The organism is Polaribacter sp., assembly GCF_965660385.1.
Classification (GTDB): Bacteria; Bacteroidota; Bacteroidia; order Flavobacteriales; family Flavobacteriaceae; genus Polaribacter.
The window spans coordinates 1-40,588 of the sequence record NZ_CBFHZT010000029.1; the positions used below are offsets into that span (position 1 = coordinate 1).

The 40,588-nt window shown below is 30.6% G+C and carries 36 protein-coding genes and 1 tRNA gene; 24 read left to right on the forward strand and 13 right to left on the reverse strand.

Translation table 11 applies throughout. The annotated features are described in order from the left end of the window. Nucleotides 1-158: 158 nt before the first annotated feature. Together ACTG3V_RS09880 and ACTG3V_RS09885 are read right to left on the reverse strand one after the other, a co-directional pair. Nucleotides 159-1,331 (reverse strand): OmpA family protein, encoded by a 1,173-nt coding sequence (locus tag ACTG3V_RS09880; RefSeq protein ID WP_439132002.1) that lies wholly within the window; start codon nucleotides 1,329-1,331, stop codon nucleotides 159-161. Between the two features lie 149 nt (nucleotides 1,332-1,480). Further along, a complete protein-coding gene (locus ACTG3V_RS09885; protein WP_439132003.1) occupies nucleotides 1,481-2,869 on the reverse strand; it encodes a dipeptidase in 1,389 nt (462 codons plus the stop codon). 92 nt (nucleotides 2,870-2,961) lie between these two features. On the opposite strand from ACTG3V_RS09885, the gene ACTG3V_RS09890 reads away from it, so the two are divergent. Continuing rightward, nucleotides 2,962-3,043, forward strand: a tRNA-Leu gene (locus tag ACTG3V_RS09890). 148 nt (nucleotides 3,044-3,191) lie between these two features. Here the strand turns inward: ACTG3V_RS09890 and ACTG3V_RS09895 are convergent. The 3 genes from ACTG3V_RS09895 to ACTG3V_RS09905 form a co-directional block, all read right to left on the reverse strand. Beyond that, nucleotides 3,192-3,632 carry an acyl-CoA thioesterase gene (locus ACTG3V_RS09895; protein ID WP_439132004.1) on the reverse strand — a complete coding sequence of 147 codons (441 nt, stop codon included), beginning with the start codon at nucleotides 3,630-3,632 and terminating at the stop codon, nucleotides 3,192-3,194. Nucleotides 3,633-3,702: 70 nt separating this feature from the next. Further along, nucleotides 3,703-5,841, reverse strand: coding sequence for a carboxy terminal-processing peptidase (locus ACTG3V_RS09900; RefSeq protein ID WP_439132005.1), 2,139 nt, complete (start codon nucleotides 5,839-5,841; stop codon nucleotides 3,703-3,705). 84 nt (nucleotides 5,842-5,925) lie between these two features. Beyond that, nucleotides 5,926-6,393 carry a hypothetical protein gene (locus ACTG3V_RS09905; protein WP_439132006.1) on the reverse strand — a complete coding sequence of 156 codons (468 nt, stop codon included), beginning with the start codon at nucleotides 6,391-6,393 and terminating at the stop codon, nucleotides 5,926-5,928. Nucleotides 6,394-6,600: 207 nt separating this feature from the next. Here ACTG3V_RS09905 and surE point away from each other — a divergent pair, with 207 nt between their 5' ends. The 5 genes from surE (at nucleotide 6,601) to ACTG3V_RS09930 (ending at nucleotide 11,354) form a co-directional block, all read left to right on the forward strand. Beyond that, nucleotides 6,601-7,371, forward strand: coding sequence for a 5'/3'-nucleotidase SurE (gene surE / locus ACTG3V_RS09910; protein ID WP_439132007.1), 771 nt, complete (start codon nucleotides 6,601-6,603; stop codon nucleotides 7,369-7,371). Continuing rightward, nucleotides 7,359-7,646: a hypothetical protein gene (locus ACTG3V_RS09915; protein WP_439132008.1), complete on the forward strand. Its 288-nt coding sequence runs from the start codon at nucleotides 7,359-7,361 to the stop codon at nucleotides 7,644-7,646. The genes surE and ACTG3V_RS09915 overlap by 13 nt, the downstream gene beginning before the upstream one ends. Further along, nucleotides 7,646-8,758 (forward strand): lipid-A-disaccharide synthase, encoded by a 1,113-nt coding sequence (gene lpxB, locus ACTG3V_RS09920; protein ID WP_439132009.1) that lies wholly within the window; start codon nucleotides 7,646-7,648, stop codon nucleotides 8,756-8,758. Before ACTG3V_RS09915 ends, lpxB begins: the two co-directional genes overlap by 1 nt. Before the next feature lie 4 nt (nucleotides 8,759-8,762). Next, nucleotides 8,763-9,239, forward strand: coding sequence for an NlpC/P60 family protein (locus tag ACTG3V_RS09925; RefSeq protein WP_439132010.1), 477 nt, complete (start codon nucleotides 8,763-8,765; stop codon nucleotides 9,237-9,239). Between the two features lie 102 nt (nucleotides 9,240-9,341). Then, a complete protein-coding gene (locus ACTG3V_RS09930) occupies nucleotides 9,342-11,354 on the forward strand; it encodes a ComEC/Rec2 family competence protein (RefSeq protein ID WP_439132011.1) in 2,013 nt (670 codons plus the stop codon). Between the two features lie 10 nt (nucleotides 11,355-11,364). Here the strand turns inward: ACTG3V_RS09930 and ACTG3V_RS09935 are convergent, their stop codons facing one another. From ACTG3V_RS09935 to ACTG3V_RS09950, 4 genes are all read right to left on the reverse strand, one after another. Continuing rightward, on the reverse strand, nucleotides 11,365-11,916 hold the full coding sequence (locus ACTG3V_RS09935; protein ID WP_439132012.1) for a thioredoxin family protein: 552 nt from the start codon (nucleotides 11,914-11,916) through the stop codon (nucleotides 11,365-11,367). A gap of 53 nt (nucleotides 11,917-11,969) precedes the next feature. Continuing rightward, nucleotides 11,970-13,478 carry a peptide MFS transporter gene (locus tag ACTG3V_RS09940; protein ID WP_439132013.1) on the reverse strand — a complete coding sequence of 503 codons (1,509 nt, stop codon included), beginning with the start codon at nucleotides 13,476-13,478 and terminating at the stop codon, nucleotides 11,970-11,972. 2 nt (nucleotides 13,479-13,480) lie between these two features. Then, nucleotides 13,481-15,697: a S9 family peptidase gene (locus ACTG3V_RS09945; protein ID WP_439132014.1), complete on the reverse strand. Its 2,217-nt coding sequence runs from the start codon at nucleotides 15,695-15,697 to the stop codon at nucleotides 13,481-13,483. Nucleotides 15,698-15,898: 201 nt separating this feature from the next. Then, the gene (locus tag ACTG3V_RS09950) at nucleotides 15,899-16,708 is read right to left on the reverse strand and encodes a prohibitin family protein (protein ID WP_439132015.1); all 810 of its coding nucleotides are present in this window, start codon (nucleotides 16,706-16,708) and stop codon (nucleotides 15,899-15,901) included. Nucleotides 16,709-17,065: 357 nt separating this feature from the next. Between ACTG3V_RS09950 and ACTG3V_RS09955 the strand changes: the two genes are divergently transcribed. The 4 genes from ACTG3V_RS09955 (at nucleotide 17,066) to ACTG3V_RS09970 (ending at nucleotide 21,680) form a co-directional block, all read left to right on the forward strand. Beyond that, complete coding sequence (locus tag ACTG3V_RS09955) at nucleotides 17,066-18,799, forward strand: hydroxymethylglutaryl-CoA reductase, degradative (RefSeq protein ID WP_439132016.1); 1,734 nt, start codon at nucleotides 17,066-17,068, stop codon at nucleotides 18,797-18,799. Further along, complete coding sequence (locus tag ACTG3V_RS09960; protein ID WP_439132017.1) at nucleotides 18,799-19,728, forward strand: GYDIA family GHMP kinase; 930 nt, start codon at nucleotides 18,799-18,801, stop codon at nucleotides 19,726-19,728. The genes ACTG3V_RS09955 and ACTG3V_RS09960 overlap by 1 nt, the downstream gene beginning before the upstream one ends. An 83-nt stretch (nucleotides 19,729-19,811) precedes the next feature. Next, nucleotides 19,812-21,023 carry an NAD(P)/FAD-dependent oxidoreductase gene (locus ACTG3V_RS09965; protein WP_439132018.1) on the forward strand — a complete coding sequence of 404 codons (1,212 nt, stop codon included), beginning with the start codon at nucleotides 19,812-19,814 and terminating at the stop codon, nucleotides 21,021-21,023. A 102-nt stretch (nucleotides 21,024-21,125) separates the two neighbouring features. Then, nucleotides 21,126-21,680 (forward strand): thioredoxin family protein, encoded by a 555-nt coding sequence (locus ACTG3V_RS09970; protein ID WP_439132019.1) that lies wholly within the window; start codon nucleotides 21,126-21,128, stop codon nucleotides 21,678-21,680. Between the two features lie 67 nt (nucleotides 21,681-21,747). On the opposite strand, the gene ACTG3V_RS09975 is transcribed toward ACTG3V_RS09970, so the two are convergent. From ACTG3V_RS09975 to ACTG3V_RS09985, 3 genes are all read right to left on the reverse strand, one after another. Next, entirely contained in the window at nucleotides 21,748-21,981 is a 234-nt protein-coding gene (locus ACTG3V_RS09975) for a hypothetical protein (protein ID WP_439132020.1), read from the reverse strand. A gap of 3 nt (nucleotides 21,982-21,984) precedes the next feature. After that, nucleotides 21,985-22,590 carry a thiamine diphosphokinase gene (locus ACTG3V_RS09980; RefSeq protein ID WP_439132037.1) on the reverse strand — a complete coding sequence of 202 codons (606 nt, stop codon included), beginning with the start codon at nucleotides 22,588-22,590 and terminating at the stop codon, nucleotides 21,985-21,987. Between the two features lie 79 nt (nucleotides 22,591-22,669). Continuing rightward, nucleotides 22,670-23,008: a MotA/TolQ/ExbB proton channel family protein gene (locus ACTG3V_RS09985; protein WP_439132021.1), complete on the reverse strand. Its 339-nt coding sequence runs from the start codon at nucleotides 23,006-23,008 to the stop codon at nucleotides 22,670-22,672. Nucleotides 23,009-23,213: 205 nt separating this feature from the next. Between ACTG3V_RS09985 and ACTG3V_RS09990 the strand changes: the two genes are divergently transcribed. The 8 genes from ACTG3V_RS09990 (at nucleotide 23,214) to glpK (ending at nucleotide 32,580) form a co-directional block, all read left to right on the forward strand. Then, on the forward strand, nucleotides 23,214-24,269 hold the full coding sequence (locus ACTG3V_RS09990; RefSeq protein WP_439132022.1) for a sensor histidine kinase: 1,056 nt from the start codon (nucleotides 23,214-23,216) through the stop codon (nucleotides 24,267-24,269). Beyond that, nucleotides 24,259-24,945, forward strand: a complete 687-nt coding sequence (locus tag ACTG3V_RS09995) for a LytR/AlgR family response regulator transcription factor (RefSeq protein WP_439132023.1) — start codon at nucleotides 24,259-24,261, stop codon at nucleotides 24,943-24,945. The genes ACTG3V_RS09990 and ACTG3V_RS09995 overlap by 11 nt, the downstream gene beginning before the upstream one ends. Nucleotides 24,946-24,979: 34 nt before the next feature. Beyond that, nucleotides 24,980-26,092: a diphosphomevalonate/mevalonate 3,5-bisphosphate decarboxylase family protein gene (locus ACTG3V_RS10000; protein WP_439132024.1), complete on the forward strand. Its 1,113-nt coding sequence runs from the start codon at nucleotides 24,980-24,982 to the stop codon at nucleotides 26,090-26,092. Continuing rightward, a complete protein-coding gene (locus tag ACTG3V_RS10005; protein ID WP_439132025.1) occupies nucleotides 26,089-26,484 on the forward strand; it encodes a toxin-antitoxin system YwqK family antitoxin in 396 nt (131 codons plus the stop codon). Before ACTG3V_RS10000 ends, ACTG3V_RS10005 begins: the two co-directional genes overlap by 4 nt. Nucleotides 26,485-26,538: 54 nt before the next feature. Next, nucleotides 26,539-27,465, forward strand: coding sequence for a mevalonate kinase family protein (locus tag ACTG3V_RS10010; protein WP_439132026.1), 927 nt, complete (start codon nucleotides 26,539-26,541; stop codon nucleotides 27,463-27,465). A 9-nt stretch (nucleotides 27,466-27,474) separates the two neighbouring features. Then, nucleotides 27,475-28,392 carry a geranylgeranylglycerol-phosphate geranylgeranyltransferase gene (locus tag ACTG3V_RS10015; protein ID WP_439132027.1) on the forward strand — a complete coding sequence of 306 codons (918 nt, stop codon included), beginning with the start codon at nucleotides 27,475-27,477 and terminating at the stop codon, nucleotides 28,390-28,392. Nucleotides 28,393-28,427: 35 nt separating this feature from the next. Further along, nucleotides 28,428-29,285 carry a pseudouridine synthase gene (locus ACTG3V_RS10020; protein ID WP_439132028.1) on the forward strand — a complete coding sequence of 286 codons (858 nt, stop codon included), beginning with the start codon at nucleotides 28,428-28,430 and terminating at the stop codon, nucleotides 29,283-29,285. 112 nt (nucleotides 29,286-29,397) lie between these two features. Continuing rightward, nucleotides 29,398-32,580: a glycerol kinase GlpK gene (gene glpK / locus ACTG3V_RS10025; RefSeq protein WP_439132029.1), complete on the forward strand. Its 3,183-nt coding sequence runs from the start codon at nucleotides 29,398-29,400 to the stop codon at nucleotides 32,578-32,580. Between the two features lie 259 nt (nucleotides 32,581-32,839). Here the strand turns inward: glpK and ACTG3V_RS10030 are convergent, their stop codons facing one another. Further along, nucleotides 32,840-33,778, reverse strand: a complete 939-nt coding sequence (locus ACTG3V_RS10030) for a LamG-like jellyroll fold domain-containing protein (RefSeq protein ID WP_439132030.1) — start codon at nucleotides 33,776-33,778, stop codon at nucleotides 32,840-32,842. Nucleotides 33,779-34,416: 638 nt separating this feature from the next. Between ACTG3V_RS10030 and ACTG3V_RS10035 the strand changes: the two genes are divergently transcribed. The 6 genes from ACTG3V_RS10035 to ACTG3V_RS10060 form a co-directional block, all read left to right on the forward strand. Further along, a complete protein-coding gene (locus ACTG3V_RS10035; protein ID WP_439132031.1) occupies nucleotides 34,417-35,613 on the forward strand; it encodes a T9SS type A sorting domain-containing protein in 1,197 nt (398 codons plus the stop codon). A gap of 183 nt (nucleotides 35,614-35,796) precedes the next feature. After that, nucleotides 35,797-36,645, forward strand: coding sequence for a dihydrodipicolinate synthase family protein (locus ACTG3V_RS10040; RefSeq protein WP_439132032.1), 849 nt, complete (start codon nucleotides 35,797-35,799; stop codon nucleotides 36,643-36,645). A 17-nt stretch (nucleotides 36,646-36,662) separates the two neighbouring features. Then, the gene (locus ACTG3V_RS10045) at nucleotides 36,663-38,210 is read left to right on the forward strand and encodes a sodium:solute symporter (RefSeq protein ID WP_439132033.1); all 1,548 of its coding nucleotides are present in this window, start codon (nucleotides 36,663-36,665) and stop codon (nucleotides 38,208-38,210) included. A gap of 13 nt (nucleotides 38,211-38,223) precedes the next feature. After that, on the forward strand, nucleotides 38,224-39,372 hold the full coding sequence (locus ACTG3V_RS10050; RefSeq protein ID WP_439132034.1) for an iron-containing alcohol dehydrogenase: 1,149 nt from the start codon (nucleotides 38,224-38,226) through the stop codon (nucleotides 39,370-39,372). Between the two features lies 1 nt (nucleotide 39,373). Then, on the forward strand, nucleotides 39,374-40,399 hold the full coding sequence (pdxA, locus tag ACTG3V_RS10055; protein WP_439132035.1) for a 4-hydroxythreonine-4-phosphate dehydrogenase PdxA: 1,026 nt from the start codon (nucleotides 39,374-39,376) through the stop codon (nucleotides 40,397-40,399). Beyond that, the coding region (locus tag ACTG3V_RS10060) for a four-carbon acid sugar kinase family protein (protein WP_439132036.1) at nucleotides 40,399-40,588 on the forward strand (190 nt) is incomplete at its 3' end. The genes pdxA and ACTG3V_RS10060, both read left to right, overlap by 1 nt.

A 40,588-nucleotide genomic window follows, 5' to 3' on the forward strand; every position in this document is an offset into this window, starting at 1 on the left:
TCAAAAATAAAAACCTATAAAGTTTAAAAAGCTATTAAGAAAAATAAGATTTCTTAATAGCTTTTTTAAATTTAATGTATGAAAAAGAAAAACTCTTTTAATCACCTCTAGTATTCCTAATCTCTTTTTTACAAAAGAATAATTTTTGAAAATATAATTTATTTTAATTTAAAAGTAACTTTTCTTGCTAATTGTCTTGCTTCTTTTGCAACACTTTTATCTTCACCACCACCAAAATAAGACAATCTAGAAGGCTTAATACCAGCAGCAACTAATACATCAAAAACTTTTTTAGCTCTATTTTGTGATAAGCTTATGTTGGTTTCTTCTTTACCAGTTTCATCTGCATACCCTATTAATTCTGCATTTATGGTAGGGTTATCGATCATAAATTGTTTTAAATAATTTACAGAATTTAAAGATCCTTCTTGTATCTCTGTTTTGTTAGTATCAAAATAAACATTGATATAACCACTGTTTAATAAACTTTGAATAAAACCTACATTTGATCCAGTAACTACACTAGCATATTTATCAGCTTCGTCTTTTCTGATATATCTTGCATCTAATTCTGTCATTATCAGTTCTTTGTTAGGAGAAGCTTCTTCTTTAGCTTTTAAGATATTAATTTCATTTTCAGCCTTAGCTAATCTTTCTTTAAGTGCATCAATTTCGCCATCTACAACCATTTCTTCTGTAACTTCTTTAGAGAATTCAGCCAATTTTTTATTTCTACCCAAAGCTATGTTAACACCTATTGAAGTGTTAAAAAAACTAATGTTAGATTCTCTAACAGCAGTATTTACACCTCCATCTACATTGTCATTTTGTCCAAAATGAATAAAAGATGAAAAGTCTAAAAACAAACCTATTCTTTCTGTGAGCTTAAATTGAGGGCTTAAACCAAAACTTAAAGGTATCATAAAATCACCTCCATTATCTGCTGGTTCAGTCACATTAAGTGATGCTGCACCTATACCAGCATGACCTAATATGTTAAAATGCTCTGTCCAAGAATCAAAATGTAAAATATTACCAACGTTTATAACGCTTTCTATAGAGGCTCTGTAATAATTTGATTTAAATGGTGCTCCAGCTGATTCTGAAAAGCTATTGTAACCTAAATCTAGACGTACACCAAAACGTTCATTAAACATGTAACGAACCCCAAAGTTTCCTTGTCCTAAAAGAGATGCGCTTCTCCCTGCTGAAATCGTAGAACCTACCCTATGTATTCCTGCTCCTAGATCAACAGACCAAGGGCTAAATTCTTGAGCATTGGTTAATAAAGATACTAATGTAAAAAGTACCCCAAAGTAAATTTTCTTCATAATTAATTTTATTTTCGATTGATTTATATATTTAGACCTAAGGTCAAATTTAAAACTCTTTAATTAATTTTGGGGAATTTATTTGTAAACTGTTATATAACCTCGTTAAACTGAATTTTTTAAAGGTTAAAGTGTTGCAAATATAATAATTATCTATATAGATTAGCGAAATTAGCATAAAAATATGGTATAGTTTCTATGCCTTTTAAATAGTTCCAAACCCCAAAATGTTCATTTGGTGAATGAATTGCATCAGAATTTAAACCAAAGCCCATTAAAATAGTTTTACTACTTAACTCTTTTTCAAATAAAGCAACTATAGGTATGCTTCCACCACTTCTTTGCGGAATTGGGATTTTACCAAATGTGGTTTGGTAAGCTAAACTTGCAGCCTGGTAGCCAATATTATCAATAGGTGTTACATAACCTTGCCCCCCATGATGTGGAGTGACTTTTACTTTTACAGCTTTTGGAGCAATATTTTCAAAATGATTTTTGAATAATTTAGTAATCTCTTTCCAATCTTGATGAGGCACTAACCTCATAGAAATTTTAGCATATGCTTTACTAGCAATAACTGTTTTAGCCCCTTCACCAGTATAACCTCCCCAAATTCCGTTAACATCTAAAGTTGGTCTTATTGAATTCCTTTCATTTGTTGTATATCCTACTTCACCATAAACATCTCCAATATCAATCGATTTTTTATAGTCTTCTTTAGAAAAAGGAGCTTTTGCCATTTCTGCTCTTTCTTCTTTGGATAATTCTTCTACTTTATCATAAAAGCCTGGTATCGTAATATGGTTGTTTTCATCATGTAAAGAAGCAATCATTTTAGTTAAAATATTAATAGGATTTGCCACAGCACCACCATAAAGACCTGAATGTAGATCTCTGTTTGGACCAGTAACTTCAACTTCAACATAACTTAAACCACGCAAACCTGTTGTAATTGAAGGAATATCATTAGCAATCATGCCTGTATCTGATATTAGAATAACATCATTTGCTAATTTCTCTTTATTTCTTGGCACAAACCAAGACAAACTTTCAGAACCTACTTCTTCTTCACCTTCAATCATAAATTTTACGTTACAAGGTAAATTTCCAGATGACGTCATGTATTCTAAGGCTTTAATGTGCATATACATTTGTCCTTTGTCATCACATGCACCTCTTGCAAAAATGGCTCCTTCAGGATGAATATCTGTTTTTTTAATTATTGGTTCAAAAGGAGGGGTTGTCCATAGTTCTATTGGATCTGCAGGCTGCACGTCATAATGCCCATATATTAAAACGGTAGGTAAATTTTTATCAATTATTTTTTCTCCATAAATAATAGGGTAACCAGGTGTTTCGCACAATTCAACTTTATCACAACCTGCTTCTTTTAAGCTTGTTAAAACAAAGTCTGCAGTTTGTAAAACCTCTTTTTTATACGCTGAATCAGCACTAATGGAAGGCAATTTTAATAATTCGAATAACTCATTTAAGAAACGATTTTTGTTTTTTGCTATATAAGATTGAATAGTATGCATTCTAAATTTTTAAATTTTATTTCAAAAATAGAAAAATAATAATGAACTGCTTTGTAGTTTCTTCTGATTGTTTATATTTGCAATCCAAAATTGCAGGCGTGGTGGAATTGGTAGACACGCTAGACTTAGGATCTAGTGCCGCGAGGTGTGAGAGTTCGAGTCTCTCCGCCTGTACAGATAAAAGCTTCTCAACTTGAGAAGCTTTTTTATTTTTTCAAAATTCATTTAGACTAATTTCTAATCAAATTAGTTGTTAGCGTATGAATTATAATGAGTTAATGTTTATCTTACTTATTCTTATTTTTTTGCAATAGCCCTAAAGTCATTTTAAGGGAATAACCTTAAAATCTTCACTTTTTTCTGCATTCTCAAATAAATATTGTGCTTCTTTTGGAGGAATGGTTAATTTACGTTTTGTTAAATCGATCCAAGCCCCATATACTTTTATTGTAGCCGATAATTTTCCTGCATCATTAAAAACTTCGTGAGTAATTTTCCATCGCTCATTATTTTGTGATAGTCCAGAAATTTTCATGTTTACAGTTATGTTTTCACCTAAATGAATTTCTTTTCTAAAAGAGGTGTACTCTTCAAATAAAATAGGGCCTATATTATGTTTGGTAAACTCTTCAATAGAAAACTTTTGTGAAGCAAAATAGCGTGCTCTTACCTCTGCAGCATATTCATTATAAGCTGTATGTCGCATGTGCCTATTGGGGTCAAAATCTGACCATTTTGTGGCGAATGTTACTTTAAATTCCATAGTTAAAAAAAATAAAAAACCTGATAAGTTTAAGACTAATCAGGTTTGGTAAATACAATTTTATTATTGATTAATTTTTTACAATTTCTGTTTTTTCTCTTAGTTTTAATTCACTAAGTACATTTAAAGCTTCAGAAATGTACATGTCTTTGGCTAAATTTTTGTGCCAAGCTACTCTTTTATCCTTTAAATCTTCATTTTCTTTAAATAAAGACTGCTCATATTTAGGGGATGTAAATGTTAAATTCGATTTGTAATCGAAAACAGATTTGAATTTTTCAGCCTCTTTTTCTTTAGCTTCACTTTCATTAAAAAATTCTTTATAATTTAAAGAGTATGATGTGTTATCTTGATTTTCTTTTAACCATTTTGCATATTCGTTAACCAATTTAAAGTTTTCACTGTTAGCAATTCTTTGTTTGCTATTATATACAACATCGTTAAAGTTGGCATAAGAGTTGGTTTGCGTATATTTGGCTTGTGGTACTTTATCCCAAGCCAAAGCTCCTGTCAGGTCTCGCTCCCCATATTTCATGTAACTTAATCTACTTGGCATTGCAATGTCTGAGTACACGCCTTCTTGTTGGGTAGAGCCTCCATTTACTCTATAGAATTTTTGAATGGTCATTTTTATGTACCCCAAATCTTTTTTGTATTTAGGATAAAATTGATTGATAGGCAGTACATTTTGTACAGTTCCTTTTCCATAGGTTTGGTTTCCTCCTAAAATAACTCCTCTTTTGTAATCTTGCATAGCAGCTGCAAAAATTTCAGAGGCAGATGCCGAAAACTCATTTACCAAAACAACAACAGATTTATCCCATTGAACTTTTGGATCAATATCTTCCTTTACAATTGGGTTTTCGCCTCTGTATTTTACTTGTACTACAGGGCCTTCATCTATAAACAAACCAGAAATTTCTATTGCAGTTTTTAAAGAGCCACCACCATTGTTTCTTAAATCGATAATTAACCCAGTAACCCCTTCTGCTTTTAATCTTTCAATTTCTTTTTCCATGTCTTTTGCAGAATCTCTGTAATTATTATCGCTAAAATCAATATAAAAACTTGGTAAATCTATAATGGCATATTTTTTTCCTTCTTTTTCTACAATGCTTGATTTTACAAAGGTTTCATCTAATTGCACCACATCTCTAATTATGGAAATTACTTCTATACTACCTGTTAATTTTTTCTTTACAGTTAACCTAACTTCAGTGCCTTTTTTACCTTTTATAAATTTTATAGCATCATCTAAACGCATCCCTACAATATCAAGTGGTTCCTCATCACCTTGTGCTACTTTTAAAATAATATCACCAGGTTCTAAATCTCCTTGCTTCGAAGCTGGGCCACCAGCAACCAATTCAAAAACGTGTGTATATATTCCTTTTTTTTGCAAACGCGCCCCAATACCTTCTAATTTTCCAGAAATGGTTTGGTCAAAACGTTCTTTAATTCTTGGATCCATATATGTAGTATGCGGATCAAAAGCACTTACCACAGAATTTAAGAATGTAGAGAACCAATCATCATGTTCTAATTCCTCGATTCTTAAGTATAATTCTTCCATGTTTTTTAAAACTTCTGCTCTAGCTTCTTTTTCTAAAGTTTTAAAAGATTTTACTTTGAAGTTTTTATCTTTTTCTAATTTTAATTTTTGTAATTCTGTTTGTTCTTGAATTCTGCTTAGGGTCTGTAATTTTAATTGCTTTCTCCAATAATCAATAAGTTCATTATCATTTTTTGCAAATGGTACAGTTGTATAATCTAAATCAATTGTTTCATTTTTCTTAAAATCAAAAGGCTGTGCCAATAAATCGCCATAATACGATTTTGCATTTTTAATTTTTTCTAAAAATCTGCCATATACCAAATTATAAAAACTTAAATCGTCTTGTAAAAGTTGATTGTCGATTTCATACTTGTATATCGAAAATTCTTTAATGTCTTGTTTTGTGAAATACCTTTTACTGCTATCTAAAGCATCAATAAAAGAATCGAAAATTTGTTCAGACAAATCATCATTAATGTCTTTTTGAACAAAATGTAATCTGCTCAATACATTTTTTAACACATAAATAATAACTTTATCTTTTTCTGGGTCATTATTTATAATTTCGGTGTTTGTTGATGCTTGTATTGCAAAACTATTTGCCAATAAAACAATCGCTAAAAAAGCAGTACTCAATTTAAACTTCGTCTTCATATATCTACTGTCGTTAATTTTTATTTGTAATTACTTATTCAATGGCTAATCTACTAAAATAGTGCCAAAATATTTTATAGATTGTTATTTTTTATAAATGCCTCTAAAAATTTCAGAAATAATCTCGTTTTTTTCGTTTCTATGTTCCCATACTTGGGTTACTGAATTATCACTATTTTTAGACCAGGTTATTTGATTGTAATAATTGCCTTTATCAGATTTGATAATTTCGCTTTTTAAAATCATTTTTCCATCAATTAACCTGCCTTTTAAAACTAATGAAAAACCGGTATTATCTATCCAAACTTGATTCCAAGAATCATCTATTTTATTGTAATAATTATAGCTTGTTCCTCTATTAGAGCTAGTTTTAGAAACCCAGTTTTCTTGCATCACACAATTGCTTTGCATTTTTATTAATTTGTTGGTTCCTATTAGTTTGCCTTTGGTGTTGAACACTTTCCAAGAACCTTCCCAAAAATCAAATTGGTTATATTTTTCATCAGAACATGGTGTAGTTTGAGCAATGAAATTGTTTGAAAAAAACAGCATCAAAAAAAACATAAAAGAAATACCAATTCGCAACATAGATTCCAAAATTCTATCCTTACAATATTAGTTAAAATTCAAGGTTTTTATTCTTTATAAAATGTTAAAAAGAAAATCGCCTAAAATAAATTACATTTGCTTATAGTAAGCAAAATGTAATGTTTAAATTTATGATGAAATACGACTTCATAAAGCTTAAAAATAAAAAATATGCAAGAGAAACCTTTAATTTTAGTAACCAATGATGATGGAATTACTGCTCCTGGAATTAGAGCGCTAATTAAAATAATGAATAAAATTGGCGAGGTTGTTGTTGTGGCTCCTGATAGTCCACAAAGTGGAATGGGGCATGCAATTACGGTTGATAATGTGTTAACCTGCAACCCGATTACTATAGATGATGGGCCACAATTAGAGTATACCTGTTCTGGAACTCCTGCTGATTGTGTAAAAATGGCAATTAGCGAAATTTTAAATAAGAAGCCAGATTTGTGTGTTTCTGGGATTAATCATGGTTCAAATTCATCTATCAATGTAATATACTCTGGTACTATGAGTGCTGCAATTGAAGCGGGTATAGAAGGGATTCCAGCAATTGGATTTTCGCTGTTAGATTTTAAATGGCACGCAGATTTTAAACCTTGTGAAACGTTTGTGAAAAATATTACCTTAAATACTTTGCTAAATGGTTTGCCAGAAGGTATTGTGTTAAACGTAAATATTCCTGATTTAAAAAAGGAAGAAATTAAAGGAACTAAAATTTGTAGACAAGCAATGGGGGTTTGGAAAGAAGATTTCGACAAACGTAAAAGTCCGTTTGGAAAAGAATATTATTGGCTTTCAGGAGAATTTATCAATAGAGATAAAGGGCAAGATACAGATGTATATGCTTTAGAAAATGGTTATGTTTCTATTGTGCCTGTTCAGTTTGATTTAACAGCACATCACATGATACAAAAATTAAACTCTTGGGAACTGTAAAAAAAGATATAGTAATAGGATTATTAGTTTCGCTATTTGCAACTGCAGCTGGTGGTTATTTGTATATAGAATATTTTTCTAAGTTTAGTTTTAATGAAACTTTACAAATGATAGAAGATGGCGATTTATATGGTAAAATCTTATCTATTGCTGCAATTCCTAATTTATTTGTTTTTTTAATTTATATTAAAAAGAAACAAGATCATAGAGCAAAAGGTGTTTTAATAATGACGATTTTAATTGCTTTAACTACCTTAATTTTAAAGTTTATTTAATGAAATACTACATCATAGCAGGCGAAGCTTCTGGAGATTTACACGGTTCTAATTTAATGAAAGCTTTGTATCAACAAGATTCAAACGCCGAAATTAAGTTTTGGGGTGGAGATTTAATGCAGGCTGTGGGTGGAACTTTAGTAAGCCATTATAAAGATAGGGCTTTTATGGGTTTTTTTGAAGTGCTTAGAAACCTAAATAAAGTATTGGTTTTTATTAAATTTTGTAAAAACGATATTGAATTATTTCAGCCAGATGTTATTATTTTTATCGATAATTCTGGCTTTAATCTGCGTATTGCAAAATGGGCAAAAAAACAAGGTTTTAGAACCAATTATTACATTTCCCCACAAGTTTGGGCAAGTAGAGCAAGTAGGGTAAAAGGTATTAAAAGAGATGTTGATAAAATGTTTGTTATTTTGCCTTTTGAAAAAGCATTTTATAAAAAGTTCGATTACCCAGTAACCTTTGTTGGGCATCCTTTAATTGATGCAATTGCAGATCGAAAATTATCGAATATAGAAGCTTTTAAAGCCGAGCATAATTTAGGTGATAAACCTATTATTGCATTATTACCAGGAAGTAGAAAACAAGAAATTACAAAGATGTTGGCTGTAATGTTGTCTTTGGTTGATGATTTTTCGGAATACAAATTTGTAATTGGGGGTGCACCCAGTCAAGATTTTTCTTTTTATCAACGTATAATTGGCAACAAATCAGTAAGTTTTATTGATAATAAAACCTATGATTTATTAGCGGTATCTACAGCAGCTTTGGTAACTTCTGGAACAGCAACTTTAGAAACAGCCTTGTTTAAAGTGCCTCAAGTAGTTTGTTATAAAGCTGGTTTTGTTTCTTATCAAATCGCAAAACGAATTATTACTTTAAAGTTTATTTCTTTGGTAAATTTAATCATGGATAGGGAAGTGGTTAAAGAGCTCATTCAAAATGATTTTACAAAAACTAATTTAAAAAAGGAACTCACAAAAATATTGGATAAAAAACATCGTGAAAAATTATTCCTAGATTATTTTGAATTAGAAAAAAAGTTGGGTGGAAAAGGAGCTTCAGCAAAAACAGCTAAACTAATCATTGAAGGTTTAAAAGGGTAATTTGATGAAAAAAATCTTCTTCTTATTGGTTTTTTCATTAGTGCTTACTGCTTGTTCTTCCTCAAAAAAAATAGCATCAAGCGTAAAAAAACCGAAGACAAAAACAGCGCGAATTATTGCAAATGCTCTTCAATATCAAGGTGTGGATTACAAGTTTGGTGGTACCACAAAAAAAGGAATGGATTGCTCTGGATTGGTTTATGTGGTGTTTGGCAAGGAAAATATTCAATTGCCAAGAATCTCCAGAAATATGGCTAAAAAGGGTAAAGCAATACCTTTGCGAAAGTTGAAAATAGGCGATTTGGTATTCTTTAAAATCAATAGAAGATCAAATCAAATTAACCATGTAGGCTTGGTCACTTCCATTAAAAACAGTCAAATTTATTTTATACATTCTACAAGTTCTCGAGGAGTAATTGTGTCATCCTTATCAGAAAAATATTGGAAAAAGAATTTTGTAAAAGCAACTTCAATTTTATAATTTAAGCCAAACATTCTCTTACCAATCCTAGTTTTAACAAATTACGATTGTTTTTAGCAACCCCTTTGTTCAAATTTAGTTTTTTACTATCTTTAATGCGCTATGAAGAAGGTATTGAACTACTTACCCGTACATTTTGTTGTATGTGTAATTTTAGGAATTGTACTACAATTCTATACACAGTTTTGGAAATTTGGTTTCCTAAATTTACTTTATGTTTTTATTGTATGCTTTGTTTTACTACTTGTTATAAACAACAAGATGGTTAGCACATTTTTAGTGATGCTTTTGTTTTTAATAATTGGTGTTGCTAGTGTATTTGTAAATACTAATCAAAATTATAACAATTATTATCAAAATTATATTGATGATAATACTGCTGTTATCCTAAGAGTTACTAAGGTTTTGAAACCAAGCGTTTATCATGATAAATACCAAGTTGAGGTTGTGCAAATTGATACTATCCATACTGTTGGTAAAGCCTTGCTAAATGTAGTTAAAGATTCTTTTTCAAATACTTTACAAGTTGATGAATTGGTGTTATCAAAACCAAAATTTGTTTCCATAGCAAAACCTCGAAATCCATATCAATTCAATTATCAATTGTATATGGAAAAGCAGGATGTTCATCAGCAGATATTTCTCAATTACAATGATTTTAAAACCTTAGGAATTCAACGATTTTCTTTACAAGGTGCATCAGCAAAATTTAGGAATAAAGTACAAGAATCACTTAAAAAATACCATTTTGGTAAAGATGAATTTGCAGTAATCAACGCTTTGTTGTTAGGACAAAGACAAGAAATTTCTAAAGAATTAAGTAGCAATTACGCAAAAGCGGGTGCCATACATATTTTAGCGGTTTCTGGTTTACACGTAGGAATTATACTATGGATTTTAACTTGGTTGTTGCAACCTTTAGAAAGGCTTCCCAAAGGAAAAATAATAAAAACAGTATGCATTGTTTTGTTACTTTGGATGTTTGCTTTTATTGCAGGTTTATCTGCATCAGTAACAAGAGCGGTTACCATGTTTACATTCTTAGCAATTGGTTTGTCGTTTCAAAGAAAAAATATTGTATTGTTTTCATTAATTTCTTCCATGTTTTTCTTGTTACTTTTTAAACCAATGTTTTTGTTTGATGTTGGTTTTCAACTCAGTTATTTAGCCGTTTTTGGCATTATTTTTATACAACCTAAATTATTTAAACAGTACACACCAATATTTTGGTTAGACAAAAAGATATGGGAAATAACATCGGTTTCTGTTGCAGCACAAATTGGTGTATTGCCTTTAAGTTTGTTTTATTTCCATCAATTTCCGGGTTTGTTTATGGTGTCGAATTTGGTGATTATCCCTTTTTTGAGTGCAATTTTAGTAGGGGGAATTCTTATCATCCTATTCGCTTTAATTGGCATTTTACCACAATTTGTAGCCTCCATTTATGGCGAAATTATAGCCTTATTAAATACTTTTGTGTATTGGGTTTCTCATCAAGAAAAGTTTCTCTTTCAAGAAATTTCATTATCAATAGTGATGGTTTTGGCAGTGTATTTTAGTATAATTATGATTTATAGATTTTTAATAGATACATCACCAAAAAAGATGATTCATCTGCTGTGTTGTGTTATAATTATTCAATGTATTTATGTTGTTGAATACCATCAATCAGAGGCAAAAAAGCAGTTAGTGGTGTTTCATAAGAGTAGAAACTCAATAATCGGAAAAAGAATAGGGAGTAAGATTACGATACATCATGATATTGACAGTCTAGATGTTTTAAAATTAAACCTAGTTCAGTCGTTTGTTATTGGCGAAAATGTAAGCGCAAATGCTGTAAAGGATATTCCGAAAATTTTTCAGATTAAAAATCAACAAATTTTGGTTTTAGATAGTTTGGGAGTGTATCAAATAAACAATTTAGAAAAGCCAATAGTTATATTGCAACAATCACCAAAAATAAATTTAGAAAGGTTGATTAAAACCTTATCACCAAAACAAATTATTGCTGATGGTTCTAATTATAAAAGTTATGTAAACCGATGGCGAAAAACGGCTGAAAAACAAAAAACTCCATTTCATTACACGGGTAAAAATGGAGCTTTTGTATATTAGGTTATAACTATTATTTTACTTTAAATTGTGGTGTAAAAGCATCAAAATATGCTTGAAATTCTTCTTTAGTTTTAATTTCTTTATGTTTATCAGCTACAAATAATTTTAGGTAAAACTCAAGTTGATTGGGTTTATAAAAACCAGTTAAAGGATATAAAAAATTACCATCTTCATCAAAAAAAGCGATGGTTGGGTAACCTCTTAAGTCTAAATAATTTGCAAATTGATGAGAACTGTTTCTGCGATTAGCTTTCGACGCATCATAATTTGGATTTGAAAATTCGTTTTCTTTGTAGGTAAATGTATCATTCCCTTCGCCGTTAAATTTTACAGCATAAAAATTTTCATTTACGTAGTTTGCAACATCTTCGTTTTGAAAGGTTTGTTTGTCTAACATTTTACATGGACCACACCAATTGGTGTAGACATCTACCATTATTTTCTTTGGGTTTTTCTGTTGAAGTGCTAAAGCTTCATCCATAGAAACCCAATTTATTTTTTGTGCATTTATTGAAATACAAACAAATGCAATTGCACAAAGTGATACTATTTTTTTCTTCATAATTTTATTGGTCGCAAATGATATGCCAATTTTACAATTAACGTTTTATTTTTTTAATGAACATTGCCTAATAATTTTTTCATTAATGGTGAAAATAACAATACAATTACACCAGCACCTAAAGCATACATTGCTATTAAATGAAAACCATCAGTATAAATGCTTAAAGTTTCTAATCCTCCAACGTTAGTATCTGTGCTTTCAACAGCCAATTGTTCGCCAATAAAACCTACAATTTGAAAGGCAAAAGCCGATGATAAAAACCAAACCCCCATCATAAAAGCTACAATATTTATTGGAGATAAATCCGTGATTTTAGATAAACCAACAGGTGACATAAAAAGCTCTCCTATAGACAATATAAAATACATAATTAACAGATACACAAAAGGAACCATTCCATTTTCGTCTGCACTTGCGCCACTAATAGATAAAATATAAAAACACAAACCTGCTAATAATAAACCGAAACCAAACTTAAAAGGTGTTCTAGGATTCATACCTTTTTTAGCCAAATAACCCCATAATAAAGAAATTGGAATTGCTAAAATTATAATAAACATGGAGTTTAAAGAGTTTGTTTGAGCCGCACTCATTATGCCATCTAAAGCCACATTTCTTGATGCAAATAGTGTAATTACACTACCAGATAATTCATGAAAACCCCAAAACAGGGTCATAAAAAATGTAATCAATACAGCCATTATTAGTTTTTTTCTGGCATCAGTATCTAATTTAAGCATTATGTAAACCAAGTAGCCTAAAACAGCAAAACCTATAAATTTAAAAATTCCGCTAACATAGTTTTCTTGCCAAGATGCCAATAAATATGCAATACCAGGGGCACATAAAAACGCAATAATTGGTATTAAAGTTTTTTGAGGAATCCCTAGAATTTTCTTTTCATAAACTTCCTTACTTGGTGGCATTCCTTTATCACCAAAAATATTTTTCTTGATTCCACTCCAAAAGAATATCAAACCTGTTAACATACCAATTCCTGCTAAACCAAAACCATAGTGGTAACCATATTCAAGTGCTAACCAACCACACAAAAGTGGTGCAATCCATCCTCCTATATTAATTCCCATGTAAAAAATAGTGAAGCCAGAATCTTTTCTAATGTCTCCTTCTTTATATAAAGCACCTACAAATGTTGATATGTTTGGTTTAAAGAAACCATTACCCACAACAATAAAAGCCAAAGCTAAAAAAAAGGCGATATCATTTTCTATTGCTAAAACAAAATGCCCTAAAGACATTAATATACCTCCTAAAAAAATTGAGGCACGCATTCCTAGAATTTTATCAGAAATTTGACCACCAATTACAGTTGAAGCATATACTAAAGAACCATAAGAAGCATACACTACAGCTGTAGCTGTATCTCTTTCTACTATAGCTTTAAAAATATGTTCTACCATATAAAGCGTTAGCAATGCTCTCATTCCATAGAAACTAAAACGTTCCCATAATTCTGCAAAGAATAAATAAAATAACCCTTTTGGATGCCCAAACATTTGTGGGTCTTCTACAGTTGTACTTACACCTTTATCTAACATAATTATCCTTTTATTTCAGTTGTTTTATTTGATTTCTCTATTAAATGTTCTTCAACATAATTCGTCATTTTTGTAAATAAATTTAAACGAACATTTTTACCTTTTCGAATACCATGCGCTCTATCTGGTACAATATGCATGTCAAATTGTTTGTTGGCATCAATTAAAGCGTTAATCATTCTGTATGAGTTTTGTACATGTACGTTGTCATCTCCAGTACCATGCACTAATAAATAATTGCCCTCTAATTTATCTGCATAATTTATAGGGGAATTATCATCATAACCACTAGCGTTTTCTTGCGGAGTTTCCATATATCTTTCTGTATAAACAGAATCGTAAAAGCGCCAAGAAGTTACAGGCGCAACAGCAATGGCTGTAGAAAAAATATCGCTACCTTTTAAAATAGCATTTGTGCTCATAAAACCGCCAAAAGACCATCCCCAGATACCAATATTATCTTTATCGATATACGAACGCTCTGCTAATTTTTTAGCAGCAGCTATTTGGTCTTCAACTTCGTATTTACCCAATTCTTTTTGGGTTATTTTTTTAAAGTCGGCGCCTTTTAAACCAGTTCCACGTCCGTCAATACACACCACAATCATTCCTTTTTGAGCTAACATATTGTGCCAATAATCGTTTGCACTGTTCCAAGCGTTACCAACTTGTTGAGAACCTGGCCCAGAATATTGAAACATAAAAAGTGGGTATTGTTTGTTTTCATCAAAATCTACAGGTTTAATCATCCACATGTTTAAATCATTACCATTAATGTTGATGGTAGAAAATTCTTTCGGACTCATTTTATAATCTGCTAATTCTTCTTTTAGGGCAGCATTGTCTAAAATTACCTTTAGCATTTCACCTTCTGCAGTGTATAATGAGTAAATTGGCGGAATTTCTGCAGACGAAAAAGTATTGATAAAGTAATTTAAATTTGTGCTAAAAGCTGCACTATTCTGCCCATCTTTATTGCTCAATAGTTTTTTATTATTTCCATCTAAACCAATAGAATAGATACCTTTGTTGATGGAGCCATTTTCTACAGATTGATAATAAATGGTTTTTTTAGCTGCGTTAAAACCATAATATCTAGTGACTTCCCAATTGCCTTTTGTAATTTGGTTGATGAGTTTTCCGTTAAAATCATAATGATAAATGTGATTGTAACCATCTTTTTCGCTGGTCCAGATAAATGAATTATCAACTAAAAAAGTAAGATTATTAGTAATATCTATATAGGCTTTATCCGTTTCATTTAATAATAATGAAGATGAACTTCTTAAGGCATTAACTTTATGTAATTTTAAATTATTTTGATGACGATTTAACGTTGTTGCCACTAAAATGGCATCATTATTTGTCCATTTAATTCTAGGGATATATTCATAATCACCCAAAGCAATTTTCTTACTATTTTTTGATGCTAGCGTGTACATGTGTAAGGTAACATCCGCATTTTTTTCGCCGGCTTTTGGATATTTAAATACTTGTTGATCTGGGTATAAACCATTACCAACAATATCCATAGAAAAAGTTGGTACATTACGTTCATCGAAACGCAAAAAAGCGAGGTATTTGCTATTGTTACTCCACTCAAAAGCTCTTACAAAAGCAAACTCTTCTTCGTACACCCAGTCTGTAATTCCGTTAATAATGCTATTTTTCTTTCCGTCTTTAGTAACTTGTGTTAGGCTATTTTTAGAAAAATCTTTGATAAATAAATTGTTGTTTTTAGCGTAGGCTACTTTTTTATTATCTGGAGAAAAAATAGGTTCTTGAATATCTTTGCCAATAAGCGATAAGGATTTTGAGGCAATATCATATGCATAAAAAGTACCTTTATAAGAACGTCTGTAAATTTTTTCGAAATCAGTACCTAAAATTAGTTTCGTTTCGTCGTTATTAAAACGATACGATTGAAAAGCATCAATTTGATTTAGATCTTTACTATTTACAATAGTTTCAATTTTTTCTAAGGTAGCGTAGCTGTACTTATCTACAGTAGTGTTGCCATCATCATCTGTGTTTAATAACGAATAGAAATCGCCATTCATAGAATTTAATGCATTCATCCTTTGTGGAGAGAATGTGCCATCCCAAATTTCTTCTAGCGTTATTTCTTTAGTTCCTGTAGTAATGTTAGCCGTTTTTTTTGGAGTTGGTTTGCAATTAATAATAAGAATGGTAGTAGTTAATAAAAATAGTTTCCTCATTTGAGTTTTTGATTTTTAAAAAGTTTGTCAAGTTTACGAAATTATTGTCAAAAAATAGTTATAAGCGTCTTTGAAAAGACATAATTTTAACTAAATTGAATACTTATTTTAGTAATCTGATAATGCAAAACCTTAAATATAGCGCATAAAAAAACTCGATATTTTTTCAAATATCGAGTTAATGTTAAGTTTTATAAAAATCTATTTATTTTCATTTGTAGTTTCTTCTTTCGCATCTGTTTCATTGCCTACAATTAAAGGTGTTTTACCATCTGTAATAATTACTTTAGCATTTTGCGATCTTGCCAATTCTCTAAAAGCCTCAATAGCCTTAATTCTAATAATTCCATTCGTTAATCCTTCAGCAATAATTAATTGCGCATCTCTTTCACCTTTTGCATTGATAATTTTTCGCTCAGCCTCTAGTTTTTCTTGTTTTAAAACAAACTCCATACGCATGGCATCTTGTTCTGCTTGTAATTTTCTTTCAACAGAACTTGCAAGTCCTCTAGGTAGTTGAATACGTTTCATTAAAACCGCAATCAATTCTATACCATCAGCCTGTTTTTCAAGATTGACTTTCATTTTTTCTAAAATTTCTTTTTCAATATTTGCTCTCATCCCAGAGTGCATGTCTTTAGCAAAAAATTTAGCACAAACATCGGATGCTGCAGATCTAAAAACACTAGTAATTACGTTTTCGTAATCTGGACCAAGATTTTTTAAAACAGATGCCACTTTATCTCCTTGTAATCTGTGTAAAATTGATATTTCTGAATTTACACTCAAACCTTCCTTACTTGGCAGTGTTAAAACCAACTTTATGTTTTTGGTTTGTGTAGATTCTTTGACTACTTTACTGGTTATAGGATTGTAGAAAACTGTTCCTTGTGTTTGTACTTCGTTAGATAGTTTTCCTAAGGTTTGTTTGATGCCTACTTCTCCAGGTCTAATAACAGCACAGCTTGTGCAAATAACAGCCACTAAAACTAAAATGCTAAATTTTCTCATAATGTATTGTTTTTATAGGTTTTTTTATTTTTGATGAAATCATAAAAAAATACCATCAAAATTTTGATAATGGATTAATAAATGTTACACACAAATGTAATAGTATTACTTTTATTTGTGAGATTTTAAAAATAAATTTTATTTATTAAATAATTGTATAATCTTATCATTTGTTGAATATGTGTTAATTAATGATAAAAAATTACAGATATAATATAGAATTATTAATAATTAGTTAAATAACTAAGAATTTTTCAATTATTTTTTCTTTAAATTTTGTAATTACTCTCCCTTAAAATTGCTATCCTGTTTATTATAGATTCGTTTATCTTTGTTGCTCTAAGATACAGATACAACATGAGCGAAATTATTGCTGGTTTTTCGAAGTTTACTAAAGAAGAAAAAATAGATTGGCTTGCCAAAAATTATTTTCCAAATCCTTCTGAAACCATTGCTACCCTAGAACAATATTGGAATTCGAATGGTGATTTGCAAAAATTGCACGATGATTTTATCGAAAATACCATCACCAACTTTTACCTGCCATTTGGAGTTGCTCCTAATTTTTTAATTAATGGCAAAGTTTACACAATTCCTATGGCTATTGAAGAAAGTTCAGTGGTTGCTGCAGCTTCTTTAGTGGGTAAATTTTGGAGTACAAGAGGCGGATTTAAAACCTCGGTAATTTCGACGACTAAAATTGGGCAAGTGCATTTTATGTTTGCAGGCGATAAAAATACTTTAGAGAATTATTTTGCGAAAAATAAAACAGAATTATTAGCGGCTACTGCATCCATCACCAAAAATATGGAGAAACGTGGTGGAGGTATTTTAGATATTGTTTTGGTTGATAAAACCGAAAAATTAGACAACTATTACCAGTTGCATGTTACTTTTGAAACCAAAGATTCAATGGGTGCTAACTTTATAAATTCTTGTTTAGAAGCCATTGCTAAAAAGTTTGAAAATGATGACATAGAAATTGTAATGAGCATTCTTTCTAACTATGTTCCAGAATGTTTGGTTAGGGCAGAAGTGAGTTGTAAAATAGCAGAATTAGGGGGTGATAATCCTCAAAGATTTGCAGAAAAATTTTACCAAGCAGTACAGATAGCCAAAGTAGAACCTTATAGAGCAGTTACCCACAATAAAGGAATAATGAATGGTATAGATGCAGTGGTTTTAGCTACAGGAAACGATTTTAGAGCTATAGAAGCTGGTGCACATGCTTATGCTTCAAGAACAGGTAGCTACACGAGTTTATCAGATTGTACTATTGATGATGGAATTTTTAAATTTTGGATCGAAATTCCATTAGCTTTAGGAACGGTTGGTGGTCTTACAGCTTTGCATCCTATTGCAAAACTTTCTTTAGCATTAATGCAGCAACCCTCAGCCAAAGACTTGATGCAAATTATAGCAGCTGCAGGCTTGGCTCAAAATTTTGCAGCACTTAGAGCCCTAACAACTAAAGGGATTCAGCATGGACACATGAAAATGCACTTGCAAAATATTTTAAATCAATTTGATGCTACAGATGATGAAAAACAAAAAGTTGAGACATTTTTTAAGGATAAAACTGTGTCACATTCTGCAGTAGCAGAAAAGTTAAAAACCATTAGAAAACCTAAAATACAATGGATTGATTTTTTAAATGAAGAGTTGATTCGTGAAAAATTATCACAATTAGAGTACACAACAAAGCCAGTTTTCGGGAAAATGAATGCCCAACAAATGATTGAACATCTCAGTTTTGTAACTCAAATTGCAAATGGCACTATAAAAACAGGTTTGTATGTTTCTGATGAAAAAACGGCACGAAGAAGACCTTTTTTAAATTCAGAAAATGAGCTAACACAGGGTTTTAGACCTTCTTTTTTGTCTGATGAACCAATGGTAGAGAAGTTCAATTCAATTGCGGAAGCTATCGATGATTTGTTACAGCAAATTCAAAACTTTACATCATACTATACTACCAATCCTAAAGCAACTATTGTGCATCCATTTTTTGGGGAATTAAATTACCAACACTGGAAAAAGTTTCAGATAAAGCATTTTACACATCACTTTAAACAATTTAATTTGTTGTAATGAACTATTATTCAAACGGAAAATTACTATTAACAGGAGAATATTTGGTGCTTGATGGAGCTAAGGCTTTGGCTGTGCCAACTAAATTTGGACAAGATTTAATAGTAAAAACCATAAAAGAACCTCAATTAATTTGGGGAAGTTTTACAAACAAAGGCCAATGTTGGTTCGAAGCCGTTATTGATTTAACAAAATTTAGGTTAATTTCTACTACTTTTAATTCCGATAAAGAGGGCAGTGCAGAGCAAATTGCAGAAACATTATTGGCCATTTTAACAGAAGCAAAACGATTAAACCCAAATTTTTTAAAGATAGATGGAGGTTGTGTTGTAAAAACTAATTTAACTTTTTCAAGAAGTTGGGGGTTGGGCAGTTCATCTACCTTAATTAATTCAATAGCAAGTTGGGCCAATGTAGATGCTTTTCAATTGCTTTGGAATTCTTTTAAAGGCAGTGGTTATGATATTGCTTGTGCACAAAATGATAGACCAATTTTTTACCAAATAGAAAATAAAAAACCTGTTGTAGAGCAAGTTGAATTCCATCCAACTTTTAAAGAAAATATATTTTTTGTATACTTAAATCAGAAACAAGATTCTAAAGAGGGAATTGCGAAATTTAGAGAAAGTGGACGAAATTTTGACAAAGAGATTCAAAGAATTTCAGAAATTTCTAATGAGTTTTTAGAGGTGAAATCAATTACCGATTTCGATAAATTAATGAAAGAACATGAGGAAATTATTGCATCAATCATAAAAATGAAACCTGTTAAAGAAAAATTATTTCCAGATTATGAATTGGGTGAAATAAAAAGTTTAGGTGCTTGGGGTGGCGATTTTGTGATGGTTACAGGAAATGAACAAACACCCAACTATTTTAAAAATAAAGGCTTTGATACAGTTTTAAGTTATCAGCAAATAATTCTATAAAAAACATTTAGGTTTCAACTGCGTTGGACCTGATGACAAACTTGTTAAATGTCTCCTCGAACGCAGTCGAGAGTTTTGTAAAAATGAAAAAAATAATTATAATTGGTGGAGGTGCAGCAGGTTATTTTACAGCCATAAACGCGAAGGAAAAGAACCCAGATTTAGATATTACAATTCTAGAAAAAGGGAAAGATGTATTACAAAAAGTAAAAATTTCTGGAGGTGGTCGCTGTAATGTAACCCATGCGTGTTTTGTTCCTAAAGATTTGTGTGAATTTTATCCAAGAGGAAAAAAAGAGTTGTTAGGACCTTTTCATAAATTTATGACAGGAGATACTTTTGAGTGGTTTGAACAAAGAGGAGTACCTTTAAAAATCGAAGATGATAACCGTGTTTTTCCTGAAGCAAATACAAGTCAAGCTATTATAGATTGTTTTCAAAAAGCTGTTGATAAGTTACAAATTAAAGTGTTAACAAATCATGGAGTAACCGAGATTTATCAACAAGATAAAAAGTGGTTTATCAACACAAAACAACAAACATTTACAGCAGATAAAGTTGTTTTTGCAGCTGGAAGTTCAAAAAAAGTTTGGGACCTTTGTAAAACATTAAATCATGCTATAATTGCACCAGTGCCATCTTTATTTACGTTTAATATTAATGATCAAAGGTTAGTTGATTTATTAGGAATATCAGTGCCAAATGCAATTGTAAAAATTGTAAATACAAAACTAATAGCTTCAGGACCTTTGTTAATTACACATTGGGGAATGAGTGGTCCAGCAGTGTTAAAATTATCTGCATTTGGTGCAAGATTGTTGGCTGATAAAAATTACCAGTATAATGTGGAGGTAAATTGGTTGTCTAGACCAACAGAAAAAGTATTTAACGTTTTATTGAATTTAAAAAAGAAAGAGCCTAGAAAAACAGTAATTTTAAAATCTCCTTTTGTAGAAATTTCAAAACGATTATGGGAACGTTTTGTGTTGTTTGCTGATATTTTAAAAACTCAAAATTGGGCAGATTTAAATCATCAACAACTACAAAATTTGGCAAATCAATTAACAAAAGGAATTTATAATGCCAATGGAAGAACCACTTTTAAAGACGAATTTGTAACAGCAGGAGGTGTAGATTTAAAAGAAATTAATTTTAAACGCTTTGAAAGCAAACTCCATAAAAACTTATTTTTTGTTGGAGAAATTTTAAATATTGATGCAGTAACAGGCGGATTTAATTTTCAGAATGCTTGGACAGGTGGTTATATTTGTGCAAACGCTTTGGCAGAAGAGTGAAAAATGTAATAAAATGCCAAAAACCAACAACCAAGAACTACGAATCAACAAAAAAGAATAAAGAACCGAGAGACAAGAATCACGAATTAAAAAATAAACAAAATGGCAAGAACAGAATCAAATGAATTTGCAATAGGAACTAAAGCTCCAGATTTTAAATTGATAAATACCATAGATGATAAAATCTATTCATTAACCGATCTTAAAGGAGAGAAAGGAACTGTAATTCTATTTATTTGTAATCATTGTCCGTTTGTAATCCATGTGAATGAAGAATTGGTAAAATTAGCAAATGATTATGCTTTTAAAGGTATAAATTGTATTGCGATAAGTGCTAATGATATTGAGAATTACCCACAAGATGCTCCTCATTTAATGAAAAAAGTTGCACATGAAAACCAATATCCTTTTCCGTATTTGTATGATGAAACACAAGAAGTAGCCAAAGCTTACGATGCTGCATGCACACCAGATTTTTATGTGTTTGATGCCGATTTAAAAGCTGTTTATCATGGGCAATTAGACGATTCTAGGCCTGGTAATGGAAAACCAGTTACAGGTAAAGATATCAGAAATGCTTTAGATGTTTTGTTAGAAAACAAACCAGTTATAGCTAACCAAAAACCAAGTGTTGGTTGTGGTATAAAATGGAAGTAATTTTTAAAAATAAGCTTCAAAAATAAAATTGGTTTTTTAAGTTTAGAAAAACAAAAAAAACATTATATCATCCAAGTTCTCCTCTATGAGGTTTTAAAGCATCTCTATAAATTTTCATGTCTTTTTCATCAACAGTAATAAAAGCAGAAAATAACATTGGGTTGTTTTCTTTAATGTTTATCTCATAAAAAGATAAATTCTCTAAAGTTGCAAATTCTTTTAAATGTATGGTATGATGTTTTGCAGTTGCAGCTGCATCTGGACCTCTAAAATCCCATACTAATTTTATTTTGCTACTCATTTTTTAATGATTTATGAATATAAATAATGCTCCACTTTCAAAAGTGATAGTAACCTGATTTTCAATAGCCTCATTTCTAATTCCAATACGTTTACCAAAAACTAAGGCTTCATTGTTTAAAGGATACTTTAATCCGCGTGTAACAATTTGCTTAGCTTCAGGAAAAGGAAGTAACGATATCATCTTGTTTTTACAGTCTTTAATTTTGATGTTTTTATCCGCCAAAAAATAACGACTATAATTGTCAAAAAAAGTAAGTTTTAATTTACTTTTCCATTGAATTGCTGTGTGTAAGTTGCCTAAAAAGTGGTCTTGTTCTTTTCCACTTGCTCCATAAACATCAATCTCATAAAAACCTTTATCAAATAAAATCTGTAATATTTTATCGAAATCGGTATAATCTTGATTCGGAGTTTCAATTACTTCAACATCATCAGGAGTGTTTCCTAAAGAATCAAAATCACCCGAAATAAAATCAGGAGTTATCTTGTTTTTTTGTAAATATTGATAAGCGCCATCAGTGGCACAGATCAAATCATATTTAGATAGGTTGGGAAGTTTTGTAGGCACTTCTCCATTTAATAATAAAAAGACTTTCGATGATTTCATCATCAACAAAAATACAAACAAAAAAGCATCATTTCTAATTTTAGAAATGATGCTTTTTAATGAAAAGAATAAATTGAATTTATTTTTTTATTGAAGTTAAAATAATGGTAAACAATTTTCCTATTAAAAAAATAACCATTCCAAAAGTAGGAGAGAGTAAACCAACTTTAAATCCACCAGCTAAAACTTGTGGTGCAATGTCACCTCCTATTTCAGCTATAGCATCTAAAGCACCTAACATACCAATTACAAAACCTAAAACTCCAAATACAAAAGAAAATAAAGCTAAAGAATTAATGAGTTTAAGAGTTTTTTCTGTGTTATTTTTTAATCCTTTTGCGAATAAAATAATAATAACAATTAATAAAGCTAATAAAGGCACCATAAAAATTGGTCCACCATCTAAAATAAAATTCATAATAAGTGTTTTAAGATTATGCTGCTAAAATATTTGTAATACTATTTTAAAAAATAATTTAGCGACTAAATGCCAATTTTCATCTGGTTTTAACAAATTTGTTGTTTTTAGAATTTACTTTTTAAAAACAGTAGAATCGCTACTTAATTTAGTATTTCGTCTATATTTTACTCTAAATAAATTATAAAATGAGTTAATTTGTAAGATGACCAAAATAATTATTAAAATTTTAAAGAAAGCCTTTTTACATCTTCTTTTTTGGGTTGTGGTGTGGTTTTTCTTTTCTAGTTTTTTTAGTGTAGGCTCTACAAACAAAAACTTTATATTTTGGTTTTCTACATTGTTAAGTATTATTTCAATCGTTTCTTCTTATGTATTTGTATATCATTTAATTCCTAATTTTTTAATTGTTAAAAAACATCAACTTTTTGCATTATACACTTTTTATTCAGTAATTTTTATAGTTTGTGCGGTATTAATGACGGTAGTTTTTGGTTTTGTGTTTTTTTATAATTTAGAATATCAAAAAATGCCGGGATTAACCAAGAATTCAGGTGTAATTTTAGTTTGTGTTTTATTAATTATTGTTTTAGCAAGTGCATTCAAAATTTTAAAGCATAATTTTGAATCTTTAGAAGAAAATAAAACCCTAGAAAACAAGTTTTTACAAACTCAATTGCAGCTAAAAGAACAGGAGTTGCAATTTTTAAAGATGCAAATTCATCCGCATTTTTTGTTTAATACCTTAAATACCTTATATGGTTTTGCCTTAAAAAAGTCTGATAAAGCACCAGAAATGATTTTAAAATTATCTGGATTGTTAGATTATATCTTATATCAAGTTGATAAACCTTTGGTGTTTTTACAAGATGAAATCAATCATATTAAAAATTACATTTCTTTAGAAAAAAGTAGATTTCAAGACACATTAAAAGTAGATTTTTTTATAGAAACCATTCATGATAACTTACAAATTCCACCAATGTTACTACTGCCATTTGTAGAAAATGCGTTTAAACATGGTACACCAAATAATGGTATCTTGAAAGTAAAAATTAATTTGATGCTAGCCGAAAAACACCTCCATTTGCAAGTGGTAAATTCCGCTAAAATAAAAGAAACTTCTAAAAAAGGTATTGGTTTGCAAAACATTCAAAAAAGATTAGAAATGTTATATCAAAACCATAGTATGTTAAACATTCATCAAGATGAAAAATTATTTACAGTAACTTTAAAAATCCCCATAAAAAATGAAGTATAATGTAAAATGTGTTCTTGTGGATGATGAACCCATGGCAAGAGAAATATTAACTTCTTATATTGATAAAATTCCTAATTTAGAGTTAATTAAAAGTTGTAAAAATGCTGCTGAAGTGTTGGTTTTTATGCAAGATAATACCGCAGATGTTTATTTTTTAGACATAAATATGCCAGAAATAACTGGGTTGAGTTTGGCAAAAATCATAAGTAAAAAAGCTCAAATTATCTTTACAACTGCCTACAGAGATTATGCTGTAGAAGGTTTTGACTTACAAGTGGCAGATTACTTATTAAAACCAATTTCGTTTGATCGTTTTTTGCAAGCCGTAGAGAAAGTAAAACCTATAAAAAAAGAAGAAGAATCTAACCAATTTATTTTTGTTAGAGCAGACAGAAAAATGGTTAAAATTGATTTTAATTCCATTTTATATATAGAGAGTTTAAGTGATTATGTGAAAATTTATACCCCAGAAACTACATTTATTACAAGAGAAACCATCAGTAATTTAGAAGAACAATTACCCCAAAATATATTTTTAAGAATTCACAGGTCTTATATTGTTTCGTTGCACCAAATAATTTCTTACACTAACGAGTTTATTGAAATACAACAAAAAGCACTGCCCATAAGTCGCGGTTATAAAGAAAGGGTTTTGCAAAAATTAGCAAGATTGTAGTTGAAACTTTATCTTTGTAATAAATTTAGATACCTTGAACACAGCTCAATTTTTAGTAAAATCCGATTTAGTTTTTGTTGACAAAGCTTCTTATACCTGGCAAACTCCAAGCAATATTGCTTTGGTAAAATATTGGGGAAAAAGCGATCCTCAAATTCCAAAAAACGCCTCAATTAGTTTTACGTTAAATAATTGTCATACTAAAACTAAAATTGATTTTACACGCAAATGTCAAGCTGAACTTGATTCAGCTTTCCTCAAAGAAGTTGATTTTAATTTGTTTTTTGAAGGCAAAGAAAAAGAAGAATTTAAGCCCAAAATAGCATCATTTTTTATAAGAATACAAGAATACTGTCCGTATATTTTTGAATATCAAATGACGATTCATTCCGAAAATTCCTTTCCACATTCAAGTGGTATTGCTTCTTCTGCAAGTGGTTTAAGTGCAATTGCCATGTGTTTAATGAGTTTAGAAAAAGCATTAAATCCAAATTTATCGAAAGAATTTATCAATAAAAAAGCCTCTTTTTTGGCAAGGTTAGGTTCAGGTTCTGCTAGTAGAAGTATAGAAGGGCCATTAGTGGTTTGGGGAAATCATCCAGAGATTAAAGGAAGTTCAGATTTGTTTGGAGTGCCATTTCCATACAAGGTTCATCCCATTTTTGAAAACTATCAAGACACCATTTTATTGGTTGATAAAGGCGAGAAACAAGTATCAAGCACAGTTGGGCATAACTTAATGCACAATCATCCTTATGCAGCAAATCGGTTTCAGCAAGCCAATGATAATTTAAGTAAAATGGCAACTATTTTGCAAAATGGAGATATTGCTGCATTTATCAATTTGGTAGAAAGTGAAGCGTTAACCTTGCATGCAATGATGCTAACTAGTAATCCATATTTTATTTTGATGAAACCAAATACCTTACAAATTATCAATACAATTTGGGAGTTTCGAAAAGAACACAATAGTAATATCTGTTTTACCTTAGATGCAGGGGCTAACGTGCATGTTTTGTATCCTTTAGAAGAGAAAGAAAAAGTGAATCAATTTATAGCTAAAGTGTTGGCTAAGTACTGTCAGAAAAATCAGTATATTTGTGATGCTACAGGTTTGGGAGCGAAACAATTACAAGATTTTATATGAAAAAATCATCCTTAATTCTTTTGATGCTACTATGTTTTTTGTCGATGTCATTTACACCACAAGAAACCATCTGGTTAGATCAAAACTTAAAAGAAACCACTCGAGATAATGCACTATATTACAAAGTAGGGCATACATTAAAAGGCAGTGTTTCTTACTTTTATAAAACAAGAACTCTTTACAGAAAAGTATTTTATGTTGATGGAAAGCTTGATGGTGTTTTTACTGAATATTACAATACTGGGGAGTTAAAAGAGGTTGGCAAATACAAAAATGGTTTGCGAGAAGGCAATTGGAAAGAATTTTACAAAACAGGCAAAATTTTTAAAAAAGGAAGATATCATAAAGGAAATAAGGTTGGTATTTGGAAAGTTTTTTATAAAAATGATTAATAACAATTCCTTAACATAAAATTTCAGTATTTTTGTAACTCACTAAACAACACTATGAAAAGACCACTTTTTTATGCTAAAATTTTACTTTTCGGAGAATATGGAATTATAAAAGATTCTAAAGGTTTAGCAATACCATTTAATACCTACAGAGGAGCTTTAAAAACTACAGAGCTTTTAGAGGGTGATGCTTTACAATCTAACCAAAACTTATACAAATATTACCAATATATTGCGAGTTTAGATTCAGATTTAGTGACATTTAATTTAGAGGAATTTAAGCAAGATTTAGAAAACGGAATGTATTTTGATTCTTCGATTCCTCAAGGCTATGGAGTTGGTAGTTCTGGTGCTTTAGTGGCTTCTATTTATGATAACTATGCTACTGATAAAATTACGGTTTTAGAAAATTTAACGCGAGAAAAATTACTAAAACTAAAAGCAACTTTTAGTTTAATGGAGTCGTTTTTTCATGGTAAAAGCTCTGGCTTAGATCCTTTAAACTCGTATTTAAGTTTGCCTATTTTAATCAACTCAAAAGATAATTTAGAGCCTGCAGGTATTCCATCGCAAAAAGAAGGAAAAGGAGCCGTTTTCTTACTAGATTCTGAACAAATTGGCGAAACAGAACCGATGGTGAACATCTTTATGAATAAGATGAAAAACGAAGGGTTTAGAAAAATGTTAAGCGAAGAATTTGTGTTGCATACAGATGCTTGTATCGAAAACTTTTTACAAGGCGATGTTAAGTCACTGTTTTCTAACGTAAAAAGTTTGTCTAAAGTGGTATTAAAAAACTTTAAACCTATGATACCAGACGCTTTTCATAAAGTTTGGGCTAATGGTATAACTACAAACGATTATTACTTAAAGCTTTGTGGCTCTGGTGGTGGTGGTTATATTTTAGGCTTTACAGAAGATTATACAAAAGCACAAGAAAGCTTAAAAGATTATAAGTTAGAGTTGGTATACAGATTCTAAACTTATATTATGAGCTTTTCAAAACAGAAGACTTTTCTAAAAAAAATACTGAGCTTATTTTCAGTGATAAGAGGCTATAATATTTTAGTATTAGTTTTAGCCCAATACTTGGCATCTATCTTTATTTTTTCTTCAGAAGATGATGCGCTAAACGTAATTTTAGATGTTAATTTGTTTTTTATTGTTTTAGCTTCAGTTTGCGTTATTGCGTCTGGCTATATCATCAATAATTTTTACGATAGTAAAGTAGATCGAATTAACAGACCTTTAAAAACAGGAATTGATAACTACGTAAAGCAAGAAACAAAATTATCGCTTTATTTTACCTTAAATTTTTTAGGCTTTGTTTTCGGGTTCTTGGTGTCTTGGAAAGCAGCATTATTTTTTGCGGTTTATATTTTCGGAATTTGGTTCTATTCGCACAAATTGAAAAAAATGCCTCTCATGGGCTTAATTTCTGCAACCATACTTACTATTTTGCCATTTTTTGCCATTTTTGTGTATTACAAAAACTTCTCAAAAATTATTTTTGTACATGCTATTTTTTTGTTTTTGGTAATTATGGTGCGAGAATTAATTAAAGATTTAGAAAATATTAAAGGCGCGTTAGCCAACAATTATCAAACCTTTACAGTAGCTTATGGAGAGTTAAAAACAAAACAATTAAGTTTGTTATTGCTCTTTTTAACCTTATTTCCAATGGTAGTTTTATTTGAGTATCCAGAATTAAGTTATATGAAATATTACTTTTATGTAGCCTTAATTACTTTAATATTTGTAGGATTTTATCTTTGGAAATCTAATAAAAGAAACCAATACCGTTTTTTGCATAACATTCTAAAATTGTTATTGTTAGTAGGTGTATTCTGTTTAGTGTTTATTGATACTTCTTTGATTTTAGAAAAAGTAATCAATAAATTGAATTAAGCCTCGATTTATTTACCTTTGCCAAAATTTTAAAAATGGAATCAAATAAAAACTCGTCGCGAAGACGACAAGAAGGTAAAAAAAGTACGCCTCAAAACAGAAAAAAAGTAAAACCTTTAAGTAGAAAACCTGTAAAAAAGGATTACAAAAAAGCTACACCTGCAAAAAAATCAGACGATTCTCAAGGAATTCGTTTAAACAAATATATCGCCAATTCAGGAATTTGCTCACGTAGAGAAGCAGATACGTTTATAGAACATGGTAGTGTTGAGGTAAATGGAAAATTAGTTACAGAAATGGGCTATAAAGTGCAACCTAATGATGTAGTTCGTTTTGACGGAACCGCAATTTCACCAGAACAAAAAAGATATATATTACTTAATAAGCCCAAAAATTACATAACCACTATGGATGATGATAGAGGGCGAAAAACGGTTATGGAATTGATTGCGAATGCCTCTAAAGAACGCATTTATCCAGTAGGTAGATTAGATAGAAATACAACAGGTTTATTGTTGTTTACTAACGATGGCGATTTGGCAAAAAAACTTACACACCCAAAACATAATGTCCGTAAATTGTACCATGCTTCTTTAGATAGAAAGTTAGATTTAAAAGATTTAGAAAAATTAAGGGGTGAGGTAATTATAGAAGGTAGAAAGGTGTTTATAGATGCTGTTTCTTACATTAATGGCGAACCAAAATCTGAAATTGGTATCGAAATTCATTCTGGTAGAAACAGAATTGTACGTAAAATATTTGAGCACGTGGGCTATAAAGTAAATAAATTAGATCGTGTAATTTTTGCAGAATTAACTAAAAAGAATTTACCTAGAGGTAGATGGAGGGAGCTTACCAACTTAGAAGTTGCCAATCTTCAAAAAATGAAATAAATTAAAATCCAGCGTTAGCTGGATTTTTTGTTGTAATCAAAAAAAACTTAAACAAATAGAAATACTTATTTTATTCTATTATCGTATATTCATCCAATAGATTTTTAAGGGGATGAAAAAAAAATACATAGTTGCTTTTGATCAAGGTACTACAAGCACAAGGACAATTATTTTTAATCAACAAGGAGAAATTGTAAAGTTATCTCAAAAAGAATTAACGCAATATTATCCAAAATCAGGTTGGGTAGAGCACGATCCTGAAGAGATTTTTAAGCATCAAAAAGAAACGTTTTTTAAAGTTATTGAAGAAGCAAATATTCATCCTGAAGAAATTGATGCTATTGGAATTACCAATCAACGTGAAACTACCGTAGTTTGGGATAAAAACACAGGAAAACCCATTTACAATGCTATAGTTTGGTTAGATAAAAGAACTACTGAGATTTGCACTAACTTACAACAACAGGGTTTAACTGATTATTGTAAAGAAAATACAGGTTTAGTAATAGACGCTTATTTTTCGGGTACAAAACTAAAATGGATTTTAGACAATGTAGCTGGGGCAAGAGAAAAAGCAACAGCAGGTCAATTATGTTTTGGGACTGTTGATAGTTGGTTAATTTATAAATTTACAAATGGCAAAAAACATTTTACAGATCATACAAACGCCTCAAGAACTCTACTTTATAATATCAAAAAACTAGATTGGGATGATACCTTATTAAACGCATTAAGCATTCCTAAAAATATGCTTCCTAAAGTTCAAAAATCGTCATCAAATTTTGGGGCAATCACTTATAATGGAATCAAAATTCCCATCTTTGGAGTAGCAGGCGATCAACAAGCAGCTTTATTTGGTCAGGGAGGTTTTAAATCTGGCATTGCAAAAAACACGTATGGCACAGGTTGTTTTATATTGTTGCATACAGGACAAAAACAAATAGTTTCTAAAAATGGATTGCTCACTACACTTACCTGCAGTTTGGCAAATGAACCTGTAAATTATGCTTTAGAAGGTAGTGTTTTTGTTGGTGGGGCAGCTGTGCAGTGGCTTAGAGATGAAATGCAATTGATAGATAATGCCTCAGATACCGAACAAATTTGTACTAGCATTCCGTCTTTAAAAGATGTTTATGTAGTGCCAGCTTTTGCAGGTTTGGGTGCTCCTTATTGGGATGCTAAAGCCAAAGGAAGTGTTTACGGAATGACCTTAGATACTGGTAGAGAAGAACTTATAAAGGCTACTGTAGAAGCTTTGGCATATCAAACTCGTGATGTTATTGCTGCTATGATGCAAGATGCTGGTAAAGAAATGGTAACCTTAAAGGTAGATGGTGGTGCAAGTGCTAACAATTACTTAATGCAATTTCAGGCAGATATTTTAAATGTTACTGTAGACAGACCAAAAATGTTAGAAGTTACTGCTTTTGGTGCTGCGCTTTTAGCCGGAATTAAAAGTGGTTTTTGGAAAAAAGAAAATATAGATGATTTACGAAAAGTGGAGCGGGTTTTTTATCCTGAGATGAAAAACAAACAACGTACCAAAAAAGTAAAAGGTTGGTTAAAAGCAGTTGAGAAAACAAGAACATCTTCAAAGAGAAAAGACGTTAAAAAATCCATTCGTTTTTCTGTTTTAGATCGTAAAAAGCAACTGAAAAAAATGAGTACTACTTCGTTTGATTTAATCATTATTGGTGGTGGAGTTACAGGCGCAGGTATTGCTTTAGATGCTTCGTCAAGAGGAATGAATGTTTGTCTTATCGAAAAAAACGATTTTGCATCAGGTACTAGCAATAAATCCACAAAACTAATTCATGGAGGTTTACGATATTTGAAACAATTTGAAATTGGTTTGGTTCGTGAATCTGGTTCAGAAAGAGCCATTGTACATCAATTAGCACCACATTTGGTGTTACCAGAAAAAATGCTGTTGCCTTTAACCGAAGATGGTACTTATGGTAAATTTATGACTTCCATAGGTTTAAAAGTATATGATTTATTGGCAAATGTAGGTGGTGAGGATAGTCGAAAAATGCTAGATAAAAAAGAAACTTTAGCAAAAGAACCACTACTAAATAAAAATCAAGTTTTAGGTGGTGGTTATTATGCGGAATATAGAACTGATGATGCAAGATTAACCATTGAGTTGCTAAAAAAAGCATCAGAATTTGGAGCAACTATAATCAATTATGTAGCAATGGAATCGTTTGTGTATGATACTTCTGGTAAAATTGAAAGTTTGCAATGTATCGATTACAATTCGGGTAAAAAACTAAACATTAGTGCCTATAATTATGTTTCTGCAGCAGGGCCTTGGGTAGATAAAATCAGAAAGAAAGACAATTCCATCAACAATAAATACTTACATTTAACCAAAGGGGTTCATCTTGTTTTTCCACATCAAAAATTACCTATCCAACAATCTGTTTATTTTGATGTTGATGATGGTAGAATGGTGTTTGCCATTCCAAGAGGCAGGTGCACATATGTTGGCACCACTGACACCAATTATCATGGAGATTTAAATCGAGTAGTGGCAACCAAAGAAGATGCAGCTTATTTAATTAAAGCTACCAATAATGTATTTCCTAATATCAATTTAACAATGGATGATATCGAATCGAATTGGGCTGGTTTACGACCATTAATTCATGAAGAGGGTAAAGATCCATCAGAACTATCTAGAAAAGATGAAATTTTTATAGCTGATAGTGGGTTAATTTCTATTGCTGGAGGAAAGTTAACAGGATATCGAAAAATGGCACATCGCGTTATTGATAAGGTGCTCGAAACAATTCCTGAAAAAAGAAAAAAGAAATTAAAAAAGTCAATTACGGAAAAATTAGCTTTGGTAACACCAAGTTTAACATCATCAAAAGAAGTTGAAGAATATCAACAAGAAATTGAAAAAGAATTGATTGATAAAGGTTTTTTACAAGAACAAGCACATTATTATGCTTGGTATTTAACAACAACATATGGAAAAAACAGCAGGCATATTTTACAAAAATTAGATTTTTTTAGTGGTAAAAATTTGATAAAAAATTGTTTGAGAGCAGAACTCTGGTACACCATACATTTTGAGATGACCAATAGTATTTCAGATTTTTTTGTACGCAGAACTGGAAGATTATATTTTGATATCGATAGTGTTACCCAATATTTAGATGTTATTCTGAATGATAGTAAAATGTATTTAGATTGGGATGATTTAAGAACGAATCAAGAAATTAATAAGATGCAAATGCTTTTGCAAGATGCAACAACATATTATACTGAGGAGTTTAAGGCGTAAACCGAATTCTTTTTTGGTAGCTATTTTGTTTAATGTATTATGAAAATTACCAACTATTTTGGCACCATTACCTGATAATTTCTAAAAAAATCGAAGCTCAGAAATTTCAAATTAGGTTTTACTGTGTTGACCTGTTTTTAAATATATTGGTAAAAAAAACCTAGCTTTTTAATGAGTATTGGCATCATTATTTTTAAAAATTACAAGATTGTTCGCATTCGTTTCCTAAATTTTATGGATAAATTTCAATTTATTTAATTTAAAGAACAATAATTTTTTGGATTGATTTTTCTCGACCAGAATTTATTTCCACAAAATAAACACCAGAGGTTAAACTTTCAAAATTTAATTTTAATTCGTGATTTCCTTTAGTTTTAAAACCTGAAAAAAGTGATGAGATTTTTACGCCATTCATTGCATATAAACTAATAGCAACTTTAGAAGCATATAACAATTCATAATTTAAAAGACAATCAGATATAATTGGGTTGGGGTAAAAGCTACTAACAATAACATTTTCTTTAGTTTTATGTACGGTTAAAGTTTTTGCTATTTCCATAAAATCATCAGGATTAAGTGCTTTATGCGTAATTTTTAAGGAATGAATAGCACCTTTAAACCAAGATACTTTGTTAAGTCTTACCCCTAATGATGTTTGTCCAGAATTTACAACTTTATAGTTTACTGTGCCTTCTAACTCTTTTTTACCATCTACAAAATGTTGCATATTTCCTTCTTTATAAACTAAAGCTGCATGATGCCATGCATTTAAATGATGTACAAAAGAATAGTCTAATAAAGTTTTATTTGAATTTCCCGATTTTATAAACGTATCTAAACTCCAATTTTCATTAGAGTTGTTTCTTAACTCTATCAAAATTCTATTATCGTTATCTTGTTGAATGTGGAGAAATCGTTGCTCAACACCTCCATCAGAATAAGGATTAAAAAGAATTTCAACCGTAAACTCTATTGCCTCTGCTAAAGGACTATTGTTTATAATTAATCCGTCATTAATTCCGTTGAATTCAACAGCAGTTCCAATAGAAGTTGTTATAATTTTAGGATTACCAATAACTTCAACATCATAACCGCCTATTTCAGTAAGATTGTCTACTAGCCAAAGGTCTTCTTTAACTTGAGCATTTGAGAGTACAATTACATAAAATAAGATAAATATTAAAATAGATTTTTTCATTTCATTGCCTGTGGTGTTAGAGTTTAGAGAGATGTTTGTTGGTTTAAAATCAATAAGTTAAATCAGTTAATAATCATTTGGGATAAATAATTTTAATGGTAAATAACAAATGAAAATAATGCATACTTTTAAGAAAAATATAAAAAGCATAATCCAATATTTATCATTTTGTGAGGCTAAAAATAAAAGATTTAGAGCTTAAACTTCGTTTTTATTTTAAAATTTATTAATTCTATAGAATAAGATTGTATTAGAAGACATTTAAATTGATATTCTAATAAAATTTCATATTTGTAGTTTTAAAATGAATTTTAGCAATTATGGGGTTTGAAATTTATGATGGTAATTAAAAAAATGATACAAAACTGAATTGATAATGCAAGAAAGCCTGATTGTTTCTGAATGTTAAAACAATTTTCTAACAAAGAATATAGTTTATTTTGATGATTAACTTCGATGATAAAGAAATATTTAAGAACTTTATGAAAACAATCACATTTATATAATTGACCGTTGCACAAATATATGCATGAATAATACATGATTTTTGTAATTTTATAATCTATTTGGATTATTGCAAATGTTACATTTTTTTTAAAGTGTAATAAACAAATATTATTAATTTAAAATATATATAAATGAAAAAACAATTACTATTTTTAATTTTACCAATGTTTTTTGTTACGGCAACTTACAATGCTCAAAATGTCAAATATTGGGATTTTGGAGCTAAAGAATTAGGTGCTGGTTTCGATAACTTACTGCCTTTAGATTATTTAAATGCCTTTGCTAACTATAATCGTCAAATAATTTATACAGACGAAAATGGAGTTGAACAGACTCCTAATGATGGTTTTGAAAATGAAGATGGGCAGAGTGTTCAGTCAATTTATGATGCTACTTTTAATGCGAATTATGCTAGTGGAAATTTCCAAATAACGTCTAAAGGTTCTGCACCAACACCTCCTGGGGGTACACTTTTAAGTGGAGGTAGTGAATACACAAAACCAAAAAATTTAACAGATTTAGATGGTGCTGTAGATCTAGTTTTCGCCAGAGATAGTAATAGTGATAGAATTTATACAACTAGAAATGACATTACGCGTTACGATAATCGTACTACAATGCCTGATGGTATGGATAAAGAATTATTTCCAGGATGTATACAATTTACAACACCAGGAGATAAAAGATACAGAGAAGCTGGAAGATATAGAGGTTTTAGTATAAACTTAGATGCTGGGCAATGGGTAACTGTTGTAGGTTCTGGGCAGTACACAGATATTGAAGGAGATGGAACTCTTGGGTTTAAAACAGGTTATTTTAGTTTTGAAACTTTAGGTGGTACTGGAGTCCCAGTAAGAATAGAGGATAAAGGTGCTGGTCTTGGTGATATTAATGGACCAATTGATGGAGCTGATACTGGTGATGAGGCAGTTAGAGTAATGCAATTTCAAGCAGTAGATGCAGGTGCTTATAGAATTGCAAATAGAGGTGGTACAATAAGAGTTTACAGAATTTATTTAGGTAAAGTTGATGTTTCTTTAGGTGCAGGTCTTGAAACTAAAATTTACGAAAACGGAGTTTTCAAAAAAACTTTATCTACAGATAAAAATCTAGGTTCAATTTCTACAGATATTAGAGCTGCTAAAAACAGAGTATATATCTCTAATGTAACTTCTAAAACAGAAGTAAAAATCTTTAGTATTACAGGTGCTCTATTAAGAGAGTTTACTACAAATGAAGATACTAATTTTAATATGAAAGCTGGTCTTTATATAACAACTTTAAAAACAGTTGAAGGTCAAAAATCATTAAAACTATTAGTGGACTAATTTTTACATGCTAATTTTTAAAATACAAAGAAAGACATGCTTAAATGCATGTCTTTTTTTTATTTGTTTTTATCAATACAAAATTTTACACAATCGGTCAACGCTCAAAAATAACAGCGAATTATTGTTAAATTAATAATATTGCAGATAGCATTTTAGAATGCTTTATTATAAATTTAAAATATGCAAAAACGTTTTTCAGGAGTAGTTGTACCCATGGTAACACCATTAAATAAAGATCTTTCAATAGATGTTGTTGCTGTTGAGCGTATCGTAAAGTTATTTGAAAAAAATAATATTCATCCTTTGGTTTTAGGAACAACAGGGGAGTCTAGTTCGATAAATGAATTAGAGAGTCTTAAGTTGGTAGAAGTAGCTGCAAAAGCAAAAGGGAGCAATCAAAATATTTATGTTGGTTTGGTTGGTAATCAAGTTGATGATTTAATTCAAAGAGGAAATAAATATATTGCTTTAGGTGCAGATTGTGTTGTGGCAACTTTGCCATCTTATTATGGTTTATCTGCAAATCAAATGTTACTTTTTTATCAATCACTGGCAGACAAAATTTCTGGTCCAGTAATGATGTATAATATCACAGCAACAACACAAATGTCTATTCCTTTAGAAGTTGTTAAAGAACTCTCAAAACATCCAAATATTTGGGGTTTAAAAGATTCGGAAAGAGATGAAGAACGTATGAAGATTTGTATTAACAGTTACAAAGAAAATCCTAATTTTTCTTTTTTCTGTGGATGGGGAGCCCAAAGTTTTGGGAGCTTAAAGTTAGGTGCAGATGGTATTGTGCCAAGTACAGGAAATTATGTTCCAGAAATGTACAAATCATTATATGATGCAGCTTTAAATAAAGATTGGAAAAATTGTGAAAAATGGCAACTAGAAACAAATGAGGTTGCAAAAGAATACCAAAAAGATAAAACATTAGGAGAATCTTTAGCTTTTTTAAAATTTTTAATGAGCAAAAAAGGACTCTGTAATAACACTATGATGCCACCTTTAACGGAGGTAGAATAAATAAAACCAAAACTATTATGGTAAATATTCATTGGGTAGATATTATTATTGTAATTATTTCTGTAGTATTTACTTTAGGTGCAGGATTTTATTTTGCAAATAGACAAAAAAGTTCCGATCAATATTTTTCAGGAAGTAAAACAATACCTGCATGGGCTATTGGTATTTCAATATTTGCTACCTTAATAAGTAGCGTTACTTTTTTAGCGTATCCTGCAGCAGCATATAAATCTAACTGGATTTTGTTAGTACAAGGGCTCATGGTGCCGATTGTTTTAGTGGGATTAATTTGGGTAATTGTTCCTTTGTTTAGAAAAGTAATAAGACTAAGTACTTACGAGTATTTTGAGCGCAGGTTTAGTCCGTTTGCAAGAATGTACAGTTCTATTGCCTTTATACTAACTCATTTCTCTAAAATGGGAACTGTTCTGTATTTGGTAAGTTTAGCTCTCGCAACACTAACAGGAATTGATGTAACTACATTTATTTTATGTTTAACAGCAATTATAATTATTCTTACGCTTTTAGGGGGTATGGAAGCTGTTATTTGGATGGATGTAATTCAAGGTTTTTTATTAATTGGTGGAGGTTTACTATGTATTGGTGTATTGCTATTTAGTTCAGAAAAAGGAGCCGGTTTTATGTTAAATGAAGCCGTTTCAATGAAAAAAATTGATTTTGGGCCATACGATTTTAGTTTTTCAGAATTAACTTTTTGGGTTTTGGTAATTAATGGTGCTTTTTATGCACTTCAAAAATACGGAACAGATCAAACGATTGTTCAAAGGTATTTAGCAGCAAAGAACGATAAAGATGCTAAAAAAGCAGCTTACATAGGTGTTTTAGCAAGTGTACCAGTTTGGGCACTATTCATGTTAATAGGGTCTTTATTATTTGTTTTTTACAATTCTGGAGGAGTGGTTTTACCAGATGGAATGACATCAGATCAAGTATTTACTTATTTTATTGGTACAGAATTACCAGTCGGTGCTGTAGGATTGGTGTTAGCTGCATTAATTGCTGCTGCTGTTTCTAGTTTAGATTCTGATATGAATTGTTTAGCAGCCATTGGTGTAGAAGATTTTTATCAAAGACTTAACCCAAATTGTACAGACAAACAAAGATTAATTGTAGGGCGTTTATTAGTGCTTTTTGCAGGAGTTTCTATGTCAGGTGTAGCATTACTATATGCTGCTTGGAGTGGTCAAGGTGTATTAGGTGTCGTTTTTAAATTATACGCTATCTTTTCAGCGGGTATTGTGGGTATTTTTCTTTTAGGATTATTTTCTAAAAGAGCAAATAAACAAGGTTTACATGTTGGTATTGCTGTTTGTGTAGCATTTACTGCATATGCTATTTTAACAACTACAAAAATTGGAGATTCTTTAATTCTTGATTTTGGCAAATATAATTTTCCGCATCATAAATACATGTTAGGTGTGTATAGTCACTTAATAGTTTTGGTAGTTGGTTATTTTGCAAGTTTTTTCTTTAAATCAGAAAAAGTAAAAGACGAATTGACCATTTATGGATATTTCAAATTAAAAGAGAAAAATCAAATTTAACAATTACATAGAAATGAATTCTATTACATTATTACAACCTCAAAAAATTGCGTTTGGTGAAGGGATTATAAAGTCCCTTTCCGAAGAAGATATTTTATTGAATTCAAATACAATACTATTTTTAGTTGCAACACCTTTATTGGATGCTTTAAGTGCAACAGTTAAAAATATTAAATCAAAAAATAAAGAGGTTCAACTTGTAGAATATAAATTTTTAGGAGAACCAACTTTTCATCAATTTAATCAATTATTAAAAGAGAATGAAGCTTTTAATCCAGATTGTGTTATTGGTGTTGGTGGTGGTAGTGTGTTAGATTGTGCTAAATTATTAGCAGCACTTATTAACAACTCTCAAAAACTAGAAGATGTTGTCGGAATTGGTTTTTTAAACAAACGCAAAGCAAAATTAATCTGTGTGCCAACTACTTCTGGAACAGGTAGTGAAGTTTCTCCAAATGCTATTTTATTAAATGAAGAAACGCAAGCTAAAAGCGGAATTATAAGTCCGTTTTTAGTGCCAGATGCATGTTATTTAGATCCTGTTTTAACAGTTTCTTTACCTGCAAAACTAACTGCAGAAACAGGAATTGATGCATTATCTCATTGTATAGAAGCTTATACAAATAAATTTGCACACCCAACTGTAGATATTTACGCTTTAAAAGGGATTCAACTTATTGCAGAAAACATAGAAGAAGCATACAAAAACGGAGCTAATATTAAAGCGCGTTCTGCAATGCTTTTAGGCTCTATGTATGGTGGTTTATGTTTAGGTCCCGTAAACACTTCAGCTGTTCATGCTTTGTCTTACGGTTTAGGTGGTAAATTTCATATTCCTCATGGGTTATCGAATGCTATTTTAATGCCAGAAGTTTTACGTTTCAATTTATCAGCAAATCCAAAAAGGCATGCAGAAGTTGCTCGCGCTTTGGGAATAACAAAGCAAGGAAGTGATGAAGAAATTGCAATTGCTGGAATCAAAAAAATTGAAGAATTATCTAATTCTTGTAATATCCCAAAGCTTTTAACTGATATTGGTGTAACTGAAGATGCGCTACCAGAATTAGCAGATATAGCAATGAAAGTTACAAGATTATTAAAAAATAATCCGAAAGAAGTAACTAGAGAAGATGCAATAAATATCTATAAAAAATTACTATAAAATGATACCAAAAATAGGAATTTCTATGGGGGATCCTGCAGGGATTGGCCCAGAAATAATCATAAAAACATTAGCATTAAAAGATTTATATACGCGCTGTCGCCCTTTGGTGGTTGGCGATGCACAAACAATGCAAAATGAAGTTGATGCATTAAAATCAACATTAAAAATTAATGCAATACAAGATGTAAATGATGCCAAATTTGAATTTGGAACAATAGATGTTTTCGATTTAAAAAATGTAAATCATAAAGAATTAGAGTCTGGTGTTGTTACAGCAATGGCAGGTGAAGCAGCGTTTGGAGCTGTAATAAAAAATATTGAATTAGCATTGGCCAATCAAATTGATGCTACTGTAACTGCACCCATCAATAAAGAATCAATTCATAAAGCAGGTCATAAATATTCTGGACACACAGAAATTTATGCGGATTATACAGATACCAAAAAGTTTGCAATGCTTTTAGCAGACGAAAACTTTCGAGTTATTCATGTAAGTACACATGTTTCTTTGCGTAAAGCTTGTGATTTATGTAAAAAAGATCGTGTGTTTGAAGTAATTACTTTGTTAGATGATGCCTGCAAAAAATTTGGTATTGAAAAACCTAGAATTGCTGTTGCAGGATTAAATCCGCATGCAGGTGAAAATCAATTATTTGGTGATGAAGAAGTAGATGAAATTATCCCTGCAATTAAAGATGCAGTTAAATTAGGCTATCATGTAGAAGGTCCTTTTCCACCAGATACCATGTTTGTAAAAGCAGTACAAGGTAAGTTTGATGGTTGTATTGCTATGTATCATGATCAAGGTCATATTCCTTTTAAATTAGAAGGTTTTAAGTGGGATAATGAAAAAGAAACCATGAAAAGCGTTAAAGGCGTTAACATCACTTTAGGTTTGCCAATTATTAGAACCTCTGTAGACCATGGTACTGCATTCGAAATTGCAGGTCAAGGGATTGCTTCTGCGGATGCTATGTTGGTTGCAATTGATTACGCTATTATAATGGCAAAACATAAAAGTTAATGATAACTGTAATTGCAGATGATTTAACGGGTGCTGCAGAAATAGCAGGAATTTGCCTTCGCTATGGAGTAGCTGTGTCTTTTGGTATTGATGAAATTCCAGAAAAACAGGCAACCATTAATATTATAGCAACCGATTCGCGCTCTAAAAACCAAGAGGAAGCATATAAAACTCATTTGCATTTAGCAG

Bases quoted from the DNA above. Each gene is read 5' to 3' on its own strand.
- ACTG3V_RS09945 (WP_439132014.1), bottom strand. From the start codon at position 15,697: ATGAGGAAACTATTTTTATTAACTACTACCATTCTTATTATTAATTGC.
- ACTG3V_RS09980 (WP_439132037.1), bottom strand. From the start codon at position 22,590: ATGAAATCATCGAAAGTCTTTTTATTATTAAATGGAGAAGTGCCTACA.
- ACTG3V_RS10035 (WP_439132031.1), top strand. From the start codon at position 34,417: ATGAAAAAACAATTACTATTTTTAATTTTACCAATGTTTTTTGTTACG.
- ACTG3V_RS10020 (WP_439132028.1), top strand. From the start codon at position 28,428: ATGGAATCAAATAAAAACTCGTCGCGAAGACGACAAGAAGGTAAAAAA.
- ACTG3V_RS09930 (WP_439132011.1), top strand. From the start codon at position 9,342: ATGAAGAAGGTATTGAACTACTTACCCGTACATTTTGTTGTATGTGTA.
- ACTG3V_RS10045 (WP_439132033.1), top strand. From the start codon at position 36,663: ATGGTAAATATTCATTGGGTAGATATTATTATTGTAATTATTTCTGTA.
- ACTG3V_RS09900 (WP_439132005.1), bottom strand. From the start codon at position 5,841: ATGAAGACGAAGTTTAAATTGAGTACTGCTTTTTTAGCGATTGTTTTA.
- ACTG3V_RS10010 (WP_439132026.1), top strand. From the start codon at position 26,539: ATGAAAAGACCACTTTTTTATGCTAAAATTTTACTTTTCGGAGAATAT.
- ACTG3V_RS09985 (WP_439132021.1), bottom strand. From the start codon at position 23,008: ATGAATTTTATTTTAGATGGTGGACCAATTTTTATGGTGCCTTTATTA.
- lpxB (WP_439132009.1), top strand. From the start codon at position 7,646: ATGAAATACTACATCATAGCAGGCGAAGCTTCTGGAGATTTACACGGT.
- ACTG3V_RS09975 (WP_439132020.1), bottom strand. From the start codon at position 21,981: ATGAGTAGCAAAATAAAATTAGTATGGGATTTTAGAGGTCCAGATGCA.
- ACTG3V_RS09965 (WP_439132018.1), top strand. From the start codon at position 19,812: ATGAAAAAAATAATTATAATTGGTGGAGGTGCAGCAGGTTATTTTACA.
- ACTG3V_RS10030 (WP_439132030.1), bottom strand. From the start codon at position 33,778: ATGAAAAAATCTATTTTAATATTTATCTTATTTTATGTAATTGTACTC.
- ACTG3V_RS09885 (WP_439132003.1), bottom strand. From the start codon at position 2,869: ATGCATACTATTCAATCTTATATAGCAAAAAACAAAAATCGTTTCTTA.
- ACTG3V_RS09935 (WP_439132012.1), bottom strand. From the start codon at position 11,916: ATGAAGAAAAAAATAGTATCACTTTGTGCAATTGCATTTGTTTGTATT.
- ACTG3V_RS10015 (WP_439132027.1), top strand. From the start codon at position 27,475: ATGAGCTTTTCAAAACAGAAGACTTTTCTAAAAAAAATACTGAGCTTA.
- ACTG3V_RS10050 (WP_439132034.1), top strand. From the start codon at position 38,224: ATGAATTCTATTACATTATTACAACCTCAAAAAATTGCGTTTGGTGAA.
- ACTG3V_RS09895 (WP_439132004.1), bottom strand. From the start codon at position 3,632: ATGGAATTTAAAGTAACATTCGCCACAAAATGGTCAGATTTTGACCCC.
- ACTG3V_RS09925 (WP_439132010.1), top strand. From the start codon at position 8,763: ATGAAAAAAATCTTCTTCTTATTGGTTTTTTCATTAGTGCTTACTGCT.
- ACTG3V_RS09960 (WP_439132017.1), top strand. From the start codon at position 18,799: ATGAACTATTATTCAAACGGAAAATTACTATTAACAGGAGAATATTTG.
- ACTG3V_RS09950 (WP_439132015.1), bottom strand. From the start codon at position 16,708: ATGAGAAAATTTAGCATTTTAGTTTTAGTGGCTGTTATTTGCACAAGC.
- ACTG3V_RS09940 (WP_439132013.1), bottom strand. From the start codon at position 13,478: ATGTTAGATAAAGGTGTAAGTACAACTGTAGAAGACCCACAAATGTTT.
- surE (WP_439132007.1), top strand. From the start codon at position 6,601: ATGCAAGAGAAACCTTTAATTTTAGTAACCAATGATGATGGAATTACT.
- ACTG3V_RS09995 (WP_439132023.1), top strand. From the start codon at position 24,259: ATGAAGTATAATGTAAAATGTGTTCTTGTGGATGATGAACCCATGGCA.
- ACTG3V_RS09880 (WP_439132002.1), bottom strand. From the start codon at position 1,331: ATGAAGAAAATTTACTTTGGGGTACTTTTTACATTAGTATCTTTATTA.
- ACTG3V_RS10005 (WP_439132025.1), top strand. From the start codon at position 26,089: ATGAAAAAATCATCCTTAATTCTTTTGATGCTACTATGTTTTTTGTCG.
- ACTG3V_RS09955 (WP_439132016.1), top strand. From the start codon at position 17,066: ATGAGCGAAATTATTGCTGGTTTTTCGAAGTTTACTAAAGAAGAAAAA.
- pdxA (WP_439132035.1), top strand. From the start codon at position 39,374: ATGATACCAAAAATAGGAATTTCTATGGGGGATCCTGCAGGGATTGGC.
- ACTG3V_RS10040 (WP_439132032.1), top strand. From the start codon at position 35,797: ATGCAAAAACGTTTTTCAGGAGTAGTTGTACCCATGGTAACACCATTA.
- ACTG3V_RS09905 (WP_439132006.1), bottom strand. From the start codon at position 6,393: ATGCTGTTTTTTTCAAACAATTTCATTGCTCAAACTACACCATGTTCT.
- glpK (WP_439132029.1), top strand. From the start codon at position 29,398: ATGAAAAAAAAATACATAGTTGCTTTTGATCAAGGTACTACAAGCACA.
- ACTG3V_RS09990 (WP_439132022.1), top strand. From the start codon at position 23,214: ATGACCAAAATAATTATTAAAATTTTAAAGAAAGCCTTTTTACATCTT.
- ACTG3V_RS09970 (WP_439132019.1), top strand. From the start codon at position 21,126: ATGGCAAGAACAGAATCAAATGAATTTGCAATAGGAACTAAAGCTCCA.